Here is a 55,315-nt window from a genome sequence, read left to right as displayed (position 1 = left end):
GTGCCGTCGACGAACGTCTGCCACGCCGACCCCCCGTCGGGTCCGAGACGAGGTGGTGACCCGATCGCCGACTCGAACTCCGCCGAGTACGCCGCCGGAACGAGTTCGTTGTGCTGCTCGTCGAACCGGTAGACGACGCTGTCGAGGTCGAGAACGTCGGTCGCGACGTCGACGATGTACTCACACGCGGCCTGTTTGGATTCGACGGCCAGGAGATGCGTGGTCGCCTCGTGGAGGGCGTTCAGCGCCTCCTGGTACTGGACTCGTTCGGTGACGTCGACGGCAACGCCGATGACCCGATCGATCGTCCCCTCTCGGGTGATCGGTCGGTACCAGCTCTCGAAGACGCGGTCGCGGATCCGCCGCTGGCGGTGGACCGACTCGCCGTTGAGGGCGCGTCTCGCGTCGTCGCAGACGTCCGGGTAGTTGTCGAACACCTCGAAGACCGAGTTGCCGATCACCTCGCCTGGCTCGATACCGATGTTCTCGAGGCCGCGCCCCTCCGAGAGCGTAAACGTGCCGTCGTCGTCGAGCACGTAGAGGATGATCGGGGCGTTCTCGACGAGCACCTGTAACCGTTCGGTCCGCTCGGCCAGTTCACGCTTGCGTTCGACGCGGTCGGTAACGTCGCGGAAGTAGACCGAAATTCCCGATCGAGAGGGGTAGATCCGCGCCTCGATCCACATGTCGTAGGGGTCGTAGTATCGCTCGAGCGTCCGGGGCTCCTGCTCGTCCATCGCCTCGAGCGACTGGCGCTCGAACTCCGTCTCCTGCATGCCGGGGAACACCTCGAGGAACTCCCGGCCGAGCAGGTCTCCGGGCTCGAAGTCGAGCAGTTCCCCCGCTCGATCGTTGACGTACGTAAAGCGGAACTCGGTGTCCAGAGCGAAGAACGCGTCCGTCACCCGTTCGAACGACTCGCCGAGTTCCTGCTGGACCCGGTGGAACTGCGTCACGTCGCGTATCGAGGCGATCACGCCCCCGACGACGGGGTCGTCGAGTCGGTTCGTCAGCACGGCCTCGTAGATGCCCCAGGTGTCGTCGTCGTCCAGGTACCGGTACTCGACGGTCCGCGTCGTGCCGAGATCGTCGTCACAGACCGCGTCGAACGTCTGGACGACGTCAGCCCTGTCGTCGGGGTGGACGGAGTCGATCACGTGGTTGCCGAGCAGTTCGGTCGGTTCGGCGCCGACGACGCGCTCCACCGACGGGCTGACGTACGTCACCTGACCCGACTCCGAGAGGACGGTGAGCAGATCCGACGATCGTTCGATCAGTGCGCGGAACCACTCCTCGCGTCGCTCGACCGCCGCTCGCGTCGAGTGGAACTGGATGGTCTGTCTGAGTCGATGGGCGAGCAATGGCGGGTCGTCGATCGTCGCCTCCGGGATCACGTCGGTGGCATCGTCGTCGAGGAGTCCGCCGACGTCACGATCGGCGTCGGACTCGACGACGAAGAGCACCGGTTTCGATTCGACGGCCGAGAGCACGGCCCGATCGTCCGTGAGGACGCAATCTGCGGACGCGAGTTCGGCGTCGTCGACGTCCGCGACCGGCCCACTGATCGTGATCGTGATCTCGTCGTCCTCGAACGCCGTCGAAACCCGCTGGCCCCAGTCTGACGAGCCGACGACGAGTACTCGCACCGGGATCGGCTCCGGACTCGCGAGACCGCTGTTCATATCTCCGCTGAGAGCGGTGCACGTAAAAACCTCGCGTCGATATTCAGCCTCTCTGACCGGTCGTCTGCCTGTCAGTACCCGATCGGGTTGCCGTCCTTACGCGGTTCGGTCGCGCCGGCGAGAGTGTCACCCCGGCGGCGGACCAGTTGCGCGCCGCCGAACATGACCGGCGGGAGGACGGAGACGTCGTGGCCCCGTCGGGCCAGTTTCGCGGCGTTCGGGAGCCGTTCCTCGACGCCGAGCGTCCCGTCCTCGCGGTACCGCCAGCGTGGCGCGTCGAGTGCCGCCTGCGGGTCCATCCCGTAATCGACGATGTTCGAGAGCACCTGGACGTGCCCTTGCGGTTGCATGTACCCGCCCATGACACCGAAGGCCATCCAGTCGTCCTCGTCGAGTTTCGCGATCGCAGGGACCAGGGTGTGGAACGGCCGTTTGCCCGGTTCGAGGCTGTTGGGGTGGGCAGGGTCGAGCGAGAACGACGCGCCGCGGTTCTGGAGCGCGATCCCCGTCTCGCCGGCGACGAGTCCGCTCCCGAAACCGGCGAAGCGGGAATTGATGTAGGAGACGAGGTTCCCCTCCTCGTCGCCGACAGTGAGCAAGACCGTGTCCGAATCCTCGGCGTTCGCGTTCGGCACGCCGACCGCGGGGTCCTGGATGGGCGTCTCGCCGATCGCCCGTGCCCGCTCGCGCGCGTACGATTTGTCCGCAAGCGGCGGGATCGCCTCGTACTCGGGATCCGTGACGTAGTGGTGGCCGTCGACGAACGCGAGTTTCGTCGCCTCCGCGAAGGCGTGTACCCGATCGGGCGAGTCGTAGTCGTGCTCGCCCGCACCGATCTCCTCGGCGACGTTCAGCGCCTCGAGTGCGATCAGGCCCTGGTTGTTCGGCGGGAGTTCGTACACTTCCGCTCCGCTGTAGGTGGTGCTGACGGGTTCGATGAACTCGGGTTCGAAGTCCGCGAGGTCGTCGTGCGTCATGAACCCGCCCGCGGACTGGATCTCCTCGACGATCGCGTCCGCGATCGACCCCTCGTAGAACGCGTCCGCGCCCTCGTCGGCGATCTGCTGCATGGATTCGCCGAGTCGGGGCAGGGTCACGGTCTGGCCCGGGTCCGGGCTCTCGCCGTCGAAGAGGTACGCCTCGCGGGCATGCCCGTCTCGGAAGAGGTCCTCGGCACCCTGCCAGTAGTACGCGATCACCGGGGAGACGGGATACCCCTCGGTCGCGTAGCGGATCGCCGGCTGGAGCACCTCGCCGAGCGTCTTCCGGCCGAGTTCCTTGACCGTCGCCTCCCAGCCGCGGGCCGTCCCGGGGACCGTCACCGCGTGGGGGCCGAGAAACGGCATCTCGAGGTCGTCGCCGCTCGCGTCTCCGTCGACGGCGTATCCTCGCGACGCCGGATAGTAGCGTTCGAGGTCGTCCGTCCCCTCGAGCGCCTGCGTCACGGTCTCGATCGACGCGTCGGCCGGCGCGGAGCCACACGAGCGCATCGCACCCACCTCGCCGTCGGCGGTCCGGTAGAGCGCGAAGACGTCGCCGCCCAGCCCGGTCGAGGTCGGTTCGACGACGTTGAGCGCCGCCGCCGTCGCCACCGCGGCGTCGAAGGCGTTTCCGCCCTCCCGGAGGATCGATACGCCCGCTTCCGCTGCGAGCGGCTGGCTCGTCGCGACCATCCCGCGGTTGGCGTAGACGGTCGATCGTCGCGAGTCGAAGCGATCGAGATCGACGTTCATGCACACGTTGCTGTGACCCGCGGATCATAACCCTGTGGTTCCCGGCCAGATCGTGTCCGTCGGCCGACCCGTTCGGCGGATCACTCGATCGACAGCGGCTCGTGTTCGGCCCGGTACCCCTCCTCGATCGGATCGACCGCCGTCACCTCGCGGAAGCGGAGCCCCCGTTCCATCTTCGTGACGACGCCGGTGTCGTAGTGCTCGGCCTCGTATGAGAGAGCCTTCCCGTCGGCGCGGCGCTCGGCGACGAACTCCCGATGGCGATCGAGCCGCGCTCGGCCGATCGATCGCGAGAGCGTCGGCACCTCGGCGACCCGGTCGTCGAATACCTCGCGGAACGCCGGTTCGAGTTCGTACCCGACCGAGTGTCGACCGGCACACATCGCGGCCAGTGACGTCGTCCCGGTCCCCCAGAAGGGGTCGAGGACGGTGTCGCCGTAGGCCGAGTACATACAGATCAGGCGGTAGGGGATCTCGAGCGGGTACGCCGCCGATCGCTCGCGGAGGTCGTCGTCGACGGCGTCGCCCTCGAGCGTCTGGAGTTCGCCGCGCACGTCGGTCCAGACGTCCGAGAACCAGCGGTTGCGCTCCTCCCAGAAGAAGGCCGCCTCGTACCGCCGATCGGCCCGCGGTTCGAACTCGCGGCTGTCGCCGCCGTTCCGGAAGACGAGCACGTACTCGTGTTCGAGCGTGACGTAGGCGTTGGGCGGGAGCGTGCCGCTCCCCATGAACTTCGCGGCGCTGTTTGCCGGCTTGCGCCAGAGGACGTCCGGTAACGGGTCGAACCCCCGCGACTCGAACGCCTCGAGGATCCGGGCGTGGTTCGGATACACCCGGAAACTCCCGTCGACCGATCGGGTCGCGTCCCCGACGTTGATACACGCGATCCCACCGTCGACGAGCACGCGCTCGAGTTCGTCCCAGACCCGATCGAGTTGGGCGTGCATCGCCTCGAACGCTCCCCGGCCGTCGCCGGCCGCGAGCGCGTCGCCGATGGCCGGATCGAGGTCGGTAAAGAGGTCGTCCCACATCTCGATCATCGGGTACGGCGGCGAGGTGACGACGAGTTCGACGGCGTCGTCGGCGACCGCCGACAGGTCCCGGGCGTCACCGACGAACACGCGGTGAGTCGTCTCCATTGGGTCACAGTGTCGGCGTGGCCCTCTTAGTAGTCGTGATGTCGACCAGGATCCGATCGTTCTCGCGACGGCAGTCCACAGTTATCGTCGGGGTCGATAGTGCACGAAAGGTATCGATGGGGTCGTAGTACGCGAAAAGTATCGACGGGGACCGTAATACGGTACACGCGCGTGACCACCCGTCGTCCGGCACCCGTCGTCCGGTCCCGCCCTCGCGATCGTCGGTCTTACTCCTCTTCTTCTTCGCCCGTCGCCTCTTCGCCGGTCTCTTCGTCACCGCTCGCTTCGGCTTCTTCGTCCTCGCCGTCCGTCTCCTCTTCGTCCATCCCGGCGCTGGTCGCCGGTTCGAACTCCTCGATCGGCTCCCACTCCTCCTCCTCGCCGCCGCCGAGTCGACGCCGGAGGAGCACGGCACCGGCGATCACCCCCAGCGCGAGGATGATTCGGGGGAGCCGTGAGGACGACTCCCCGGTTTCGGATTCGGCCTCCGTCTCCAGCATCCCCTCTTCTTCGGACTCGCCGGCGACGTCTTCCACGACGTCCTCGATGATTTCCGGTTCCTGTACGTCCTCCAGCGGCATCTCCTCGAGTTCGGTCGACTGTCGTCCCGCCAGGAACCCGACGGCTGCTCCCAGGCCGAGCAGTGCCCCCGCGAGCGGCAGTCTCCGCCCTCCCGACGGCTGGCTGCCGGATTCTTCGACACCCTCGAGAATCGAGTCCCGAAGCGGCGTGTCCATCCCTTTTTCGACCGCTTCCTTCACGACGAGCTCGTACAACGTCCTGTCCTGTCCTTCCGTCTCGGGCATAATTCGGGACGACCACACCACCGTACATAATTCTGTTCACCGTTTCGATCGATCGAGCCGACCGGCCGTGCGTTACGCGCCGACTACCGACTCCCGTTCGGAAACGGACGCGCCACCTCCGTCGGCCGATTCCGCGGTTTCCCTCCTGGTTCGAGACACCCGCTGCCGATCGGACGGCGCTCAAACGCGATCCTGCCGATCTCGTGGGGGTTTTCTGGCCTCTCATCGGGACGATCCTTAGCAGCCGTTTCAGCTCCGCTATCGCCGGTTATCGCCCACCACTCGCGAGTAAACCCGCGATTTCGATCGGAGAAAGCCCCGGCAGGGAGCCGTATCCGTCGTCTCACGAACCGGACGGTCGGAAAGGCTCGCATAACGAAACGGGTCGCTACAGAGCATGCTGGTATGAGCGTTATCCGTCAGCCGGAGGTGCTCGGTCGCACGACCCGACGTCGGGTCGTCGGTGTGACCGCGGCGCTCTCGGCGACGGCGGTCGAGACCCTCGCCGTCGGGCTCTGGTTCGGCCTCGTCGTCGGCCCTCGGACGGCCGCGACGGCGCTCGCCGGCCTCGGAATTCTCTTCTGTGGCTCGTTGCTCAGGGCCGGCGTCTTCGGGGTGACGGTAAGCGAGGACGGCGATCTCCTCCAGCCACGACGGCTGGGAGCGGCACTGTTGCTGACCGCCGGCTGGGTCGTCTGGCTCTGGGTGGCGGAACTGATCGACGGGGTCCCCGGTCTCGTCGTCGCGACGGTCGTCCTCGTCTGGATTCTGGCCGCACAGTTCATCGTCGAACGTCGCGTCTTCCGCTGCCGGATCACTTCCCAGATCGCCGAGATGCCGATCGGACCGGCGCTGTTGCTGGCCGCCGGGGCGGCGACCCTGCTGGTGTCCGTGTGGTTCGTCGAGTGGACGGCGACCTCGCCGGCGCTCTCGCTCGGTGTCACCTCCTTCGTCGTCTGGATCGACGCGCTCCACCTCGGCGTGTTCGTCTTCGTCATGTTCTCGTTTCTGGCCCACCAGCACCGGTTCCAGCGACTGCTGAACCCCTGATCACTTGCCCTCCGCGCCCACGTTCTGGTCGCTCTCGAACGATCCCGGGTCCGGTTCGATGGTCGCGTACTGGACCGCACGCCGGCCGAGCGTCGCGACCCGTTCCTCGAGTTTCGGGTCGACGAACTCGCCGTCCTCGATGGCCGCGCTCGCGTTCGGAATCGCCGCCTCGTGGGGGATCACCCACGCGTTGAGCGCCCGACAGACCGATCGCAGGTGATCCAGGGCCGTCACGGGGAACGCACCACCAGACACTGCCAACAGCCCGACGGTCTTGTCCGCGAACTCGTCGAAGCCACAGTAATCGAGGGCGGTCTTCAGCGGGGAGGAGTAGGAGCCGTGGTACATCGGCGTGCCGAGTACGATGGCGTCCGCCTCCCGCACCCGTCTGGCGAGGTCGTCCGCGTCGCCGGCGTCGTCCCTGTCGACGTCAGCGTCGAACAGCGGCAACTCGAACTCCCGGAGGTCGAGCAGTTCGGTACTGGCACCGGCCCGATCGGCCGCGGCGAGGACCCGTTCGAGGGCCCGTCTGGTGTAACTCGTTTCGCGGAGACTCCCGCTGATAGCGACGACGTGGATGTCGGTCATGGCTGGTGTAACGAACGGGATCGGGAAATATGTACCCGAGATCAACGCGGCGTGATAGGTCTCCTGCGACTCGATTGCCCGATCCGACGACCATTTCCTGTCGGACTTCGAACCGGGCAGTGTGCCGTCGATCGTCTCGGTTCTGCTATCCGAGGCCTTCCCGCGGATCGCAACCATCACGCTCCTGATCGGTGCCGGCGTCGGTCTCGCGAACCTCGCGGTCGCGTACGGACTCGTCGACGTCGTCGCTCGCGCAGGTCGCTACCTCACCGACCCCGCGAACCTCCCCGAGGAGGTCGGGGCGGCGGTCATCACCAACACCGTCTCGGTCACCGCGGGGTACGGCATGCTCGCGGAGTTTCGCGAGTCGGGCCTGCTGGACGACCGGGCGACGCTGATCGCCGTGGTCGTCAACACGTTCTTCGGCTTCCTCCAGCACATCTTCACCTACTACGGCCCCGTCCTCGTTCCCATTCTCGGCCTCCGGGTCGGGCTTCTGTACGTCGGTGTGCGCGCCGGCATCTCGCTTGCGATCACGATCGTCGGTCTGGTCGCCGGGGCCGTCCTCCTGCGCGGCTACGAGTACCACGGCGGTGCGATCGATCCCGACGCCCCCGACGGAGGCGGCGACGACGGTCCCCGATCCCACCGCGAGAGGGTCCGCCACGCCGCCGCCAAGACCGGCGACCGCCTCCGCTCGATCGTGCCGCGGCTGGCGGTGATCTACTCGTTCGTCTTCGTCGGTCTCGAGTACGTCGACCTCGAAGCCATGACCGGGATCGCCGAACCGATCACGGCGCTGGTCGGCCTCCCGGGCGCTGCGGTGCCCGTGGTCCTCGTGTCGACCGTCGATCCGACCAGCGGTGCGATCGCGATCGCACCCATGATCGGCGACGTCTTCACCCCCGAGGAGGCAGTCGTCACGCTGCTGGTCGGGAGTCTGGTCTCGCTGACGATCGGCACGGTCAAGCGATCGATCCCGTTCCAGTACGGCATCTGGGGCGCGGAGTTCGGGACGAAGGTGATCGCCGTCAACGTCGGCCTGAAAGCCGTCTTCATCGCCGTCTCGATCGTCGGCTTCCTGCTCCTGTAGGGGCCGATCGACCGGCGGACGCGATCAGTCGTCGATTCGTTCGTGGGCGATCGCTCTGTGCTCTTGGAACACGACGGCAACGACCGTCGCCCCGCGACCGCGTTCGGTCTCCTCGATGGTGACCGTCGTGCGATCGCCCTCCGTGACCGTCTCGTGGTCGTCCCAGCCAGTCGGTTCGGACCGGGTCGGTTCGACGACCACGCCCAGATTCTCGGCAGCGATTTCGTCGCCGCCAGCGTGTTCGACCACGACCGTTCCGTCGTCCGGCCGGTGGTCGAAGTCGAACTCGGCGTCGGGGAGGACGACGTGGTCGGTCACTTCCCGTGGCTCGTCGGGGACGGTCCACTCGATGGTGAGTTCGGTACCGGCATCGAACTCGCCGAGGACGATCTCGTCGCCCATCGACAGCGTCTCGTGTCGATCCGACGGCTGCACGTCGGCGTCGTCGCCGTCGACGAGGATTTCGAAGTGGTCGGCGTCACGATCGGTCCGCTCGCGATAGATGGCGACGAGGCCGTTCTCCCGCTCGTCGAAGGAGAAGGCCCATCTCGGCTCGGGGGTGAAGTGGAAGATCGACCGATGAGAGACGTGGTTCTCCCCGTCCTGGACAAGCATGACGGTGATCCGGTCCTCGGGAGCGACGTCTTCGACGACGATCCCGTCGCCCTGGGACAGGGTCTCGTATTCGGCTGCGAACAGGGCGTCGCCGTCGCCCGACCGGGCCTCGTGGTCGTGGTCGATCACGAGTCCGTCCGGGTCTGCGGGCTGTTCGCCCGTGTAAACGAGTTCGACCTCGGCCGCGTCGGGATCGTAGCTGGCCTCGATCGACTCCCGACCGGCGATGGCGCGACCGAGACCGTGCTCGACGTCCTCGCCACCGTCCCAGACGAGTTCGATCGACGTGAACGGCTGCACGTCGGACGCGAGTTCGTCGCCCGGTTCGAACGTCTCGTACTCGTCGGCTGGCTGGTCGTCGGCCGGCTGGCCGTCGAACCGGAGTTCGAGGTCGTCGGCTGCGATCGGGTCGCCGTCCACGTGCTCGGCGGTGACCGTCCCTTCGGCGTCGTCGTAGGCGAGTTGGATGTGGGCGGAGGGGCGCACGACGGTCTCCGCGACGACGACGGGATCGTCCGGTTCGAGCCACTCCACGGCGACGCTGGTGCCGTGTGGGAAGTCACCGAGTTCGATCTCGTCGCCCTCCGAGAGGGTGTCTGTGACGTCGGCGAACTGGACGTCGCCCGGGTCGTCTTCGACCAGCACGCGGAACTCCTCGGCGGCGCGGTCCTGGCGATCGTAGTATCGCGCGACGACGCCCTCGCCGCGACTGCGGAGGTGCAGTCGGGGCGGTCGAACGTGGTAGCGAGCGAGCGGCCGCTGTCCGCGGTTCGGGTTGGCCGGTGCCGCCAGCTGGAGGGAGACGCGATCGCCGAGCGTGACGTCTTCGACCGTGATCGTCTCGCCGGCCGTGAGCGATCCCGACACGTCGTCGATCCCCGTCCGTTCGGGGGCGGACGAACCGTCGTTAGTCCGGTGAACCAGCCTGAGACGATCCGGATCGACGTCGCGGTCGCCGACGTAGGTGATCTCGACCGTGTCGTCGCCGTCGTAGCTCACCTCGAACGAGTCGCCGCCGACGAGGGCCGTATCGTAGTAGTAGTAGACGTCCTCGGCCTCGTCGAACCAGCGCAGTCCGACGTCGGCGATCGGCCCCGTCTCGAGTTCGAAGGTATCTCCCTCCACGAAGGCGTCGTACTCGTCGGCGAGTTGCGCGTCCGCGAGTTCGCCGTCGAGCCACACCTCGAGTTCGTCGGTGTCGATCGACTCGCCATCGAGGTGTTCGAACGTCACGATACCCTCGTCGGCCACTGGGTGGGCGCGAACCCGCGCGTCGGGTGCGGCGTCACGGTCCCGCTCAGGCGGCAGGTCGACGACGGCCTCGACGTGGACGAAGCCGTCGGTTCGATCGATCGACGTCTCGACGAACTCGCCCGGTTCGACCCGTTCGAGGCGCTCTACGATCCAGTCGTCGTCGACGTCGGCGTCCGGGGCGAGCCCGAGGACGAACTCGGTTTCTCTCGTCCCCGAGGACGCCGTACGCGTCCGCGGCTGCTCGAAGCCGACCCCGATCGACTCGACGTCGTCGCCGAACTCGAGGTGGTCGAAGTCCTCCAGGTTCGGAAGGAAAATCACGTACTCCGAGGACTCGAGCCGTTCGAACGTCGGTTCGGTGTTTTCGGGGCTCTTCAGGACAGACTCGGTATCGCCGCGGGCGACCTCGGCGGCCGTCTCGGCGATCCCGGTGGGGTCCTCTGCGGTGACGACCACCAGTCGATCGTCCGTGGCCGCGATCGCGTCGCCGTCGTCAAGTTCGGCGATTCGCCAGTCGCCGTCCTCGCCCGTGGCGTCGCCAGCCTCGGGTCGGTCGAACGACCCGGTCATGGCACTGATACTGAGTGTCCCGTTCTCGCCGTGTACCGAACTGACCGTGGATACCGAGTCCGACTCGATCGCATCCAGATCGTCCAGGACGCGCCGGGTCTCGTGGTCGAGTTCGTTTTCGTCCACCTCCTCGACCGAGGCGTAGTGGAGTCGCTGATAACTCGCGTCGAGGGCTGATTCCGCGGGGACCAGTTCGAGGACGGTGTCGAGGTCGGACGGCGCTGCCGTCCCACCTCCGTCCTCGTCGGCAGCGGTATCGTCGGTCGACGCTGCGTTGGCGTAGCCGAGGAGGGACACGGCGGCGACGGTACCGCTTCCGAGGAGCACTTCGCGTCGTTGCATACACGACTCCATTTCTTGTTACGTCATTTAAAACTACTGTAATATAATACGTATACCTCGCTAACTTGTTCGACGGCAGTCGACAGTCGGCAGTCGGACGTGACCAATATCGATCGGCGGGAAGCGAGACTTTGGCGATCGGAAAGGAGCAGGTACGGACGCTGTCGCCTCAGCCCCGTTCCGAGCAACGGCACGACGAGGAGCGCGACCAGTCGGACAAGAACCTCCATGGTCCCCGCCAGTCGACTCCTGAATTTGACGGTTCGGATTCGAGTCGGCGACGAAAACGGCGGGACGGCGAGTACGATTCAATCCTGCGCGTCCGACTTCGAACCGGAGCGCAGGCCCGTTTCGTTCAGATCACCGAGTCGCTCGACGGCGGCGTCGACGTCGCTTCGCTTCTCGCCGATCGTCGCGCCGACGAGAGCGCCGATCGCCGCACCCGTGCTCGCGCCGTTTCGACTGATCAATCCTCCGACGAAGGCCCCGATCGCCGCACCGGTCGCTGCGTAGCGGGCCCGGTTCAGCGCGTGTGTTACGCGTTCGAACATATGTAGGTGTTCGTGACTGACGCGGATAAATGTACGTCATCGAATCAAATCTGCAGAACGAGCGTCCGACCGGACGGAGCTCCATCGGGACCAGATAGGAGGCGTCGTTCGATCAGCCCCCGCGGAACCTGCGAACCCGTTATCGACGTAATCGGGCGATAGGCTCGTCGCCCGATCGGTTCACGTCGACCAGTCCGTCGTCCACGAGGTCCTCGAGCAGGCCGAGAAGCCACTCCCGGCCGTACTCGCCCTCGGGTGCGTAGTCGACGCGGATACGGTGGCCGAGCGTGTCGATCGCGAGTTCGTCGTACTCCCGCAGCGCGGCGATCACGCGCCCGCGGAACTGGCGGCGGCTCCCCTCGAAACTCGGCTGGGTGGGAACGTCGGGCGCGGTGAAGTCGCCGGTCCCGTAGGCGCTGCACCACTCGCGCCACGGACAGCCGACCTCGTCGCAACGCGGCGTCTGCGTACAGGCCACGCCGCCGAGTTCCATGATCGCGTTGTTCCAGACGCGGGACTCGCCGTCGGGCAGGAGTTCGTTCGCAGCCGCCTCGAAGGCCGCATCGTCGTCCGGCACGTCGAAGGCCCGGTACGCGACCCGCTTGACGTTCGTGTCGACGACGGCGTCGCCGTTGTCGAACGCGAAACTCGCCACCGCGTTCGCGGTGTAGGGACCCACACCCATCAGGTCCTGGAGTCCCGCCGGCGTCTCCGGGAACTCCCCGTCGTACTCCGTTTCCACTTGGGTGGCCGCTTCGTGGAGGTACTTCGCCCGGTTGTTGTAGCCGAGACTGTGGCCCGTCCAGAAGCCGACGACGTCGGCCCGATCGGCCGCCGCGAGGTCGGCGGTCGTCGGCCACCGATCGAGGAATTCCTCCCAGGCTTCGACGACCCGATCGAGCTGGGTCTGCTGGCTCATCACCTCGCTGACGAGGATCTCGTAGGGGTCGTCGGTCTCCCGCCACGGGAACGTGCGGTGGTCGGCCTCGTACCACTCGATCAGGGCCTCGCGGACTGCGGCCAGATCGTCGGGGAGGTCCCACTCCGGACCCGCGTCGGTGTCCGCGTCCCCATCTGACTCGGCGTCGCTCATCGATCGTGCTAGCGAGTGGCCGGGCTTACGTGTACTGATCGCGAGGCGACCCGATCGCATCCGGATCGGTACCGATCGGGCCGTCGGTTCCGCCGCGACCACGAAAAGGCTATCCGATCGGCTCGATTCCGCTTCCGTATGAGCCTCGACGATCTCACCGAGGACGTAGAGCAATCGTACGCCGGCATCGATGAGGAGCGACCCGTCGCTCTCGATCGGGAGACGCGCAACGAACTCGCCCTCCTCGAAGCCGCACTCGACCCCGAAGACACCGACGAACTCGTCCGCCGGGCGATCCACCTGCTGTTCCAGACGACCGTCGACAGCGGCAAACTCGACTTCCAGTTGCGATCGGCCTACGACGTCACCTACGACGAGTATCTCTCCGGGATGACCTTCGAGGAGATGACCGGTGCGGACCAGTACCCGGCGATGGACGACGAGCGACGCTACCAGTTCTAGCGGCGGCGATCGTCCCGGTTCGGAAGCCGCGCCGTCGCCGTCCAGAACATCGCGATCCGGCGCAGTACGTCGGCGACCTCCTCACTGTCGGGCGGCACGGGAACGAACGCGTTCGCGTGGCGATCGTAGTACTGGCTCACGCCGGTTCCCGTAGATCCCGCTCCCGCGTTCGAGTCGGACTGGCGCTGCGATGGCTCCCCGAGGACGAGCACGGGAATCTGCGCGAGCGTCGGCTCGTCGACGATCGCCTCGAGAAACTCGGTCCCGTCTACGCCCTCCCTGACGTCGAGGAGCACGAGACTGGCGCGCGGGGCGCCGACGTACGAGTCGCGTCGATCGAGGAACGCGAGGGCGGTGTCAGTATCCGAAACAGCGTGGAGTTCGATGGAGCCGTCGTCCGCGGCGAACTCCCTCGTGAGCCGAATCAGGTCCGACGACGACGAAACGAGGACGACGGTCGCCGGATCGGTACTGTCGCGTCGATCGATCATGGTCAACAGGGACGGAGACGCTGGCGTCGAGGACCGTCGGTCGCGACTCGTTCGTACCGATCCCGACTCGAACTCCCTTCCGGCGGTCGATCCGGATGCGGTGAGCCGACACTGCGCGGCCGATCGGCGGTCGATCGGCGACGGTCAGTCGTCGATCGGGGCAGCACTCGAGAGTTCCTCGTCGATGTCCGCTTCGGCCATTTTCTCCACGAGGGCGTCGATCACTTTCTCGCGTTTGCCCTTGACGAACTTGATCGAACCGACGACGAGGTGGCCACCGCCGGAGACGCCGCCGCCGGGGACCTCCTCCTCGAGTTCCGAGACCATCTGCGGGATGTCGAGCCGAACGCCGTCGCTGCGGAGAACGGCGAAGTCGGGACCGTATCCGACCGTGATCACCGGATCGCCGGTTTCCTCGATCTTGCGATCGTGAATTTCGCCCGTGGTCTTGCCCGGCGCGGGGTAGGTAAAGCGGTGGGCGTAGTTCTCGACGTCGATCCGGTAGAGGTGCGCGCCGTTGTCGAGGTCCTCGTGTTCGAGGTGAGCCATCGCGGCGTCGAGTTGCTCGTCGACCTCCTCGCGGGCCCGGGAGGCGAAAAACGAGACGAGTTCGCGGTGGCGCTCGGCGTCGCCGTTGTCGATCTGGAGCAGGTCCTCGATCAACTGGTCGCCGGAGTTGTACCGCAGCCAGAACGCGGCGTAGTCGAGCGCCTCGCTGACGTCCTTGAGGCGGTCCTCGTCGTACCCCTCGTCGGCGGCGAGTTGGAGGTAGTCGTCCATCGCGTCGGCCTTCGATCGGTCCGCGAGTCCGGCGACGGCGGGGACGTGACGGAGTTCGTTGGTCAGGTCGGGGTAGATCATCCGCGCGAGTTCGACACAGAGCATCCCCGTCGTGATCCGGTAGTCCTCGTCGTGGAGGTACGGGTTGACGTGTGCGTCGAGCAGGTCGCCCACCGCGTCGGGGTCTGGGTGGTGGTGGTCGACGACGGCGATCGGGATGTCGTAGTGGGCCAGCGTCTCGTAGGCCGGGACGTCCTCGGCCGTCGAGCCGTTGTCCAGCATGAGCAAGAGCGGGAGTTGCTGGCCGTGTTTCTCGCGGTCCTCCAGGGCGAAGTTCAGGTCCCGCGTCGCGTCCTCCATCTCGTAGAACGGCGCCTTCGCGGGCAGGCGCTTGATGAGGTGACGCGGCGCGTCGTCGTCCTCGTGGACGTCGGCGATGAACCGCTTGAGGGCGATCTGGACCGGGACGGCCGCGCACATGCCGTCGCCGTCGGCGTGATGGCGCACGCGGATCGGGCGGCCCTCGAGGACCGTCTGGCGGAGCAGTTTCGCGACCTCGCGGAGATCGGGCCGGAGCTTCTCGAACGCCGGCCAGTCGATCAGCGGTTCGACGTCGTGGGGCTCGGCGCGGGATTCGAGGGCCGTCTCGAGCCGTTCGCGGGCTTCCTCGGCGTCCTCGCCGTCGAGTTTCGAGAGGCCGTCGACCTCGATCTGCAGGGAGTTCTCGCGGTGTTCCGGGGTGCCGGTGACGCGAACGACGTCGCCGACCTCGACTCGCGGGTAGGCACGGACGCCCGCCTCCTCGAACGCGGCACACGGAACGACGCCGTACTCGTCGGCGACGTGGAAGACCGTCGGGCCGCCGGTCTGTTTGACCTGCACGACCTCCCCTTCGAGGTGGATCTGGTCGCCGACGTTGGCCTCGAGTCGATCGGTCCCGGTCAGGGCGTAGTCGTGGGAGACGTTCTGGAGGGTGTACTCCTCGACGTCTGCCGGTTCGAACGCCATGTCGCCGTTGTCGCGAACGCTTTCGAGTTCGACGACGAGTTCGTCGCCGACGGCGAAGGTTCCTTCGAGAACGGACTCGTGAACGAGCCCGGAGACGGACTCCGAGAGGTCGACGAAGACGCCGTAATCGACGATACCGTTGATTTCGGCGAGATAAGGCGTGTCCTGTTCGACGTCCTCTGCAGTACACTCTGCAGCGAGATCGTAGACGACGGAATCCCCGTCGTCTGCGCCGGCGTTCCCGGCGGGCGTGGGTGTCATCTTGGCCCGTAATTTGAGACGGTCGCGTATAACCCTTGTCAAGAAGCGACGAGCGTTCGATCGGTCCGGATTTCCGGCAGGGCGGGATGCCGATCGAATTGCGACGGACCGCCCAGATCTTGCGAGTCCGTCGCACGCCAGTTACAAGATCGACCGGCGAAACGCTTCCTGCATGCCCATCTCATCCCCGCCCGCGGAAGGTGACGAGTACACCTACGAGCGGACGTTCGGCCGCGAAGAGGTCCGCGACTTCGGCGACCTCTCGGGCGACCAGCAGGCCATCCACACGGAACCGGACGAGGAGGGCCGGCTGATCGTCCAGGGGCTGCTCACGGCCACGTTACCGACGAAGATCGGCGGCGACATGAGCTACATCGCTCGCAGCATGGAGTTCGAGTTCCGAAGACCGGTCCGGACGGGCGACACGATCGCCTGCCGGATGGTCGTCGACGCCGTCACCGAGACCGATCGCCACTACGAGGTGAAGTGTTCCGCCGTCTGCACCAACGCGGACGACGAGGACGTGCTGTACGGTACTTTCGACGGCATCGTCCGAAAAGACGACGCCGAGAGCTAACCGGGCCGATCGAGGGGCCGCAGGGTGATCGATCGAACCTCCGATCGACGGGGTCCCTTTCGGAACGTTTAGCAACGGCAAGCCCACAGGTAGGGACATGGGGCTGCTCGACGCGCTGTTTCGCTCGAACGAAATCCTCGGCATCGCCGAGGAGACGCTCGAGTTCGCCCTCGAGTCCTCGGAGGCCACTCATCCCGACGAGTACATGGGCTTTCTCCGGGGAACCGAGGCGGACCGACTGGGACTCGATCGGGACGGCCTCGTCATCACGGATATTCTCGTGGTGCCGGGGACCGAGTCGAACAGCGTGAGCGCGACCGTCAAGACGAGCCAGATTCCGAACGACGTGAAGGCGCTCGGGAGCATCCACTCGCACCCGAACGGGGTCATCCGACCGAGCAGCGCGGACCTCGAAACGTTCGGGCGGGGCAGCGTCCACGTTATCATCGGCGCGCCCTACCGATGGACCGACTGGAAAGCCTTCGACTCGCAGGGACAGCCGACGAATCTGCACGTGCTCGACGTCGACCTCCCCGACACCGAGGAGTTCTTCGATTTCACGCAGGCGGACATCGACGAGGAACTGCGAGGATGACACCGAGAATGCACGGCCCACACGACCACGGGACGGCGGGAGGGACGCCAACATGACGCGGACGGTGATCGCTCAGGGTACCTTCGACATTCTCCACCCCGGCCACGTCCACTACCTCGAGGAGGCCGCGGCGATGGGCGACGAACTGATCGTCATCGTCGCCCGGACGACCAACGTCGACCACAAGGAGGCTCCGATCTGTCCGGCGACACAGCGCCGGGACGTCGTCGACGCGCTCGAAGCGGTCGACGAGGCGATCCTCGGCCACGAGGAGGACATCTTCGTCCCGATCGAGGAGATCGATCCCGACGTGATCGCGCTGGGCCACGACCAGCACCACGACGCCGACGCGATCGAGGCCGAACTCGATCGGCGCGGCATCGACTGTACCGTCGATCGCGCGGGCGCACGCGAACCGAGCGAGGAGGACGAACTGCTGTCGACGAGGCTGATCATCGACCGAATTCTCGAGCGGCGCGGATAGGACGACCGATCGGCTCGTCCGGTTCGAGAACGGAACTGACTCACGCGAGCGGCGGTCTCAAACGGTCCGGAACGCCCCGATCGATGCGAGGGCGACGAGGGCCGCGACGGCGGCGACGACGCCGAGGCCGGGGATCGAATCGCCGTCGACGACGTCCCCGTCCGCCGCGACGGAGACGCTGCCGTTGTGGGTGAACGCGGTCTGTGGCCAGTCGGTGGTCAACTCGGTCTCGACGTCCGTGACGTTCACCGGGGAGGTAGCACCGTCGGCGTCCTCGGCGACGGTGAACGTGATCGTCGCCGCGCGATCGTTGCCGGCCGCGCCGCCCGCCGCAGGGTCGCGGTACTGGTCGACGAAGGCGTAGCCGGCCGCCTCGTCGGCCTCGACCTCGGTGACGATCTCCGTCTCGTTGCCCTGTTCCAGCCAGGGACCGCGGGCGATCGCGTCGAGCGTCAGGACGTCGCTATCGTACTCGATCCCGAACGCGACCCGTTCGACGCCGACGCCGCCGTAGCCCCCGTCGTTGTACAGCCGAATCGCGACGTGAATCGTCTCACCCGGCGGGGCCTGGGCCGCTTCCGGTTCGACTTCCAGGATCGTCGCGCTGTCGCTGGCACTCCCGATCCCGGCCAACCCGACGGTCGCGACGGTCGTGACCACGACGAGAACGATCGCGAGGGCGCGTGCCGCGCGTCGCACTGCTAGTCCACCTCCCCGTCGAGTTCGATCACCAGTTCGCCCGTCGTCCGGAAGGCCGTTTCGTACCCCTGGTGGCGGGCGACCTGCGGCGGCGCGTCTATCGAGATGACGAGTTCGTCCCCCGACTGGGGCTCCGCGATCGGCGCCCCGTAATGAAAGGCCAGTTCGTGATCGAGGGTCGCCGTGAGATCCGGATCGACGATCAGTTCCCCGTCGCGCTCGAGACGCATCGACAGGGACTGCAGGGGCAGGACGCAGTCGTTGTACGGCGTGCGGGGCGAGACGGCGAGATAGCGCTCGTCACCGTCGACGAACCGCGAGCCAGGGGGTAGCAGCGTCGTCACGTAGACGCCGTCGTCGTGGATCGGTTCGCCGAGGGATTCACCCGGCAGATCCTCGGCCGGTGGCAGGGACGAGTAGGGCATCTCGTGGCCGTCGTGGCCGGAACCCGTCGGCGGCACCGCCTCCCGATCGCCCCAGCGGTCCTCGTCGAAGTACTCGCTCCGGTCGACGAGTTCCTGACGCCGCTCGTCGTCGATTTCGAACTCGATCGTCGCCGTCGCCCGCTCGTCGAACCGGCCCTCGAACGCGCCGGTCAGGCGGACGTCGAGGATCGGCCCGAGCGAGACGGTCGCCGTGTACGTCCCGTTGCCGTCGATCGCGTAGTTATCGCCGAGATGAAACCCCATTTCCTGCGAGAGCATCGTCCACGGGCTCGGCTGGGAGACGACCTGCCCGTCCTTCTTCACCTCGATCGTCGCACCGGCGTCGACGGGGAGCACCATTCCGGTCTCGGGATCCCGGACGGATACCATCAGGTGAACGCTGTCACCCGACGGCGGGTCGACTTTCTCGGGACCCGGCCAGGTCCAGAAGAAGTGCGGAATCGACAGCATCGGAGAGACGGCGAAGTCGCCGGCCGTCACAGCCTCCAGCGCCAGCCTCCCGTCGCGGTGGGAGGGCAAGTAGACCGCGTTCGGCGGATCGTCGACGCGGGGCATCGCAGCGAACCCGCGATCGTCGTCTCGTTGCTCCTCGCCGTCGGGTGCGTCGTCGTCACCGCCACCGAGACACCCGGCCCAACAGGCCAGGGGACCGACCGCCGCTCCGGTGGACAGAACTCGTCGCCGCTTCATCGTAGTCGTACTCGTACTCACGGGCCACGATCAATTATACCCGGTGATCGGCGCCGAAACCGACCGTATCTTCGGCGTAATAGCCGCCGAAATCGCAGTATCCTCGATCGTGTCCGTCACCCGTTCACCGCAGTACGGGCGAAATCGCAACGCGTCCGGAGCGAGCGCAGCGAGTCAGTACTCGCCGTCCTCTCACACAGTACACGCCGTCTCCCACATTGCGAAGCTGTTTTGATCGGCCGGCGGCCACCGATCGGACGTGACGCAACGACCACCTCGCCGGCGCGTTCTGCAGGCCACTGCCGGGACGATCGCACTCACAGGCTGTCTGGGCAGCGACGGAGACGAGCACAACGAGGACGCCGACGACGAGGACGCCGACGACGGGGGCAGTGACGCCACCGGCATGGGCGTCGGCAGTGTCAGTCCGATCAGTCACGATTACGTCGAGGACGGCCGGTACGCCTACGTGACGCTCGGCCCAGGCTACAGCGACGCCGGCTTCCTGGTGGTCGACGTCGAGTCCTTCGAGATCGAAGCCGCGTTCCCGGACGTCCCCGCAAACTACGGTGCGATCGCTCACCCCGAGAAGAACAAGTTGTACCTCAACGGCGGCGTCGCGGACACCGACGAAACCGAGCCGGCCGGCGAGTGGTGGGTGTACGATACCGAAACGCACGAACAACTCGCGAGCGGGGATAGCACCGGCGCAGACGCCCACGGCGTCGCGTTCACCCCCGCCGCCGAGGAACTGTGGATGGTCAACCGCGGCACCGACGACGCGATCGTGATCGACACCGAAACCGACGAGATCGTCGCGGAGATCGACTCCGTCGGTCCCTCTCCCGACAGCATGGTGATCTCGCCGGACGGCAGGTACGCGTACGTCACGACCCGCGGTCCAAATCCGCAATCGGCGACCCACGCGATCAGTGGTGACGAACCCGGCGTCGCGATCGTCGACGTCCAGGAACGCGAGCGCCGCACGACGGTCCAGCCGGACGAGGGCACCGACGCCAGCGACTTCCACGGGATCGGACTCGTCCCCGGCGACGACGGCGATTACGAACTGTGGGCGATCGATCAGGGCACGGCGACCCTGTACGTCCTCGAACCGACGGGTGACGGCGACCTCGACATCGCGGCCGAACGCGCTCTCGGTGACAGCGAGGTTGACACCCCGCACACGATCGACTTCGACTCCGAGTTCCGCTACGCGGCGATCCCGAGTACGAGCGGCGCCTCGACCCGGATCGTGTCCGTCGCCGACCTCGAGATCGTGGCGCAACTCGACACCGGCGCCGGTTCGCACTTCGCCGGCGTCACCCCCGACGACGAGGCGATCCTCGTCGACGTGATCGGCGAGGAATCGATCGTCGAAATCGACGCCGACTTCGAGGCCGAGTCGTTCGAGATCGGTCGAGAGTTCGACCTCTCCGAACTCGACGGGTTCGCCGGCGGCGAGTGATCTCCCTCGCCTCGATCGCGTCCCCTGAAGAGAGACGAGGCCCAGGCGGAGCGTAGACGGGTCCGATCGCCGTCGCGAACGTCAGTTTTCCTGGATTACCGGCGGCGGAAGCCGCAGCGAGTCGACCGTGTGCCCCGTCTCGACGAAGTGCTCGATCGCTTTCTTCGAGACCTCCCGTTCCGTGTACCCCTCGTCAGAACTGATTTTCCAGTCACACTCGAGACAATATTTGTACATAGATGGTGGTCCCCTAGGACTCCGTGGCCAGCCACGGAAAGTTTCCTGCAAGATAGCGAAAGGTCCCGCTGACGTCGAATTTTTGAGTTACATTACAACTGCGGTCGAGGGCGGCCGACGCTGGTGAAGACCGGCGGTCGGTGACGGTGCGCTCGGTCACATCGGGTATCGGTCTGTTCGTCGCCGAATCGAAGGCCAACGTCGTTCGCCGCCGAGTCGAAGGGGCCGTGAACTCGAATCCCGACTCGACCTGGCCGAAGGTCGTTCGGGACCATCGATTTCCGCTCCCGATCGAACGGCGACGAAGTGAGGCGAGTAGACCGGCCGAATGTGTTCGCAGCCGGCTTGACGGGGCCGGTATCGGTATCCGGGGCCTTTAAGCGCCGAGGTTCCCTGCCTCAGGGTATGAGTCAACGACCCAAAGAGCGTTCGCCCGAGGAGGGCAAACCCGAGGAATTGCCGAGCAACGAGGTCACGGAGGGGGTCGAACGAGCGCCCCACCGGGCCATGTTCCGCGCGATGGGGTACGACGACGAGGACCTCTCCTCGCCGATGATCGGCGTCGCCAACCCCGCCGCCGACATCACGCCCTGTAACGTCCACCTGGACGACGTGGCCCAGTCCGCCTACGACGGCATCGACGAGGCCGGCGGGATGCCGATCGAGTTCGGCACCATCACCATCTCGGACGCCATCTCGATGGGGACCGAGGGGATGAAAGCCTCGCTCATCTCGCGGGAGGTCATCGCCGACTCCGTCGAACTCGTCGCGTTCGGCGAGCGCATGGACGGCCTCGTGACGATCGGCGGCTGTGACAAGAACATGCCGGGGATGATGATGGCCGCCATCCGGACGGACCTCCCAAGCGTCTTCCTCTACGGCGGGTCGATCATGCCCGGCGAGCACGAAGGCCGCGAGATCACCATCCAGAACGTCTTCGAGGGGGTCGGCGCCGTCGCCGAGGGCGAGATGTCCGAGGACGAACTCGACGAGATGGAGCGCAACGCCTGCCCGGGTGCCGGCTCCTGCGGCGGGATGTTCACCGCCAACACGATGGCCTCGATCTCCGAGACGATCGGATTCGCGCCGCTCGGCTCCTCGTCCCCGCCCGCGGAGGACGAGGACCGGTACGAGGTCGCCCGCGAGAGCGGCGACCTCGCCGTCCGGGCCGTCCAGGACCAGCGCAGCCCCTCGGACTTCCTCTCCCGGGAATCCTTCGAGAACGCCATCTCCCTGCAGGTCGCGGTCGGCGGATCGACCAACGCCGTGCTCCACCTGCTGGCGATGGCCGCAGAGGCCGGCATCGACCTCGACGTCCAGGACTTCAACGAGATCAGCGCCCGCACGCCGAAGATCGCCGACCTCCAGCCCGGCGGCGAGCGCGTTATGAACGACCTCCACGAGGTCGGCGGCGTCCCGGTCGTCCTGCGCGAACTCCTCGAGGCCGATCTCCTGCACGGCGACGCGCTGACCGTCACCGGGGAGACGATGGCCGAGGCTATCGAGCGCGTCGACCCGGCGCGGATCGCCGACCTCGACGCGGACTTCCTCGAGACCGTCGACGACCCGATCCACGAGCGCGGTGCCATCCGCATCCTGACGGGCAATCTCGCACCCGAGGGAGCGGTCATCAAGATCACCGGCGAGGACCACCTCCATCACGAGGGGCCCGTCCGGGTCTTCGAAGAGGAGGAAAACGCGATGCGGTACGTCCAGGAGGGCCACGTCGAATCGGGCGACGTCATCTGCATCCGCAACGAGGGGCCCCGGGGCGGCCCGGGGATGCGCGAGATGCTCGGCGTCACCTCCGCCGTCGCGGGGCAGGGCCACGCCGAGGACGTCGCGCTGTTCACCGACGGCCGGTTCTCCGGTGCCACGCGCGGGTTCTCGATCGGCCACGTCGCACCGGAAGCCGCCGTCGGCGGACCGATCGCCGCGCTCCGTGACGGCGACACCGTCACGATCGACATCGACGCACTCGAGCTGTCCGTGGACCTCTCCGACGAGGAGATCGAGCGCCGCATCGAGGATCGTGACGACCCAGAACCCACCTACACGAGCGGCGTGCTGGCGAAGTACGGCCAGACGTTCGACTCTGCTGCCAACGGGGCCGTGACGAACCCCGGCGTCAGGCAGGACCGGTAACGCCCGATCGCCGCGTCCGATCGAGAAACGAACGCTACTCGTCGAATCGCCGTTCGGCCTCCGCGAGCGCCTCCTGGGTGTCGATACTCTCGAACGTGGCCGGGTCGATCGCGTCGAGTTCGGACTCGTCGACGGTGACGACGTCGATTCGATCGAGTGCTGCCACGATGCGCGTGTCCTCCGAGCCGAGTGCCGCCTCGCAAGCGGCCGCCATCGCGTCCGCCCGATAGACCGCCTGCGTCGTCTGGTACCAGCCTGCCTCGAGCTGGACGACCGCCCCGTCGTGACCGTCAGCCCGATCGGCCAGGTACGCGAGCAGATCGGGGTCGACGAACGGCATGTCACAGGCCACGACCGCCGCGTACTCTCGGTCGACGGCCTCGAGACCGACCTGGATGCCGGCGAGCGGCCCCCGATCGGGGACGGGATCCGTCGCGTACCGGATTTCGGTGTCACAGTCCGCCAGCGCGTCCCGGATCGGGTCGATCTGCTCGTCGCGACAGTTGACGACGATATCGTCCGCCACCGCCGCGAGTCGATCGACGACGCGCCGGATCATCGGGGTGCCGGCGAGGTCGGCGACCGCCTTGTCGCTCGCACCGAAACGGGTCGAGTAGCCGCCCGCGAGGACGACGCCCCCGAGTGAACCGGTACTGTTGCTAGTGACCCCCATGTGCATTGGTAGACGGACCCGGCCTATAAGAGCCGGGCTCGCGATCGATTCGGAGTCGAGTTTCTCCCGGGATCACTCGAGGACCGCTACCAGTGGCTCGTCCGCGATCATGCTCGTCAACGCGACCCGCGAGACGCGGCCGTGAGTCTCCTCGCTCCGATCGAGGACGCGCCGACCGACCTCGCGGGCGACGGCCAGGTCCTCGTCGTCGTCGACCATGTTGAGGACCGGCACGTACGTAGCGTCGTCGGGCACGTCCTTCAGACCGCCGTCGGGGCTCGTCAGGATCGTCGCGACGTCCGTCGGTTCGATCGGCTCGCCCGGCGATCGACCGGTGACCCCGGCGACGCGATCGGGCCGGTGGACGACGCGCTCGTCGAGCGGTTCGCCGACGGCGTGGACGCTGGCGAGCGCGAGGACCGTATCGACGCCGGCGGGCAGTTGCGGTTCGTGGTCGCCGGGTGCCTTCAGAAACCGCGTTCTCGCCCCGTCGGCCTTGACCAGGACGTGCTCCGGGGCGTCCGCGGCCGCGATTTCGTCGACGATCGGCGGGTCGTAGCCGACGTATCTGTCTCCCTCCCGATCGGCGACCAGTCCGAGCGGCCACTCCTGCTCCTCGTCCTCCCCCCGACGGGCCGCCAGCGCTCCTACTGGATCGTCCGTCACCAGTACCGACGCGACCTTCCGGTCGAAGATCGGAATGCGGACGGTCGCCGTGAGCACCGCCCGATCGAGTCGATCGGCGAGTTCGTACAGCGTCGACTTCTTGCCCCCCGCGCCGACGACGCAGGTCAGGCCAGCGTCCGCGGCGAGGGCTCGCGTGAGATCCATACGCGTTCCTCTAGCGTGACGATCCGTCAGTGTATGTGGTGGCGTCGCTATCGCGCTCGATCGATCCACCGTACGGGATCGCGGACAGATACCGCACACCCGATGCGAGATTCCCGTCGAGGAACCGCATGCTCGCCCGGCGCACTCTCACGACGGGTGATGAGAATTATTGGCAATCTCCCGGTTGTGGTTCACAAGAAGGTTTACAGTACCGATCGTGGTGCGTCCCAGTGGTGAGATAACTAATGTCAATGAACGCTGTCGTATACAAAGGGCCGCACGACGTGGCAGTCGAAGAAGTAGACGAACCAGAGATCCAGCATCCGAACGACGTCCTCGTCGACATCACGACGACGGCCATCTGCGGTTCGGATCTTCACATGTACGAGGGCCGAACCGCCGCGGACCCGGGCATCGTCTTCGGACACGAGAACATGGGAATCATCAGCGAGGTCGGTGACGCGGTCACCACGCTCGAGGAGGGCGATCGCGTCGTCATGCCGTTCAACGTCGCCTGTGGCTTCTGCCAGAACTGTGAGGACGGCTATACGGGGTTCTGTACCAACGTCAACCCCGGCTTCGCCGGCGGCGCGTACGGCTACGTCGCGATGGGGCCGTACAAGGGCGGCCAGGCCGAGAAACTCCGCGTCCCCTACGCCGACTTCAACGCGCTCAAACTCCCCGAGGGCGACGAACACGAGGACGCGTTCTCGTTGCTCGCGGACATCTTCCCGACGGGGTGGCACGGGACGCGGCTGGCGAACCTGAACCCCGGCGAGTCGATCGCGATCTACGGGGGCGGACCGGTCGGGCTGATGGCCGCCTACAGCGCGAAAATCCAGGGTGCCTCGGAGATCTACGTCGTCGATCGTGTCCCGAGCAGACTCGAACTCGCAGAAGATCACTGTGACGCGCACGCGATCAACTTCGAGGAGGGCGACCCCGTCGAGCAGATCGTCGAGGAACACGGGGACGAGGTCGACAAGGGGGTCGACGCGGTCGGCTACCAGGCGATCGATCCCGAGACGGATCCGGGCGACGACGCGTACGATCCCGCCCGGGAGAACCCGGCCGTCGTGCTCAACCAGTTGATCCAGACGGTCCGTCCGACCGGCGAAATCGGCGTTCCGGGGCTGTACGTCCCCTCCGACCCGGGTGCCCCCGACGAGATGGCAGCCCAGGGCCGACTCGGCATCGACTTCGGGAAACTCTTCGAGAAGGGCCACAAGTTCGGCACCGGCCAGTGTAACGTCAAGCAGTACAACCGCCAACTGCGGGACATGATCATCGAGGGACGTGCCGATCCGAGCTGGGTCGTCTCTCACCGCGTGGACCTGGAGGAAGCGCCCGAGATGTACGAAAAGTTCGACGAACGGGAGGAAGGCGTCACCAAAGTGCTGCTCGAGCCCTGACCGACCGGTTCGCGGTCGGCTGGCGGCGCTATTTTTGCCCGGTCACAGCCGTCGTGCGAGTCGAGACACCGGGTTAGCTCCGGAGCCAGGCCGTGGGATGCTCGTCGCGAAGGTGGTCCTGGTACCGCTTGATCAGCGCCGGATACGAGCCGTCGACCGCGTACCAGTCGCAGTGCTCGCAGCCGCGCTCGACCGTCTCGTCCGGGTCTCGAACGTACCCGCCGGTTCGATCCATACGGTGTCGGCTTCCGATCGAGTCGTTATCTGTCTTCTGTCTCGTCGGTCGATCGGTTGAGAAACGAATATGGCACACCACGGCCTAGGCGCGTGCATGTGCCAGTACTGTAACTACTCCTTTCACGACGGCTGGGGGCAACTCCTCGAGTACGACGAGGTCTACCAGTCGACGCTCCCCCAGTCGACGACCCAATCGAACCACGGCTTTCACGAGTCCTGGGACGATCTCCGCGACGAACTCGAACTGTAGGGTCTATAGCGGAAACGGATCGGCGGCGCTCCCGGGACTCGGAGACGCTGTTCCGTCGCCGTCGTGCAGGCAGGCCTCGAGTTCGGTCCCGATCCGGTCTTCGTCCATTTCCCGTCCGATGAACACCAGTTGCGTCCGTCGCTCGTCATTCGGTCCCCACTCGCCGATCGGGCCCGCCTGCACCGACGGACCGGCCTGGCTGAGGCCGATGACGTCGTCGCGACCGGCGACGTGACAGACGCCCTTGGCGCGAACGATCGATCCGTCCCACGTCTCGAGCCACTCCGCGAACTGGTGCGGGTCGAACGGCCGCGACGAGCGGAACACGAACGACGAGACGCCGTGAATCTCGGCGGCGCTCTTCGCCGCTTGCTGTCGGCTCTCGGCCGTGTCCTGGGCTCCACTCTCGTGGTCGTGTCCCTGATCCGCTGCCTCGCTCCCGTGCCCGTGTCCGTGGTCGTCACCGCGCAGGTGTCGCTTCCACCCCTGAGACTGCTGGACCGCCTCGAAGTCGAACCGGCCGGTATCGAGGACCAGTCCGGGGTCGACCTCGGCGTACGTGGTTCGAACGCGCTCTGCCCGCGGCTGGAGCTGCGCGACGACGGTTTCGATCTCCTCGAGGACGTCCTCGGGGACCATGTCGGTCTTGTTCAGGAGGAGGACGTCACAGAACTCGATCCCCTCGACGAGTACCTCGCTGAGCGGTCGCTCGTCGTCGGGTTGGGCGTGATCCGGGAGGGTTTCGCCGGCGTCGAACTCCTTCCAGAACCCGTACGTGTCCAGTACGGTCGCCATGGTATCGAGCCGAAACAGTTCGGTCGGATCGATCTCGCTCGCGTCGGTTCCCTCGGTGAACACCTGGGCCACGGGGATCGGTTCGCTGATCCCGGAGGATTCGACGAGCAGATACTCGAACTCCCGTTCCTGCGCGAGCCGTCGGGCTTCCTCGAGTAGATCTCCCTGTAGCCGACAGCAGATACAGCCGTTCGAGAGATCGACGATGCCGTCGTCCTCGTTTTCGCGGGCGATCAGGTCCGCGTCGACGTTCACTTCGCCCATGTCGTTGACGATGACGGCGACCTCGCGTCCACCCGGATTCGACAGGACGTGATTGACGAGCGTCGTCTTGCCGGCTCCGAGATACCCGCTGACCACGGTAACCGGAATTCGATCGGTGTTTCGTGCCATTTGGTACCAGCCCTGACCACCGCAGTGATAGTAAACGATTGGGTCGGCCATTCACCCGCCGAGTCGCTCGCCGCGAGCGGTATAATCGCGCCGATCGGTGGGTTCGCCACGCCAGCCAGTCGCTGCCACCGCGGTCGGAAGCCCCACTCCCGCCAGTGATTGCCAGCGTCGAAACCCCCTTCCGGGGGGCTCACCTACCCGTCGACAGAATATGGGGACGGTCACGGTGAGCGCGGGAGCGCGCCTCCACGTCGGGTTCCAGAACCTTTCGCTCGCTCGCGAGCGTCTCTACGGCGGGATCGGTGTCGGTCTCGCGGAGCCGCGGGTGACCGTCACCGCCGAACCCGCGTCCGGCGTCCGGACCGACGACCCTCTCGTTCGAGAGTACGCCCGGCGAGCCGTGGACGTTCTGGACGTCCCCGGCGTCGCGATCGGGATCGAGGAGCGCCTGCCCCGCCACGTGGGTCTGGGAAGCGGTACTCAGCTCGCCCTGTCGGTCCTCGCGGCGACGGGACGGGCCCACGGTCGCGAGCCCCGGATCCGCGAGCGCGCACCGGCGATGGGCCGCGGCGGCCGCAGCGGCGTCGGCGTCGCGACGTTCGAGGGCGGCGGCTTCGTCGTCGACGCCGGCCACCCGACGAACCGATTCACGACGGAACCGCCCGCAGAGGGGGACTGGACGGTTCCACCGGTCGTTTCCCGCCACGAACTCCCCCTCGAGTGGCGGTTCCTCGTCGTCGTCCCCGACGCCGATCCGGGCCGCAGCGGCGAGTCGGAAGACGCGAGCATGCGAGCCGTCGTCGAGCGCGCCGATCCCGCGATCGCCGACGAGATCGCTGGCGTCGTCACCCGGACACTGCTCCCGGCCGCCGCCGAGGGCCGCCTCGAGGCGTTCGGCGAGGCGATCGCCGAGATCGGTCGCAAGAACGGCGCGTGGTACGCCGACGCCCAGGGCGGCGTCTTCCGGCCGCCCGCGGGCGAACTCGTCGAGGCCCTCGATGCCTGTCCCGTCCTGACCGGCGTCGGCCAGTCCTCGTGGGGGCCGGTCGTCTACGGCGTCACCGACGCGGCACACGCCGACGAAGCCGCCGGCGCGGCGAGAGATGCCCTCGCCGATCGGGGACTCGACGGGGACGTGTTCCTCGCACGCGCAGCGATCGACGGTGCGCAGATCGGCGAGAGTGATCCGGCACCAGAATAGCGACGGTGGTCGCGATCCTGGCAGTAGTCGGGAACACGATTTCGCTATTCAGAACAGTGACTGAAACTGCGCCGCTCGATCCGGGAAGTCCGACTGCGAACTGAGCGCCGAAGTTTGTATCGGGTTCAGATGATTTTCAGTACGCCGTGCTGAACATCTAGCGCGTCTGTAACAAGTATCAATGACCGTCAACGCTTTGCGAAGAAGTAGCAAGATTGTTCAATATCGAACTCGTTTTTCCATCACGATTTCGTCGTACTCTCGATACTCGAGTGGATATGGTGCAGTCTTCTCGTACCCACGGTTTCGATAGAGATCAGGTAGATACGGATGCTCTTCCGGCGTCGTTAGCCAGACTGTTGAGTGACCCCACTCCCGGACTTCCGTTTCTGCATGGTCTAACAGTTCACTGCCGATTCCTTCACCCTTCCACTCCTCGTGTACCGCGAGTCGACTGAGTTTTACTCTATCATCGTTGGTGACCTCCAAGCGAACTCCTCCGACGATCTCGTCGTGCAATTGGGCAACGAATAGCCTGCTGTCCTCAACCCATTCTTCTACCGTTTCCGACGTTGCGGATGCAGCTTTCGTCGGGAAGCCTAATCGCTGGTTTTCTGAATACGCACTCCGGTACACCGCCGCGAGTGCTTCGGCATCAGCCACGGTCGCTCCCCGGATGACCGCATCTGTCATCAGTTGATAGGGATGTACAATTCAGACATTATTAGCCCGTTGTATACGCTCGGCGTCTATCATGATATGGCGCAAGCTACCTTGAAATCCTCGGTCGGTGATAGGTTTTAGGCGTCGTGATGAATACACAGCGCGAATGCAGCACGAGATATGGCTCGATTTGCGACGGTGGTGATCGCTCAGTACAGAGTGTCCATTTAATGGAAGGGGACAAGACATTTACCGAGAATCATAGTTGAATCACATATGGAGCGTCATGTAAAACGGTTCCTGTCAACGGGTGACCATCGCGCCCTTCCCGTGGTCGTTATGGGGATTCTGGTTGCTATCGCCCCATTTCTCCTTATTCCCTCGCCCGGGGACGGCGGGCCTATCACTTTCGCGGTTCGCCTCATGCAAGTCATTGCGGCAGTGCTCGGTCTGGCGGTGGCCGTCACGGGTATCTACTCCTACCGGACGGGAAATCTTCGACCGGCGATGGTCACAGCCACTACAATCTTTGGTCTGACGATTGTTGGTGTAGTCGGCGGACTTGTAGAGATGACAGGTGGTCCGCTCATCCCAATATGGGCTTGGCTGTTGGCGGCGGCACTTGTTCTCCCCGCCTCCCTTGCGGTGACGTACCGGTTCATTAGTGGTGAACAAGGCTAACCGAGGACTCTGCTACTCTGTAGTAGGTTCGCATATCCACTGCACAGCTGATTCATTGACTTCGGGATGAAACAAACGAAGCTGTCGTGCTAAACTCATCCTCTGTATCTTGCACGCATTTTCTGACGGGAACAGGATAAGTTGAACGAAGCGTGAGAGATACAGAGCGCGAATGTGGCGTGAGGTGAGGGTCGATCTACGAGAGACGGTGATCGGTCAGTACAGGCAATCTTGAGGCTATTGAATAATAGTGACTGGAATTGACGCCTTTCGAGAAAGTTTGTCCGTCATATTTTCCGAGAAAAACCAACGTGTCCCTGAACGTTCACTCACTCCTACAACAATATGATCCACATCATGCTCTGCTGCGTAGTTTAGAATTTCGCCGATCACCTCACCAGTGGTGCGATCTCCTGATAAGTGAGTTCCCTGCTCAATTGCTCTGTTTCTGACGCGTTGTAGACGGAGGTCTTTCTCATGTTGATCAGAACTTTCGAATATATTGTCTACCTGATCACTTTTGAGTAGATCTATCGGATCAGAGACTTCGAGCGCTGTTATCTGGGCATCAGGGTATTCTGAGACTGCGTACTCAAGTGCATTGTATGAGGACTCAGAGTCCTCAACTGGAACGAGTACGTGTCGAACCATAGGCCCCATTGTGGAACGGATTCGAAAGCGATGCGCATTGCAGTAGCAGGTAGCTTGTCCCGTATTGATCAACAAAAAAGTCGTTCAACAATCGCTGACAGTGGACCAAGTGAGGTGCAGAGAATCAAATTTGAAAAGAACTCACGGAAATTAATTGAAAGAGAGATTGCAATTGCGGATCAAAAGATTCCAATCTATAAAACTCATACAAATATGGTTCTTCAAGATGAGGAAAATGCAGATTTCTATAATTCGTTCCAGTAAGCACGTGTCGTGAGCAGATAGTTCACTGATTTCGGTATGAAACAAACGGAGTCGTCGTGCTGCATTGATGCTCTGTATTCAGCGCGTGATTCTTGACAGCTACTGGCGAGATCGGTAACTGCTCGGCCCGTACTGACCGCGAGTTCCGCCACAGTCTGAATGAAAAAGTCGTGTTACTACCTACTGCGAGGTTGGTTCGTCCGAACGTGGATATAACGAGCGTCGGCCAGTTGTTCCGGTGAATCCATCCGGTCCCGATCGTCGACGGGGAAGAACGACGCCGGCTCGTCCAGGCGCTATCGTAACAACTGAAACTGTTTCCGCGCCGATCGCACAGCCGCCGTGCGATCGGGTATGCTCCGACGTTCAGTGGCTACGATAGTAGTACTCGGCGGCCGTATACCGACGTATGGCAAAACGCATCCAGATCACCGACTGGGAAACGGTCAGCGACGAACTGCGCCGGTTCGGCGAGACCGGGGACGTGACCGCCGGAGACGATCGGATTCTGATCGACTTCGGATCCGCACGCGTCGAGGTGACGCGGAACGGACGCGTCAGCACGGGGATGCCGCTCCACGACTTCGAGCAGGACGGGGCGGTCGACCTCGTGGTGGACCACGACACGGGAGCGCTCACGATCGACGTCGACGACGTGACCTACACGTTCAGACGACCCGGCGGGTAACGGCGCCGCTGCAGCCGTGTCAGCCCAAACATATAAGAATACTTATAGGAATTTTGAATAGACAGGAAGTGGTCCGCACACGTTAGCGTATGTCATTCACACACGAGGAATCGCTGACGCGGCTGCGCGAAACCGTATCGAGCGGGGAGCCGATCGTCGGCGCCGGCGCGGGAACGGGGATGTCGGCGAAGTTCGCAGAGCGCGGCGACGTCGACCTGCTGATCATCTACAACTCCGGACGCTACCGGATGAACGGCCGTGGCTCGCTGGCCGGCCTGCTTCCGTACGGCGACGCCAACGAGATCGTTCTCGACATGGGCCGGCAGGTGTTGCCGGTCGTGGAGGACACGCCCGTCCTCGCGGGCGTCAACGGAACCGATCCGTTCAGGCAGATGGACGTCTTCATCGAGGATCTCAGGCGGCGCGGATTCTCGGGGGTCCAGAACTTCCCGACGGTCGGACTCATCGACGAGGACAGTCAGTTCCGGCAGAACATCGAGGAGACGGGCATGGGGTACGACAAGGAGGTCGACATGATCCGGGAGGCGTCCGAACAGGGCATGCTGACGTGCCCGTACGTCTTCAGCGAGGACCAGGCCCGCGAGATGGCCGAAGCCGGTGCCGACGTGATCGTTTCGCACATGGGTCTGACGACTTCGGGCGACATCGGTGCCGAAACGGCGCTCGACCTGGAGACGGCCGCCGAGCGAGTGCAGGCCCACCACGACGCGGCCACGGACGTCGACGAGGACGTGCTGGTGATCTGTCACGGTGGCCCGATCGCGTGGCCCGACGACGCCGAATACGTCCTGAACAATACGGAGGGCGTCGTCGGGTTCTTCGGCGCGTCCAGCCTCGAACGCCTTCCGACCGAGGACGCGATCGAGAACCAGGCCCGCGAATTCAAAGCGATCGAGTTCTGACCATGTCGGAGACACAGTACTTCGTCGAACCCGACGACGTCGAGAGCCAGGTGTTCGACTGGGGCGTGCTCAAGTGGTTGAGTACCCCCGCGGTCACCGGCGGCGACCGCTTCAGCGCGGGCGTCGTGAAACTCGAACCGGGAAAGGGTCACGAACGACACACCCACCCCGAGAGCGACGAGATCCTCTACGTCCTTCGCGGAGAGGGCGAACAGGAAGTCGCGGACGAGACGCGCGAGATCACGGCCGGCGAGATGGTGTTCGTTCCGGAGGGGGTCGAACACGGGACCGTCAACACCGGCTGGGAGCCGTTGCTCCTCCTGGCCGTGTACGCACCGCCCGGGCCGGAAGACGTGTTGCGGGACCTCCCGGAGTGTGAGGTCGTCCCCGCCGGCGAACTGCCGACCGAAGAATCCGTCGTCGAAAGGGGTACCGACCAATGAGCGTCGTCATCGTCGGCACGCTGGACACGAAAGGCGAGGAGATCGGCTTCGCCAGGGACGTCATCGAAGCCCAGGGCGTGGACGTCCACGTCGTCGACACCGGCGTCGTGGGCGAGCCACCGTTCGAACCCGAGACGTCCGCGAGCGCGGTCGCCGAGGCAGCCGGAACGACGCTCGAGGGGTTGCGAAACGAGGCCGATCGCGGCGAGGCGATGGCGGCGATGGGCGACGGTGCGGCCGAAATCGCCCAGCAGTTACACGACGAGGGGATCCTCGACGGCGTCCTCGGACTCGGCGGGTCGGGTAATACTTCGATCGCGACGACGGCGATGCGGGCGTTGCCGGTCGGCGTTCCCAAACTCATGGTTTCGACGATGGCGTCCGGCGATACGGAGCCCTACGTCGGGTCCCGGGACGTCATGATGCTCTACTCGGTCGCGGACATCGAGGGGTTGAACCAGCTCTCGCGGCAGGTCATCGCCAACGCCGCCCTGGCGATGGTCGGGATGGTCACGAACGATCCCGACGTCGACGTCGAAGACCGACCGACGATCGGCATCACGATGTTCGGTGTCACGACGCCCTGCGTGCAGACGGCCCGCGAGAACCTCGAGGAGAAGGGGTACGAGACGATCGTCTTCCACGCGACCGGCACGGGCGGTCGCGCGATGGAGTCGCTCGTCGAGGAGGGTGTCATCGACGGCGTGCTCGACGTCACGACGACCGAGTGGGCCGACGAACTGGTCGGGGGCGTCCTCAACGCCGGCCCGGATCGGCTCGAGGCGGCCGGCGACGAGGGCATCCCGCAGGTCGTCTCGACGGGCGCGCTCGACATGGTCAACTTCGGTCCGCGCGAGTCGGTCCCCGAGGAGTTCGAGGGGCGGCAGTTCCACGTCCACAATCCGCAGGTGACGCTCATGCGGACGACGCCCGAGGAGAACGCCGAACTGGGAGCGATCATCGCCGAGAAACTCAACGCCGCGACCGGGCCGACCGCGCTCGCCCTTCCCCTCGGAGGCGTCTCGGCGATCGACGTCGAGGGCGAAGACTTCCACGATCCCGACGCTGACGCAGCACTGTTCGATGCGCTGCGATCGACGCTCGACGACGACGTCGAACGGATCGAACTGGAGACCGACATCAACGACGAACCCTTCGCAGAGACGCTCGCGGAAACGCTCGACGAGTACATGCGAGACGCCGGGCGGGGCCCCGCGAGCGACGGTCGGTAGCCGTCGCTATCGAACCGGGTCATCGCCGATCGCATAGCAGACGTGCGATCGGGCGGACACCGACTGTCGGTGACCGCGCCAGTGGAGTCTTTTTGCGGGACGAGTACGTACCCACGGTTATGCAATTCTGCGACGACTGCGGTTCGATGATGAAAGCGGAGGGCGACGACATGGTCTGTACGAACTGCGGCGCAGCGACGGAGCGCGATCGCGATCGCGAGGACGAGTTCGTCACGACCGAGTCACAGACCGACGACGACGTGATCGAGTCCTCGGAGGATGCAAACTTCGAGGGGAAGCCGAAGGCGACGGACGTGGTCTGTGACGAGTGCGGCACTCAGGAGGCGTGGTACACCCTCAAACAGACGGCTTCGGCCGACGAGCCACCGACGCGCTTTTTCAAGTGTACCGAGTGTGGCCACCGCTGGCGCGGCTACAACTGACGCCCGCCCGGTCGTTCCCGAGCGGCCCCTCGATCGCAGGGGCGCAACGTTCACAACGATTCGGTCGAACCGATCGAATACCGAATGGCCGATGAGCCGCGACTTCCGGGCGTCGAGGAAGACGACGACGAGGAGCGGATCGTCTGTCACGTCGACGCGGACTGTTTCTACGCGGCCTGCGAACGGCTTCGCGAACCCGAACTGCGGGGCGAACCGGTCGTCGTCGGCATGGGGTACGAACCCGGCGAGATCGTCGGGGCCGTCGCGACCGCGAGCTACGAGGCCCGCGAGTTCGGCGTCGAGAGCGCGCAGGCGATCTCGACCGCCCTCGAGCGGTTGCCGAGACGCGCCGCCCTCGACCCCGACGCCGAGGACCACGATCCGGAACTCGATCGCGAAGAAACCGGTCACTACCGGCCCGTCGACATGGACTACTACGAGTCGATCGCGGCCGAGGTCCAGGACATCCTCCACGACTGTGCCGACGTGGTCCGGGAAGTCAGCATCGACGAGGCGTACCTCGACGTCACGGAGCGGACGGCGTGGGAGGTCGCGGACGGGTTCGCCCGCCACGTCAAGGACCGGATCCGCCGGGAGGTCGGCGTCGTCGTCAGCGTCGGCGTCGCGCCGACGATGAGCGCGGCCAAGATCGCCAGCGACTTCGACAAGCCCGACGGCCTCACCGTCGTCGAACCCGGGGACCTCCGGGCGTTCCTCGCGCCGCTCGAGGTCGACCTGCTACACGGCGTCGGCCCCGTCACGGCCCGCGAACTCCGGGAGATGGGCCTCGAGACGGCGGGCGACGTCGCGGCCGCCGATCCCGACCCGCTCGTCGATCGATTCGGGGAGCGAGGCCGCGAACTCTACGACCGGGCCCGCGGCGAGGACGATCGGCGGGTCGAACCGAAGGGGGACCCGAAGAGTTTCTCGCGGGAGTCGGCCTTCGCCGAACCCGTCACCGACCCCGGGCCGAAGTACGACCTGATCGAGACGCTGGCGGCGGCCGTCGCCGATCGAGCCCAACGGGAAGGCGCGCTCTACCGGACGATCGGCGTCAAGGCGGTCACGCCGCCGTACGACGTCAACACGCGCGAGCGATCGCTTCCCGGCCCGGTCGACGAACCGGCCCTCGTCGATCGGATCGCCCGGGACCTCTTCGCCGAGTTCGAGGACGAGCCGGTCCGCAAACTGGGAGTCCGGGTAGCGAACCTCGAATTCTCGGGGGCCGATCAGGCCAGTCTCGACGGGTGGGACGGGACCACCGCCGACGGCCCCGCCGAAGGGGATGCGGACGGGTCGAAGGCAAGCGGATCGGCGGCGGACGATCGCGATCGATCTCCGGACCGATCCGCAGGCCAATCGTCGCTGACGGACTTTTCGTAGGACCGGCAGACGAGCGCTCGCTGCGCGTTCGGCCGAAATACCCAATTACCTCCATACCCCAGTTCAACTGAACCGAAATCCAGCGGACATATAACCCCGCGTGAAGAACATACAATGCGACACTGGCCCCCGACTCTCACATGACTGAGGATTTCTACGACCTTCTCGAGGTTCCATCCGACGCCCCCCAGGACGAAATCAAGGAGGCCTACCGCGAGAAAGTCCGCGTCTATCACCCGGACCGGAACGACGACATCCGGGCACAGGCACAGTTCACCGCAATCAAGACGGCCTACGACATCCTCGGCGACCCGGTCGAGCGCCAGGCCTACGATCGGCTCGGTCACGAAAACTACGTCGCGAAGCGAACGAGCGGGTTGCCGTCGCCCGACGTCTGGCGGAGCGGCGACTCGACGTCGGAAGCGTCGACCGACACCGGATCGACGGGGCCGACAGCAACGACGGGATCGGCGACCGGATCGGCGGGAGCGTCGAAACGGACCCGATCGCGGGACGGCACCGGTTCGAGTACCAGTACCGGCTCGGGGTCGTCGACGAGCGGTGCCGAAACGTCGACGACCGGGACCGCTGGCACGACTGCAACGAACGACGGGACTGCGACGGGGAGTCGCGGCGCGGGATCGACCGACGGTGGGACGGCCCGCGGAACCGCCGGCAGAACCGGATCGGCGACCGAGACGGCACTCGGCTGGGTCGCCGACAACCCGCTCGTCAACTGGTGGCAGCGCCAGAACTTCGCGTGGCCCCTGATCTGGCTGTCCGTGCTCACCTACGTCGTCGGACTCGGTCACTACGGTCGTGCGAACGTCGACGCACTGGGCCTGCTGTGGGCCGACCTGACCGCGATCGGGCCCGATCCGGCCGCACTCCGGGAGGCCGTCACGTCCCAGCGGTACGGGATCCAGCCGCCGATCGAGTTCGTCACCGGGGTCGAATTCGTGGGATCACCGCTCCCGGCGATCCAGTGGCAGGGCGTGCTCGTCGGCGTCGCCGCCGCCCTCGCAGTCGTCGGTCTGGTCAGGGTGGTCTGGCGACGGGACACGTGGGGGCCGGTCACGATCGACGAGACGATCGTCGTCGCGCTCGCGATCGGCGTGACGACGACGCTGCTCGGCGGGCCCTTGCTCGCCGGAGCGGCTCTCATGCCGGTGCTCTTCGGCGTGATCGTCTACCGGACTCGACAGCTACCCGGCTGGTCGCCGTCGTACTTCTACGTGCTGTCGGTCCTGGGACCGGCTATCGGGTTCGCCCTCGGCGCGGCGGAGGTCTCTTCGCTGCCGGCGGAGTTCGCCGCGTTCGTGTTCGTCCCGCTGATCGGTGCGCTCGGACTGCCGCTCCGGGCGTCGATCAGGAAACGGTTCGGCCGCTGAACGGTCCCTAGCCGACCGTCGTCGCGACGCCTTTCGTCTGCCTGTAATCCCGCCCGAGGATCGCTTCGAGTCGCGAGACGAGTCGATCGCGGTCGCTATCCACCCAGTCCGTCGGCTCCCTGATCGGAACGACCATGAACCCGCGGCCGCGGATTTCGGTGGCGTGCAGCGAGGCCATGTCCAGCTCCAGTCTGTCACGCTGGGTCGTGTACGCTCGGAGCACGTGATCGGTCGCCCGTTCGCCGACGGGCAGGAGTACGTGGGCGTTGATCGCTCGCAGTTCGGCGTCGAAGTACCGTTCGCAATCGGCGTACTCCGCCTCGGTCGGCGGGCGCCCTCCCGGGAGACAGCACATGTGAACGTAGCTCCAGAAGCAGTTCTCCAGGTCGGGACGTACCGCCGGACCGCTCGCGAAACCGACCTCGCGACAGACGTCCTGGACGGCTCGTCCCGAGTCGCTCCCCGTGAACGGCACGCCCGTCGACGCACCGCCGTGGACTCCCGGATGATCGCCGATCACGTGGAAGTCAGCGTTGGCGTCACCGTAGCCGAAGACGGCGGTTCGATCGCCGGGATCGCTTCGATCGAACGGTGGCCGCATGCCGAACGGATTGCTCGTCCTGTCGGTGACGTTTTGCACAGTGGTGGGAAAGCCGTCGCGACCTAAAACCGCCGCGGTCGCGGTCGGGGATGTGGAGCACGACCTCACGCTCGTCGGCCGCGAAACGTCTCAGCGTCACTCCTCGCCGGGATCCGGGTCGGTTCCGATGCCGGTGACGCCGTGGGTGGACGACTCCGGATCGACCGTCAGCGTAGATTCGACGAGTGCGGCGAGACCGCGACGCAGTCGTTGCGAGACGGCCGAGTCGGAGATACCGAACCGATCGGCGAGGTCGACGAGCGTGGTCTTTCGCGGTACCTCGAAGTAGCCCGCCTCGTACGCGCCGACGACGAGTTCTCGCTGTGCGGCAGTGAGTCCGAACCGGTGGTCGCTGTTCGGGCTAACAGCCTCGTGTAACTGGATCAGTTCGATCGAGATTCCCCAGTCGATACACCGCGAGTAGAACGCCGAAAGTCCCTCGTAGGACGGAAACCGGAGGCGGAAGGTCCACCGATCGGCGGTGCCGACGGCACTGGTCACGAGCGCGTTGCTCTCCCGGATCGACTGGAGCACGCCGTTGACCTGATCCGTCCACGTCACCTTCACGAGAACGTGACTGTCGGTTTCATCGACAAGAGCCGCGTCGGCGACGTTCGAGTCGCTCTCGAACACCTCGACGACCGAATTCGTGACGCCGACCGGAACCCAAAAGTACGGAACGGCACCTTCTCTCGCGGGCACCGTCGTCTCCACCGTCACGGTCGCGTCGGTCGCCACGTCGAACAGGGCACCGAGTGGAAACTCGTCCGTCGAAACCGCGATCGTCGCGATAACGCTCATTGCCGCTTCTCCCTCCCGATTCCGAGCCCCTGCGAGCGAGCAGCCGTCGCGATCGATCCGACACCTGATAGCGGTAGTAGCGGTAGTACTGGTCCACGTCGCACACGACGAAGCATTGGATGCTACCTGATTATTCCGTCCTACTTACAAGAATCAGCCGGTTGGATATCGAAGTCGTTTATATACTGTGAGAGTTCCGACGGACCGGGGTTCGAGGGAGCTCAGACGTCGATCGACGGGGTGTCGTCGCGGAGTAGCGTGACCGAGACGCGGCCAACGGCGTCGAAATCCTTCAGTCGGTAGACGAGCGCCCGGATCTCGGCCGCGGAGCCGTGACAGAAGATCGCTTCGAGACACCAATCGCCGTGGTGGACGTGAGCCGTCGTGTCGATTTCGGACTGGAACGCGTGCTGGATCTCGTGGAGATCCTCGATAATCTCGTCGTGAACGTAGTCGAAGACGACGGTCGCGGCGACCGTCCCGCGTGCTTGCTCGAGTCGGTGGTGGGACTCGACGTACTCCTGGATCGCCTCCCTGAGTGCTCGCGAGCGCGAGTCCAGCCCTTCCGACTGCCAGGTCCGATCGAACTCGGCCAGCATCGCTTCGGGAACGTTGAGGCTCGTTCGCATACCCGTCCGTTCGATCGCTGGTGGAAAATGTGTAGCGATCGAGACCGGTGCAGGGAGTTCTCAGACCACGGGTGCCGATCCCAGCAGATACGGTGCGGTGGATTTATGTTCCGGTGTGATGTTTCCTGTCGCACATGTATCAGGTCGGCCACTACGGCGCTGCCCTGTTCGCCTACGCCCCCCTCGGTGCCGCCGTCGCCGTCGCCGGCTACGAGGCGGCCGCAGTCGTCGGCGCACTGGTCTGTGTCTCCCTGTCGACGGTCCCCGATCTGGATCACCGGGCCCCGCTGATCGAGCACCGTGGTCCCACACACACGGTGCTGTTCGCGTTTCTCGTTGGCGCCGGCCTGGCTGCAGCGACGTCGGTGCTGGTGGCGTCGTCGTCACCGATCGTCGACGTCGGCTTCGTCGCCTTCGCGTTCCTCGTGGGAACGCTCTCGATCGCCTCACACCTCCTCGCGGACGCGCTGACGCCGATGGGGATTCGGCCGTTCTGGCCGCTCTCGCGTCGACGCTACTCCTTCGACGTGGCGCGGGCCGCGAACCCGATCGCCAACTACGCGCTGTTCGCCATCGGCATCGGCGCCGCCCTCGTGGCGGCGACGATCGTGGCGATGGTCGGCTGAACACGGTGCGTTCGAGAACAGCGCGGACGGTCGATCGTCGGCGATGGGACTACGTCGAGAGGGCGTCCCGCGATCGCTCTCCGGCGGCCCGACTGCGCCAGATTCCGACGACGAAGACGACGGAGAGAGCGAGCGCGACGACGAGATAGAGCCCATCGAGCGCGGGACTGAACGTCATCAGGGACCGGCGACCGAGGTAGGAGACGGTGTACGCCAGCACGATCGAGCCACCCAGGAGTCCGATCAGTCGGCCGTCGTCGAGTCGCCACCGCCCGACCATCGTGGCGACGATGACCGACGCGAGCAACGCGAGCGTCACGCCGTACTGTACCAGCTGGATCGTCGGCGAATAGTCCGTCACGACGCCGAGATCGGTCGGGCTGAGCGCGACGTGCAGCGGCAGCGCGACGAGGCCGATCCCGAGCGCAACGGTCACGTGCGTGGCGGTGAGCTTCGACTTCCAGACGAGGACGGTTGCGGTGACGTACGTCGAGAAGATCAGTACGGCCGTCCAGAAGTGCAGCGACAGGATCTCCATCTGGTACTGGAAAACGGTTTCGCGGCCGAGGTACACCTGGATCGGCGTCAACACCATTCCGAGGACGACCAGCGACGCGACGCGCCTGTCGACGGCTGCCGATCGCCACGCGGCGACGGCCGAGCCGACGATCGCGAACCCCGCGAACATGGCGACGAAGCGGTGGATCCACTCGTAGAAACTCGGGAGCGTGGCCGGGAACAGGTTGAACGGGCCGCCGTCACACCGGGGCCAGTTCGCCTCACAGGCCAGTCCCGATCCGGTCGCTTTGGCCGCGATGCCGAGCAGAATCGTCGCCGCGACCAGGGCGAGCGTCGTCGCGAGCAGGTGGGGAAAGCCGAACCGGGCGATCAGCGATCGAACTTCGGGACGAGAGGTGCGATTGTCGGTCGACACGGGCGTTCTGGCGGGGGATTAGGTCCAGCCGTACTTAGGTTCCCCGAGTCGTTCTTACGGCGCAGGAATCGCCACACCGTCCGTCCAGCGACCGGGAGAACCCGTAGACGGGGTGCGGCGATCGGTTCGCCACCGCCGACGCGACCGCGACGACCAACCGGTCACCGCCGGCGACGACTCGGCGTTCGTCGGATTCAAGAGTCGGCCACGCCAGCATCCCGCATGAGCAAACGCGAGCGACTCGCGGCGTATCTCGACAGCCAGGATCTCGATTCGGTCTGGTTCGCGCGACCGAACTCGTTTGCGTGGCTGACGGGCGGGACCAACGTCGTCGATCGGGAGACCGACGCCGGCGTCGCGGCCGTCGGCTACGACGGCGAGGACGTCCGCATCGTGACGAACAACATCGAGGCCGATCGGATCGCCGCCGAAGAACTCCCGGATCTCGAGGATCCGACCGTCGAACAGTTCTCGTGGCACGCTTCGTCGCTCGGCGAGGCGATCGCCGCACGCGTCGGATCCGACGAACGTGCAGCGGCGGACGTCGACGTCCCCGGATTCGATCGGGTCGATCCGACGTCGCTGCGCCAGCCGCTGACCGAGCGCGATCGGGAGCGCTACCGCGATCTCTGTCGGGAGACGGCCGCAGCCGTCGAGTCGGTCTGCCGGGAACTGCGCGCCGAGGACACCGAACACGAGATCGCGTCGGCCCTGCGGGTCGCGCTCTCGGCCCGGGACGTCGAGGCCCCCGTCGTGCTCGTCGGCGGCGAGGACCGCGTACAGCGGTACCGCCACTACACCCCGACGAACGCCGAACTCGGCGGCTACTGTCTCGTCTCCGTCACTGCGGAACGCGCCGGACTCCACGCCAGTTGTACCCGGAGCGTCGCGTTCGATCCGCCGACGTGGCTGGAGGATCGACACACGACCGCCGCCCGAGTCGAGACGACGGCCCTCGCGGCGACGCAGGCGGCCGCCGTGGCCGGCGGCACCGCCGGCGACGTCTTCGAGGCGATCCAGGACGCGTACGACGCGCTCGGCTACGACGGCGAGTGGGAGAATCACCATCAGGGCGGGGCCGCCGGCTTCGCCGGCCGGGAGTGGATCGCGACCCCTGGCCACGACGCGGCAGTCGAGACGCCGATGGCATACGCGTGGAACCCGACGGTCGAGGGAGCGAAAAGCGAGGACACCGCGCTCGTGACCGACGACGAGGTAGACGTACTGACGACGACGGGCAACTGGCCCACCACGACGGCCCGTGCCGTCGATCGGGAGTTCGAACTCGAACGGCCTGCGGTGCTCGGACTGGACGACTAACCGGTCAGTTATCGCCGTCGGCGTCGGGTTCGTCGGCGGCCGACTCCTCCGGGTCGATCGGTTCGACCCTCTCGGATTCCTCGTCGGCGTCGTATTCGACCGCTGTATCCGACTCTCGTTCGCTATCCGCCCCGTCTTCTTCGTCGACGCCACCGCCGATCGTCGGTGCCGTGTCGTCGACCGTAATCGTCACCGGTTCGACCGACTCCTCGAGCGCCGGTTCGCCGTCCTCGTCGCGATCGATGACCCGATCGAGCGTGAAGATTGTGTTCAGTTCCTGCTGGACCTGGTCGACGACGCCGCCGACCAGGTCGCTGGGCTGGATCGCCGTGTACTCGTAGGGGTTGTTCCCCGCGCCCTCGCTCGCGCGTTTCTCGCGGCTGACCCGCTCTTCGTCGTGGAGTTCCGCGAGCGCTTCGCGGACGGTACTCGGGTAGAGCCCCGTTCCCTTGGCCACCTCTTCGGACGTACTGCCGGGGTTGGCCAGCAGGTAGACGTAGATCTTGGCCCGGGTCTCCGTGTCCAGGATCCACGAGAGCAGGTCGACGATCCGCTGATCCACCTCTTCGATCGCCTGTATCCGAACACCCTCAGTCTCGTCGCCGGCCTCGTCGGCGTCGATCTCCGTGGCCGACCGATCGTCGAGATCGTCTCGATCCCCCTCGTCCAGTCGGTCCGCGTCGGTGTCGTCTGGAGCCATGTGACCTCTCGTGAGGGACAAAGTTTCCTGCGGAGTTAAACCTTTGCGGGCACGGCGGTTACGAGGGCTGCAGAAACAGCGACTCACACAGCGCGTCCGGGCCATCTTCCTCGAGCAGGCGGCGCTGTCGACTCGCTCCGCTCTCGCGCTCGTAGACGCGTTTGATCCCGTCGATCCCCAGTCGCTCGCACTCGCGATCGACGAGTTCGCCCAGGTCGACGGTTCCCTCGAGGTCCCGATCGATGAACGTCGCGTCGTGGCCGTGCCGGATCGCGCGCCACTTGTTCTCGTCCAAGAGTTCCCGGCGGTGGCGGCGGCCGCTCGTGCCGTCCTCGTAGGCCGCCGCGAGCGCCTCCACGAGCGCGTGGGCGTACTCGACGAACGCCAGCACGACGTCCGGGTCGGCCTGTCCGTCCGGCGTCCGCAACTCGACCGTTCCGTGGGCCGTGTGCGGGCGGACGTCGTACCAGAGTTCGCCCCGGTCCTCGATCGCGCCGGTCTCTAACATCCGGCGCTCGAACCGATCGAACGCGTCGAAGTCCTCGAAGTGAGTCGGCATCCCCGTGTTCGGGAGGCCCTCGAAGATCTTCGCGCGGGCGGACTGGAGGCCGGTGTCGAACCCGTTCCAGAACGGCGAGTTGGCCGACAGGGCGAGCATGATCGGGACGTACCAGCGCAGTTCGTTGGCGATCCAGACCGCCTTGTCCGCGTCGTCGACGCCGACGTGGACGTGGACCCCGGCCGTCGTGTTACGGTGTTGCGGGTACTGGATCCGATCGAGTTGCGATCGGTAGCGGGGCTTCTCCGCGTGTTCGAGTTCGCGCCACTTCGCGAGCGGGTGCAGGCCGGCCGCGGCGATCCGAAAGTCGTGAGCCGCGGCGTGATCGACCAGTGCCTCGCGGACCGACCGCAACGACTCGCGGGCGTCGTCGGGATCCTCGATCAGGGGCGTCTGCGTCTCGATGACGAACTTGAAGAGTTCGTGGTCGAGTCGATCCGCGAGGATCTCGGGCGGGTCGTGCTCGTAGACGAGTTCGTCCGTCCCACTCGTGGGTCGACCGCGCTCGTCGACGACGAAACACTCCTCTTCGATCCCGAGCGTACCCATCCGCGTGAACGAGTCCCGCGAGCCGCGTTCCATCGTTGGGTGCTTTCGGCCCCGACAGTAAATACGGTTTGGAGTCGGTCCGATGCACCGGAATCGGTGGCGAGGGCGGTCACGGTACCGCTGCTGGGACGTCGACGTCCGCTATCGTCGCCACCGACCGCCGCTGCACGCCCGATCGCCCGACGAGTCGTCGATCGCGTCGTCACGTTCCGCATTCGTACGCGACGACCGTCGTGGTACCACGACCCTCGCAAGGGTTATCCGCGTTCTGACCCTACGTTTGTTCGTAATGGCAAACGGTAACGTTGATTTCTTCAACGACACAGGCGGCTACGGTTTCATTTCGACGGACGACGCGGACGAGGACGTATTCTTCCACATGGAAGACGTCGGCGGCCCGGACCTCGAAGAAGGCACGGAGATCGAATTCGACATCGAACAGGCCCCCAAGGGTCCACGCGCGACGAACGTCGTCCGCAACTAATATCTACTGCTGACCGTCGCCTGGCGGCGACGCTGAACGCTAGATTTCATTTTTGAGACGGGTACTCACTGAGCCAGTGCGCTCCGACGCCGAGTCTTTCGAGCGGCTCCGCGCCGAAGATCGAGTCACACCAGCCCCGAGTATCGATCAGGACGTGATGGACTCGGCCTCGGGTTCGACGTCCGCCTCGTCCTCCCTGAGTTTGAACTTCTGGATCTTGCCGCTGGGGTTCTTCGGCAGTTCGTCGACGAAGTAGTATCGCCTCGGACGCTTGAAATCGGCGAGCTGATCGCTCTCGACCGCGAACTCGTCCAGTTCGTCCGCGGAGACGCCCTCGTCGGCGACGACGTACGCGACGACCAGTTCGCCCCACTCCTCGTCGGGTTCGCCGAGAACGGCCGCCTCTTCGACGCCGTCGTGGGAGAACAGGACGTCCTCGACTTCCGCCGGATAGACGTTCTCGCCCCCGGAGACGATCATGTCGTCTTTCCGATCGACGACGTAGAGGTAGCCGTCGTCGTCGCGGTAGCCGAGGTCGCCGGTGTAGTACCAGGTCGTGCCGTCCGCCTCGCGCAGGGACCGCGCGGTCGCCTCCGGCCGGTTCCAGTACTCGCGCATCGTACACGGACCGGCGATCAGGATCTCCCCGATCTCTCCGCGTTCGACCTCCCGATCCGGCTCCGCGTCCGGTTCGACGACGCGCAGTTCGTGGTTGAGCGCTGGCAGGCCCGCACAGCCCTGTTTCGAGAGTTGATCCTCCGGGCGCTGGAACACGCCGGCGGGACCGATTTCGGTCATCCCGTAGGCCTGGAGGTAGTCCTCGCAGAGGTGCTCGCGACAGTTCTCGAGCACCTGCGCCGGCATCGGGGCCGCGCCGTACAGTCCCAGTCGGAGTGCGGAGACGTCGACGTCACCCTCGGCGGCGGTCAGCGACAGCCCGTTCCAGGCCGTCGGCGCGGCGAACAGGAGCGTCACGTCGCGTTCCTCGATCGCCTCGAGTGCCGCCTGCGGATCGAACTCGTGGTGGACGACGTTCGTCGCGCCGCGGTGGACCCGCGGCAACAGACAGCAGTGCAGTTCGGCGCAGTGGTACAGCGGCATGATCGACAGGCCGACGTCGTCCCGCGTGACGTTCATCTCGGCGATACACAGCAGGTTGTGATCCACCATGTCCCGGTGTTCGTGAACCACGCCCTTCGGGCGGCCAGTCGTCCCCGACGTGTAAATGAAGGCGTAGACGTCGTCTTCGTCGACGATCACCGACGGGGACTCGCCGTCCCCGGACTCGAGGAGGTCGTAGAAATCCAGCGCGTACTCCGGGGCGTCGTCGATCGCGACGTAGTGCTCGACGGTTTCGAGCGCGGGGCGAGCACCCTCGACGGCCTCGCGCGTCTCCGGTTCGAAGATCAGCATCTCGGCCGCGGCGTCGTCGACGATGTACTCGATCTCGCCGGCCGGCAGACGGAAGTTCAGCGGCGTGAACACCGCACCGATCTTCGCACACGCGTATACGGTGAGTGCGATCTCCGAGCCGTTGTGCAGGACGGTCGCGACCCGATCGCCCTTCTCGATGCCGGCGTCCAGCATCGCGTTCGCCAGCCGATTCACCCGCTCGTCGAACTCCGCGTAGGTGAAGCGCTGGTCCTTTCGCGGATAGACGATCGCGTCGCGGTCGGGGTACCGATCGACCGTCTGTTCTAGCGTGTCACCGATCGTGACATGAGTTGACATATGTCTCCACGATTCGAGGGAGGCGTATATATCGTTACTCGATATTTACGAGCCGATCGGATCTGAAGCGGATTCCCCGTGGAGAGGATGGTCCGGGTAGCGTCCCGGTCGAGTGCGGGAGGGGACTCGGCGAGTACCAGGCTGCGTACCAGATCACGATCGAGGTACCGTCGACGGTTATCACGATCGAGCGCGTAGCGACGGCCGTGAACCGCGATCGGAGCAATCCGGCCCGGCAAACGGAGCCCGCGTACAGTACCACGCGCCGGACCTGGTACGGGTACGGCAGCCTCGCGACCGTCGAGAAGAGCGGGTTCGGACGGTTCCTTCACGACTGCAGTACCGTGTTCGGCGACGTTTCGATTCCGTCGCTGCCCGTGTTGTTCGCGCTCGTTGCAGCACCCGGAACCGGTCCCTACGACGCGACCGCTGCCGGCCTCGTCGCGTGGACGTCGATGGTCGTCGTCGGGACGGCGATCCGCGGCGGCTGGATCGCCCCTCTCGCGACCGACACGCTCGGCTGGGTGTCGATCACGCCGTCGTTGCTCGTCCTGCGAGTCGTCTACTACAACTTCGTGCTGGCCGTCGCCGTCTTCGGCGGCGTGGCCGTCGCGAACGCGGCCGGTATCGCCCCCCTCTCGCTCGTCGTCGCCGCGGTCGTCGCGATCGGGTCGGCGCTGACGTTTCCGCGGCTCGCGGAGTCGTTCTACGACGCCGTCCGCGGCCGGTAGCGGGCAGTCGATCGGCCGCGTACGAGGTCACCGGGGACGGGCGACGATCCCGAGGTGATCGGTGTGGTACTGGTCTAACCGTCGGTCCTCGAGGAGTTCGTAGCCGTCCGCGAGTTCCGCACGGACGTCGGCGAAGACGTCGTCGGGATCGCGGGTCACGTCTTCGCTGCGCGCCTTGACCGCGAGGAGCAATCGGCCGTCGTCGGTCAGGAATCGCGCATTCTCGAGCGCCACGCGGGCCTGACCCCGCGTCGCGACGTCCTGGACGATCACGTCCACGTCCGACTCGACGACGTGAGCGTAGGTCTCGGGTTTCCGGGCGTCTTTCAGCAGCGGGAACAGTCGCGGTCGACTCTCGGCGGCCTCGAGCAGATCCCGCGCCGGTCGCGCGGCGAATTCGACGGCGTAGGCCGGACCGGCGAAGTCGGCGACGTGGCTCACCGTCGTTCCGCTGGCTGCCCCGAGATACAGCACCGTCTCGCCGCCCGCGAGTCCGGTATCCATGCCGAGTTCGAGCATCGCCCCGAGTTTCGATCGGTGCGGGTCCCACGCTCGCCACTCGCCCTCCGTCGGTTCGCCGTAGACCGACTCGCCGCGGGTCGCGAGCCGGGTCGTCCCGTCGAACTCGCGGCGTTCGACGCCGGCCGGAAGCGTCGGCTCAGTCATCGTCCTCCTCCCCCGTCGTCCGTGCCTGAATCGTCTCGATCCGATCGGCCAGTTCGGCCTCGAGTTCGGAGTTTCGCTCCCCCGAGTAGTGGTCGATCCGGGCCGCGATCGCGAGTTTGCCCGCGACCGCTCGTGCGGCCGAGCCCCTGTTCTCGGGGTGCGTTCCCCTGACCGCGTCGTGGGTGTAGATGATCCCGTGCTTGGGCGAGGGGGCGTGGCCCCGGAGGTGTGCGAACAGCGCGTCCTCGGCCCCCAGGACCTGGACCGTGCCGCTGGGTTTCTTCGCCAGTTCCTCGAGGCCGCCGGCCAGCGAGATCAGCCGCGCCGCAAGCACCGGCCCCGCGAGCGCGGCGAGGTTCGGCGCGACGGTCGGCGTCTGGCGCTCGACGAACTTCCGCAGGTCGTCGCCCTCGTCGGCGAGGTCGGCGACGCGCTCGGCCAGCGATCGAACCCGGCCCGGGTCCCCCTCCAGGTCGGTCTCACGACCGGCCAGTTCGCGGGCGTACTCGATCCCGGTGCCCGCGTCGGGATCGATCGTGCCGGCCCACTCGGCGAGTCGCTCGGCGAGTTCGTTCGCCGTTCGGGTGCAGTCGTCCATCGCCCGGACCGCGTGGACGAGTTGCCGGTCGTCCGCCCGTTCGTCGGCCTCGACGGCCGATCGGGTCGCGGCCACCGTCGCCTCGTGGAGGCGATCGTAGTACTCCGTCTCCGAATCGGCGTAGCCGGCGTCGACGGCGAATCCCGGCCAGTCCCGGGGCTGTTCCGCCGTACCGCCGGCGATCGCCTCGCCCGCGCCCTCGAGATCACCCGGCTCCACGTCCACGAACCAGCCCGCCTCCGCGGGATCGGTTCCGTCGGTCATACCCGGCGGTAGTCGTCCCGGTTGTATATGCGTTCCCGAACCGGGGAGCGAACCCGTCCCACCGTCGGCGCTCGGAGCCCCGCTGCAGGACGGGGCTGGAACGGCGTTCTCCGCGGCCGGCGCTACCCGACGGGATAACTGGTGATCAGGTGAACCGATAACACTTTGTGAGATTCCGAAGAGGGTGACGTGTGTCCGCGCTATCCGTGCCAGGCGTACCGACGTGTCGACTCGTGAGGGGCGACTGTCGATCGAGTCGATCGTGATCCGGCCTGTTGTCTCCTCGGATCTACCGCACCGTCGGCCAGCGACCACGACGCCTCAGCACGCCTTCATCACACAACTGATAACTCACCGATGATCGGACCGGAACTCTCGACGGGGGCACTGGTCGTCTTTGGGATCATCGCCGTCGCGCTCGTCTTGTTCGTCTCGGAACTCATCCCGAACGACGTGACCGCGATCGGAATTATCGTCTCGCTGGCGGCGCTGGAACCGGTGACGGGCGTCAGTCACCGGATGGCCATCTCGGGGTTCGCCAACACGGCGACGATAACGATCGTCGCCATGTACATGCTCAGTGCCGGAATCCAGCGGACCGGGCTCGTTCAGCGGCTCGGACTCTCGCTCGCGACGTTCGCGAAGGGGAGCGAACGGCGTGCGCTGGCGGCGACGATCGGCACGACGGCTCCGATCGCGGGGTTCATCAACAACACCCCGGTCGTCGCGATTTTCATCCCGATGATCACGGACCTCGCCGAGAAGACCGGGATCTCGCCGTCGAAGCTGCTCATGCCGCTCTCCTACGCCGCGATTCTCGGCGGCACGCTGACGCTCGTCGGCACGTCGACGAACCTGCTCGCCAGCGAGTTCGCCGCGAGTCTCCTCGACCGCGGCCCGATCGGCATGTTCGAGTTCGCGATGCTCGGGGCCGTCGTCCTGATCGTCGGGCTCGCGTACCTCATGACCGTCGGCCGTCGGCTGACGCCCGCACGGATCCCGGTCGATGCGGACCTCGTCACGGAGTTCGACATGGCCGACCACCTCACACAGGTTCGGGTCGGTGCGAACTCGGCGCCGGTCGGGCTCACCGTGGGCGAACTCGAGGACCGGACCGAGGCGAACGTGCGCATCCTCCAGCTCCGGCGGAACGGCGGCCGCGACCCCCAGACCACGGAACGGGAGCGCGTGCTCCACTACGGCGGCGACGGCGACCTCGAAACCCATTCCGAAACGGACGAGAACGTCGAACCGATCGCCGGTGGGGACGAACGTGGCGACGACCGGGCCGAACGGGTCGCCGGTAGCGACGAGACGATCGGCAGCGCGACCGAGAACGGTAGCAGTGGTACCGTGCAGGGCGGGACCGGCGCCGCCCAGGGTGGCAGTGGTGTCGAGGGGATCGATCGTGACCGAGACCAGGTCGACCGCGGCGGCGAGACCTTCGTCGCGGTCGATACCGACCAGCGGATCCGCGAGGGTGACGTCCTCACGGTTCACGGCAACCTGCAGGCGGTCAACCGTTTCGTCGAGAATCAGGACCTGCGACAGCTCCTCCGGAAATCGGTAACCGAGGAGACGTTCGACGAGAACTCCAGTCCGGACCGGCTCGCGAAAGCGGTCGTCCCCGACGATTCGCCGTTCGTCGGCGAGCGACTCTCCGAGACCAACCTCCGGGAGGTCTACCGGACGACCGTGCTGGCGATCCGCCGCGACGGCGAGTTACTCCGGACCGATCTCAACGACGTCCGTCTCGCCGCCGGCGACGCGCTCCTGATCCAGACGGTCACGTCCACGATCGATCACTTCACCGGGTCGAACGACCTCGTCGTCATCGACGAGGACGCGATCGACCGCCTGGTCGCCGCGGACATCGACGAGGTCGCACCCCTGTCCCCGAAGACGCCGCTCGCGGTCGCGATCATGGCCGGCGTCGTCGGTGCGGCCGCGTTCGACGTCGTCTCGATCGTCATCGCCGCATTCGCCGGTGTCTTCCTCATGATCGTCACCGGCTGTCTGTCGACGGCCGACGCGTACGACGCCGTTTCGTGGAATATCGTCTTCCTGCTCGCGGGCGTGATCCCGCTCGGCGTCGCCCTCGAAGCAACTGCGGGGTCACAGTTCATCGCCGACGTACTCGTCGCGACTAACGACGTCCTGCCGCTCGCTGGGGTCCTGCTGCTGTTTTACATCGTCACGGGACTGCTCGCGAACGTCATCACGCCGGTCGCGACGGTAGTGTTGATGACCCCCGTCGCCGTCGACGCCGCGGCAACCCTTGGAGCGGCGCAGTTCTCCTTCCTGCTCGCGGTAATGTTCGCGTCCGCGACCTCCTTCATGACGCCGGTCGGCTACCAGACGAACCTGATGGTGTACGGTCCCGGCGGTTACGAGTTCACCGACTTCCTGCGGGTCGGCGGACCGCTGCAATTCCTGCTGGCGGTGGTCACGACGATCGGCATCGTCCTCGTCTGGGGTCTGTAGCGCTTCCAGACGCGATCGCGATCGAACGGGAGTCGGTAACGATCGCCACCGCAGAGGTCGAACGGGGAATCCGGAACGAAACGTTGAGGACGGAACGCGAACGGAAATTGCGGAGTTACACGCCGAACGTGGCCCGGAGCATGTCGCGGGTCCCCGGGCCGAGTCCGACCGCGACCACGATGATCATGAACAGGTAGGCGTAGCGGGGACTCTCCTCGAAGAACTCCTCGTTGAACAGCCAGACGACGAGGACCGCGGCGGCGAGTTTGACGAGCAGGAACGGCCACGCGGCGCCCGCGGCGTCGACGATCGCCGCGTTGATCGGGTGTTTCGGCACCAGGTTCGCCGGGAGGCCGAAGTAGGTCGCGTAGTCGAGTCCGATGACGTTCGCGACGCCGTCGACCGCGTGGGCCCAGATGACGACGATTCCCATATAGCGCGTCCCCCGATTCAGTTCGGGGGCGAACTGCTGGATCGCGACCCAGGTGAGTGCCGTCGCGACCGTCGCCCCGCCGAGGGTGGCGAGCGGGAGCAACGGATAGAACGACGCATACTCCGCTGTAGCCGCCGTATAGCCGAGATACGCGAGCGTGACCGTCAGGAGCCCACCCCCGATCGCGAACAGCGGGTACTCGTAGCCCGAGACGACGTCGTTCCGATCGAGTTTGACGGAGAGGATCACCGCGAGCACCGTGATGGCGAAGACGGTGAAGTAGATGAGCGGACTGATCAGGAACCCGTTCCACGGGAGATCGATCGGGAGTTCACCGGTCGCGCGGTAGGCGGCGACGTTGGTGTCCTCGACGACCCGCAGCGCGCCGCCGAACAGGAAGAACGGGAACAGACCGTAAAAGCCCGCCCGGTAGCGCTCGATCTCGAGGCGCTGGATCAGGAAGATGACCCCGATCGACATGAGGATCAGCGTCGGGATGTAGCCGGCGTAGGAGACGAACGTGTAGCCGGGTGACGCGGTCGGTCCGGTCGTCGCCGGCCCACACTCGACCGGCGTGCCGCCGTTCCACGCGACACAGCCCCAGCCGTGGGCGTCGGCGACGACCGGCCCCCAGTAATACTGCCAGATGAAATCGACGTAAACGCGCTGGGGGAACACTGTCGCGGCGAACGCCACCCCGGCGGCGAGGAGTACGACGGTCGCGGCCCAGACTCGCTCGGCCCCGTACCGCTCGATATACTCGTCCATGATCGATATCCTGAACGGGGGCCGCTTACCGTTTCCGATTTCTGACGCGCGGGACGGCGGACGGATGATCGCGGCGGCGCCGTTCCGGAGCGCAGTGGGTCGGCCGACCGGACCACGCTTCACCCGTCGGATTACTCGACGGCCGCGGCCTCGCGGGCGACCGCCAGCAACTCGTCGTGGATCTCGCCGTTCGAGGCCACCAGCCCCGTGCTGTCGTGTCGCCAGCGATCGCCCGCGAGGTCGGTGACGGTGCCGCCCGCCTCCCGGATCATGTGGACGCCGGCGACGCTGTCCCACGGGTTCATCACGAGGTTCGTGACGGCCCCGTCGAGCGCACCGGCGGCGACCATCGCGAGTTCGAGTTGCGCACAGCCGAAGCGGCGCATGTCGGCGAACCGGGTGACGATCGCCCGCGTGGCGGCGGCGTACTGGTCGCGCTCGTCGTAGTCCCACCAGAACGTCGGACAGACGGTCGCGGTCTCCGGATCGGTGCGATCGCTGACCGAGAGCGGGTCGTCGTTGCGGAACGCGCCGTCTGGCCCGACGCGATACGCGTCGTCGAGCGCGGGGAAGACGGACGCCCCGGCGGCCGGTTCGCCGTCGACGACCGCCGCGACCGCCGTCCCGAACACCCGGACGCCGTCGACGTAGTTGTTCGTCCCGTCGATCGGATCGACGATCCACGCCGGTCCCGTATCGGGCACCTGTTTCAGCGCGTCCGCTTCTTCGCCGACGATCGGATCCTCCGGGAACCGTTCTCGGAGGACCTCGACGACGGTCGTCTGGGCGTCCCGATCGGCCTGCGTGACGACGTCGGTCTTCCCGTCTTTCGTCTCGACGGCGATCCCCGATCGGAAGGCGTCCGCAGCGATCTCGGAACCGGCACTGGCTGCGCGGACGGCGACCTCTGTCCGCCGGCGCGCGTCGTCGGCGTCACTCATTGTGCACCGTGGGTGGACCAGTGAAAAGGATGTGACGGTTCGATCCCTTTCGGTGTGCGATCCGGCTCACGGTCGAGCGAGACGGCGGGATCGAAACTGGACGCGTCGAATCGTCGCAGAACAGACCGGTGACTCGTCGTCTCGATCCGGTCGCGTCAGAAGTTGCGAGGGAAGATCGCTTCGTGCTGATCTTCCGCATCTCGTTCGGTGCTTTCGCACCGCGTACGATGCGAGGGGAGGGAATCGAACCCACGAACGTCTACACGAGCGGATCTTGAGTCCGCCGCCGTTGACCGCTTGGCTACCCTCGCACGCAATCGACAGTTGGGTAGAACCGTATGAATACTCTGCGATTTCTGTGGCGTGACGATCGGTCGGTGCCGATCGATCCGGAATCACCACGGGAAGCCGTGCTCGGCGATCGATCATCAGGCCGTCGGTTCGTCGAGTTCGTCGTCCGAATACCGCTGGTGACAGTTGTGACACTGGTAGCCGCCGTCGACGTGTGCGTAGAGCCGCTCCCCGCAGTTCGGGCAGCGCCCGTACGGGTACTTCATCTAGTCGAAGCGTGGCACCGAATCAGAATAAGGCTACGGGGCACACAGTTCGCCCGCGACGGGACCAACGGAGTTACCCGTCGACTGGCCCAAGAGTGCCCATGGACGACCACACCCGTGACCCGACCGTCGCCGCACCGGCCGGGAACCCGACCGGCTGGCTCGCGTCCGAAGGCCGCTGGGAACACGCGACCCTCCGGCGGGCTGTGGTCCACGGCGTCCGTCTGTACAATTCCGGCGCGTTCCACGACTCACACGACTGTTTCGAGTCGGAGTGGTACAACTACGGGAGCGGAACCACCGAAAGCGCGTTCGCTCACGGAATGGTGCAAGTCGCGGCGGGCGCGTACAAGCACGTCGATTTCGAGAACGACGACGGCATGCGATCGCTCTTTCGAACCGCCCGCCAGTACTTCCGGGGCATCCCGCGCGACTACTACGGCGTCGACGTGCTCGACGTCCGCACGACGCTGACGAACGCCCTCGAAGAGCCGTCGCGGATCGACGGCTGGCTGATCACCCTCGACGGCGAGCAGCCGACTGCCCGTTCGGAGGACCGCGCGTACGCCGACTCGCTCGAGGAGTGATCCGAATCGAGGGGACGTGTCTCGCGTCCCGACAGTGGCGAGTGTCACCGCACGTCACGGGAAGACGGGAGGCCGCCCTCGTACCAACCGAATCGCATTTGAAGCCGGGGACCAACTATCAGATAATGAGAGTTGCACAGCTCGGGTCGGGAACGCCGGAGGTCGCAGTCGTCGCCGGGGTCCACGGCGACGAACCCTGCGGCGTCAGGGCGATCGAGCGACTGCTCGACGAGCGCCCGACCGTCGAACGGCCCGTCAAACTCGTCGTCGTCAACGAGGCGGCCCTCGAGCGACGGGTTCGCTTCGTCGACGAAGATCTGAATCGTGCGTTCCCGGGCCAGCAGGACGCGAAGACCCACGAAGGACGACTCGCCCACCGACTCGTCGAGGAACTGGAGGGCTGTCTCGCATTCTCGATGCACTCGACGCAGAGCCACGCCGACCCCTTCGCGATCGTCAACGGGATCAGCGAGACCGCGACGGAGATCTGTCCACAGCTGCCGGTCACCGCGATGGTCGAGACGAGTAACTTCTCGGAGGGCCGGCTCTTCTCCGAGATCGACACCGTCGAGGTCGAGTGTGGCCTGCAGGGATCCGAGACGGCCGCGGAGAACGCCGATCGGCTGACGCGTGCGTTCCTGACGGCCGTCGACGCGTTGCCGGGGGACACCGTTCACCGCGACCTCCCCGTGTTCCGGCTCACCGACGTCATCCGCAAGGAGCAGGCGGACACCTACGAGGTATTCGTCGAGAACTTCACGGAGGTCGAGCCGGGGAATCCGTTCGCGGCCGCCGACGGCGAGACGCAGATCGCCGAGGAGCCGTTCTACCCGGTTCTCATGTCGCCCAACGGCTACCGCGACGTCTTCGGGTACGCCGCCGAGAAGGTCGACGTCGTGC

General features: G+C 65.9%; 57 protein-coding genes and 1 tRNA gene (2 of these 58 only partly in view). 26 read left to right on the top strand and 32 right to left on the bottom strand.

Going from position 1 to position 55,315, the window contains the following annotated elements:
• The 4 genes from MUG98_RS09405 to MUG98_RS09390 form a co-directional block, all read right to left on the bottom strand.
• On the bottom strand, nt 1–1,682 hold the 5' portion of the coding sequence (locus MUG98_RS09405; RefSeq protein WP_265111876.1) for a PAS domain-containing protein. 1,468 nt of this gene lie to the left of the window's left edge; only the first 1,682 of its 3,150 coding nucleotides appear in the window; it begins with the start codon at nt 1,680–1,682; its stop codon lies off the left edge, out of view.
• Between the two features lie 71 nt (nt 1,683–1,753).
• A complete protein-coding gene (locus tag MUG98_RS09400) occupies nt 1,754–3,415 on the bottom strand; it encodes a gamma-glutamyltransferase family protein (RefSeq protein WP_265111875.1) in 1,662 nt (553 codons plus the stop codon).
• Nucleotides 3,416–3,495: 80 nt separating this feature from the next.
• Complete coding sequence (locus MUG98_RS09395) at nt 3,496–4,554, bottom strand: DNA-methyltransferase (protein WP_265111874.1); 1,059 nt, start codon at nt 4,552–4,554, stop codon at nt 3,496–3,498.
• Nucleotides 4,555–4,781: 227 nt separating this feature from the next.
• The gene (locus MUG98_RS09390; RefSeq protein WP_265111873.1) at nt 4,782–5,360 is read right to left on the bottom strand and encodes a hypothetical protein; all 579 of its coding nucleotides are present in this window, start codon (nt 5,358–5,360) and stop codon (nt 4,782–4,784) included.
• A gap of 405 nt (nt 5,361–5,765) precedes the next feature.
• On the opposite strand from MUG98_RS09390, the gene MUG98_RS09385 reads away from it, so the two are divergent.
• On the top strand, nt 5,766–6,410 hold the full coding sequence (locus MUG98_RS09385) for a hypothetical protein (RefSeq protein WP_265111872.1): 645 nt from the start codon (nt 5,766–5,768) through the stop codon (nt 6,408–6,410).
• Here MUG98_RS09385 and MUG98_RS09380 read toward each other — a convergent pair whose 3' ends face one another.
• On the bottom strand, nt 6,411–6,998 hold the full coding sequence (locus MUG98_RS09380; RefSeq protein ID WP_265111871.1) for an NADPH-dependent FMN reductase: 588 nt from the start codon (nt 6,996–6,998) through the stop codon (nt 6,411–6,413).
• A gap of 121 nt (nt 6,999–7,119) precedes the next feature.
• Between MUG98_RS09380 and MUG98_RS09375 the strand changes: the two genes are divergently transcribed.
• A complete protein-coding gene (locus tag MUG98_RS09375; protein WP_265111870.1) occupies nt 7,120–8,091 on the top strand; it encodes a nucleoside recognition protein in 972 nt (323 codons plus the stop codon).
• 24 nt (nt 8,092–8,115) lie between these two features.
• Here the strand turns inward: MUG98_RS09375 and MUG98_RS09370 are convergent, their stop codons facing one another.
• The 3 genes from MUG98_RS09370 to MUG98_RS09360 form a co-directional block, all read right to left on the bottom strand.
• Nucleotides 8,116–10,872: a hypothetical protein gene (locus MUG98_RS09370; RefSeq protein WP_265111869.1), complete on the bottom strand. Its 2,757-nt coding sequence runs from the start codon at nt 10,870–10,872 to the stop codon at nt 8,116–8,118.
• 308 nt (nt 10,873–11,180) lie between these two features.
• Entirely contained in the window at nt 11,181–11,423 is a 243-nt protein-coding gene (locus tag MUG98_RS09365) for a glycine zipper 2TM domain-containing protein (RefSeq protein WP_265111868.1), read from the bottom strand.
• A gap of 139 nt (nt 11,424–11,562) precedes the next feature.
• On the bottom strand, nt 11,563–12,516 hold the full coding sequence (locus MUG98_RS09360) for an HhH-GPD family protein (RefSeq protein ID WP_265111867.1): 954 nt from the start codon (nt 12,514–12,516) through the stop codon (nt 11,563–11,565).
• 138 nt (nt 12,517–12,654) lie between these two features.
• On the opposite strand from MUG98_RS09360, the gene MUG98_RS09355 reads away from it, so the two are divergent.
• The gene (locus tag MUG98_RS09355; protein ID WP_265111866.1) at nt 12,655–12,978 is read left to right on the top strand and encodes a ribbon-helix-helix protein; all 324 of its coding nucleotides are present in this window, start codon (nt 12,655–12,657) and stop codon (nt 12,976–12,978) included.
• On the opposite strand, the gene MUG98_RS09350 is transcribed toward MUG98_RS09355, so the two are convergent.
• The gene (locus MUG98_RS09350; RefSeq protein ID WP_265111865.1) at nt 12,975–13,469 is read right to left on the bottom strand and encodes a response regulator; all 495 of its coding nucleotides are present in this window, start codon (nt 13,467–13,469) and stop codon (nt 12,975–12,977) included. The genes MUG98_RS09355 and MUG98_RS09350 overlap by 4 nt on opposite strands.
• A gap of 144 nt (nt 13,470–13,613) precedes the next feature.
• Nucleotides 13,614–15,518 (bottom strand): Hef-associated nuclease, encoded by a 1,905-nt coding sequence (han, locus tag MUG98_RS09345; protein ID WP_265111864.1) that lies wholly within the window; start codon nt 15,516–15,518, stop codon nt 13,614–13,616.
• A 172-nt stretch (nt 15,519–15,690) separates the two neighbouring features.
• Here han and MUG98_RS09340 point away from each other — a divergent pair, with 172 nt between their 5' ends.
• The 3 genes from MUG98_RS09340 to MUG98_RS09330 all read left to right on the top strand — a co-directional run bounded on the left by MUG98_RS09340 (nt 15,691) and on the right by MUG98_RS09330 (nt 17,174).
• Entirely contained in the window at nt 15,691–16,095 is a 405-nt protein-coding gene (locus MUG98_RS09340; protein WP_265111863.1) for a MaoC/PaaZ C-terminal domain-containing protein, read from the top strand.
• A gap of 97 nt (nt 16,096–16,192) precedes the next feature.
• Complete coding sequence (locus MUG98_RS09335) at nt 16,193–16,690, top strand: Mov34/MPN/PAD-1 family protein (protein WP_265111862.1); 498 nt, start codon at nt 16,193–16,195, stop codon at nt 16,688–16,690.
• A gap of 52 nt (nt 16,691–16,742) precedes the next feature.
• Nucleotides 16,743–17,174 (top strand): FAD synthase family protein, encoded by a 432-nt coding sequence (locus MUG98_RS09330; protein ID WP_265111861.1) that lies wholly within the window; start codon nt 16,743–16,745, stop codon nt 17,172–17,174.
• A 57-nt stretch (nt 17,175–17,231) separates the two neighbouring features.
• Here the strand turns inward: MUG98_RS09330 and MUG98_RS09325 are convergent, their stop codons facing one another.
• Nucleotides 17,232–17,873 (bottom strand): cohesin domain-containing protein, encoded by a 642-nt coding sequence (locus MUG98_RS09325; RefSeq protein ID WP_265111860.1) that lies wholly within the window; start codon nt 17,871–17,873, stop codon nt 17,232–17,234.
• 2 nt (nt 17,874–17,875) lie between these two features.
• Nucleotides 17,876–19,009 (bottom strand): DUF7350 domain-containing protein, encoded by a 1,134-nt coding sequence (locus MUG98_RS09320; RefSeq protein WP_265111859.1) that lies wholly within the window; start codon nt 19,007–19,009, stop codon nt 17,876–17,878.
• 259 nt (nt 19,010–19,268) lie between these two features.
• On the opposite strand from MUG98_RS09320, the gene MUG98_RS09315 reads away from it, so the two are divergent.
• A complete protein-coding gene (locus MUG98_RS09315) occupies nt 19,269–20,477 on the top strand; it encodes a YncE family protein (protein ID WP_265111858.1) in 1,209 nt (402 codons plus the stop codon).
• An 81-nt stretch (nt 20,478–20,558) separates the two neighbouring features.
• Here MUG98_RS09315 and MUG98_RS09310 read toward each other — a convergent pair whose 3' ends face one another.
• A complete protein-coding gene (locus MUG98_RS09310) occupies nt 20,559–20,714 on the bottom strand; it encodes a hypothetical protein (RefSeq protein WP_265111857.1) in 156 nt (51 codons plus the stop codon).
• Between the two features lie 405 nt (nt 20,715–21,119).
• Here MUG98_RS09310 and ilvD point away from each other — a divergent pair, with 405 nt between their 5' ends.
• Complete coding sequence (ilvD, locus tag MUG98_RS09305) at nt 21,120–22,859, top strand: dihydroxy-acid dehydratase (protein WP_265111856.1); 1,740 nt, start codon at nt 21,120–21,122, stop codon at nt 22,857–22,859.
• Between the two features lie 34 nt (nt 22,860–22,893).
• Here the strand turns inward: ilvD and mobA are convergent, their stop codons facing one another.
• Entirely contained in the window at nt 22,894–23,532 is a 639-nt protein-coding gene (mobA, locus tag MUG98_RS09300) for a molybdenum cofactor guanylyltransferase (RefSeq protein ID WP_265111855.1), read from the bottom strand.
• Nucleotides 23,533–23,604: 72 nt separating this feature from the next.
• Nucleotides 23,605–24,363: a selenium cofactor biosynthesis protein YqeC gene (yqeC, locus tag MUG98_RS09295; RefSeq protein ID WP_265111854.1), complete on the bottom strand. Its 759-nt coding sequence runs from the start codon at nt 24,361–24,363 to the stop codon at nt 23,605–23,607.
• 251 nt (nt 24,364–24,614) lie between these two features.
• On the opposite strand from yqeC, the gene MUG98_RS09290 reads away from it, so the two are divergent.
• Nucleotides 24,615–25,775 carry a glutathione-independent formaldehyde dehydrogenase gene (locus MUG98_RS09290; RefSeq protein ID WP_265111853.1) on the top strand — a complete coding sequence of 387 codons (1,161 nt, stop codon included), beginning with the start codon at nt 24,615–24,617 and terminating at the stop codon, nt 25,773–25,775.
• A 73-nt stretch (nt 25,776–25,848) separates the two neighbouring features.
• On the opposite strand, the gene MUG98_RS09285 is transcribed toward MUG98_RS09290, so the two are convergent.
• The gene (locus MUG98_RS09285) at nt 25,849–26,010 is read right to left on the bottom strand and encodes a hypothetical protein (RefSeq protein WP_265111852.1); all 162 of its coding nucleotides are present in this window, start codon (nt 26,008–26,010) and stop codon (nt 25,849–25,851) included.
• Between the two features lie 96 nt (nt 26,011–26,106).
• On the opposite strand from MUG98_RS09285, the gene MUG98_RS09280 reads away from it, so the two are divergent.
• Nucleotides 26,107–26,262, top strand: coding sequence for a hypothetical protein (locus tag MUG98_RS09280; RefSeq protein WP_265111851.1), 156 nt, complete (start codon nt 26,107–26,109; stop codon nt 26,260–26,262).
• Between the two features lie 3 nt (nt 26,263–26,265).
• Here MUG98_RS09280 and MUG98_RS09275 read toward each other — a convergent pair whose 3' ends face one another.
• Complete coding sequence (locus MUG98_RS09275; protein WP_265111850.1) at nt 26,266–27,450, bottom strand: CobW family GTP-binding protein; 1,185 nt, start codon at nt 27,448–27,450, stop codon at nt 26,266–26,268.
• Between the two features lie 211 nt (nt 27,451–27,661).
• Between MUG98_RS09275 and MUG98_RS09270 the strand changes: the two genes are divergently transcribed.
• On the top strand, nt 27,662–28,651 hold the full coding sequence (locus MUG98_RS09270) for a beta-ribofuranosylaminobenzene 5'-phosphate synthase family protein (RefSeq protein WP_265111849.1): 990 nt from the start codon (nt 27,662–27,664) through the stop codon (nt 28,649–28,651).
• A 219-nt stretch (nt 28,652–28,870) separates the two neighbouring features.
• Here the strand turns inward: MUG98_RS09270 and MUG98_RS09265 are convergent, their stop codons facing one another.
• On the bottom strand, nt 28,871–29,344 hold the full coding sequence (locus MUG98_RS09265; protein WP_265111848.1) for a GNAT family N-acetyltransferase: 474 nt from the start codon (nt 29,342–29,344) through the stop codon (nt 28,871–28,873).
• Between the two features lie 246 nt (nt 29,345–29,590).
• On the opposite strand from MUG98_RS09265, the gene MUG98_RS09260 reads away from it, so the two are divergent.
• Nucleotides 29,591–29,995: a hypothetical protein gene (locus MUG98_RS09260; RefSeq protein WP_265111847.1), complete on the top strand. Its 405-nt coding sequence runs from the start codon at nt 29,591–29,593 to the stop codon at nt 29,993–29,995.
• 237 nt (nt 29,996–30,232) lie between these two features.
• On the opposite strand, the gene MUG98_RS25525 is transcribed toward MUG98_RS09260, so the two are convergent.
• Nucleotides 30,233–30,646: a universal stress protein gene (locus tag MUG98_RS25525; RefSeq protein ID WP_425601084.1), complete on the bottom strand. Its 414-nt coding sequence runs from the start codon at nt 30,644–30,646 to the stop codon at nt 30,233–30,235.
• A gap of 673 nt (nt 30,647–31,319) precedes the next feature.
• Between MUG98_RS25525 and MUG98_RS09255 the strand changes: the two genes are divergently transcribed.
• The 7 genes from MUG98_RS09255 (at nt 31,320) to MUG98_RS09225 (ending at nt 37,413) form a co-directional block, all read left to right on the top strand.
• Nucleotides 31,320–31,598: a hypothetical protein gene (locus MUG98_RS09255; RefSeq protein ID WP_265111846.1), complete on the top strand. Its 279-nt coding sequence runs from the start codon at nt 31,320–31,322 to the stop codon at nt 31,596–31,598.
• An 89-nt stretch (nt 31,599–31,687) separates the two neighbouring features.
• Nucleotides 31,688–32,521 carry a phosphoenolpyruvate hydrolase family protein gene (locus MUG98_RS09250; protein WP_265111845.1) on the top strand — a complete coding sequence of 278 codons (834 nt, stop codon included), beginning with the start codon at nt 31,688–31,690 and terminating at the stop codon, nt 32,519–32,521.
• Nucleotides 32,522–32,523: 2 nt separating this feature from the next.
• The gene (locus MUG98_RS09245; protein WP_265111844.1) at nt 32,524–32,964 is read left to right on the top strand and encodes a cupin domain-containing protein; all 441 of its coding nucleotides are present in this window, start codon (nt 32,524–32,526) and stop codon (nt 32,962–32,964) included.
• A complete protein-coding gene (locus MUG98_RS09240; protein ID WP_265111843.1) occupies nt 32,961–34,196 on the top strand; it encodes a Tm-1-like ATP-binding domain-containing protein in 1,236 nt (411 codons plus the stop codon). Before MUG98_RS09245 ends, MUG98_RS09240 begins: the two co-directional genes overlap by 4 nt.
• Before the next feature lie 119 nt (nt 34,197–34,315).
• Entirely contained in the window at nt 34,316–34,639 is a 324-nt protein-coding gene (locus tag MUG98_RS09235; RefSeq protein ID WP_265111842.1) for a transcription factor S, read from the top strand.
• 84 nt (nt 34,640–34,723) lie between these two features.
• A complete protein-coding gene (locus tag MUG98_RS09230; RefSeq protein WP_265111841.1) occupies nt 34,724–36,022 on the top strand; it encodes a DNA polymerase Y family protein in 1,299 nt (432 codons plus the stop codon).
• A 140-nt stretch (nt 36,023–36,162) separates the two neighbouring features.
• A complete protein-coding gene (locus MUG98_RS09225) occupies nt 36,163–37,413 on the top strand; it encodes a J domain-containing protein (RefSeq protein WP_265111840.1) in 1,251 nt (416 codons plus the stop codon).
• A 7-nt stretch (nt 37,414–37,420) separates the two neighbouring features.
• Here the strand turns inward: MUG98_RS09225 and MUG98_RS09220 are convergent, their stop codons facing one another.
• The 3 genes from MUG98_RS09220 to MUG98_RS09210 all read right to left on the bottom strand — a co-directional run bounded on the left by MUG98_RS09220 (nt 37,421) and on the right by MUG98_RS09210 (nt 39,483).
• Complete coding sequence (locus MUG98_RS09220; protein ID WP_265111839.1) at nt 37,421–38,053, bottom strand: uracil-DNA glycosylase family protein; 633 nt, start codon at nt 38,051–38,053, stop codon at nt 37,421–37,423.
• Nucleotides 38,054–38,149: 96 nt separating this feature from the next.
• On the bottom strand, nt 38,150–38,854 hold the full coding sequence (locus tag MUG98_RS09215; protein WP_265111838.1) for a helix-turn-helix domain-containing protein: 705 nt from the start codon (nt 38,852–38,854) through the stop codon (nt 38,150–38,152).
• A 221-nt stretch (nt 38,855–39,075) separates the two neighbouring features.
• Nucleotides 39,076–39,483, bottom strand: a complete 408-nt coding sequence (locus MUG98_RS09210; RefSeq protein ID WP_265111837.1) for a CopG family ribbon-helix-helix protein — start codon at nt 39,481–39,483, stop codon at nt 39,076–39,078.
• 134 nt (nt 39,484–39,617) lie between these two features.
• On the opposite strand from MUG98_RS09210, the gene MUG98_RS09205 reads away from it, so the two are divergent.
• Nucleotides 39,618–40,109, top strand: coding sequence for a metal-dependent hydrolase (locus MUG98_RS09205; RefSeq protein ID WP_265111836.1), 492 nt, complete (start codon nt 39,618–39,620; stop codon nt 40,107–40,109).
• Between the two features lie 49 nt (nt 40,110–40,158).
• Here the strand turns inward: MUG98_RS09205 and MUG98_RS09200 are convergent, their stop codons facing one another.
• Nucleotides 40,159–41,043 (bottom strand): COX15/CtaA family protein, encoded by an 885-nt coding sequence (locus tag MUG98_RS09200; protein ID WP_265111835.1) that lies wholly within the window; start codon nt 41,041–41,043, stop codon nt 40,159–40,161.
• 222 nt (nt 41,044–41,265) lie between these two features.
• On the opposite strand from MUG98_RS09200, the gene MUG98_RS09195 reads away from it, so the two are divergent.
• Complete coding sequence (locus MUG98_RS09195) at nt 41,266–42,363, top strand: M24 family metallopeptidase (RefSeq protein WP_265111834.1); 1,098 nt, start codon at nt 41,266–41,268, stop codon at nt 42,361–42,363.
• 4 nt (nt 42,364–42,367) lie between these two features.
• Here the strand turns inward: MUG98_RS09195 and MUG98_RS09190 are convergent, their stop codons facing one another.
• Nucleotides 42,368–43,063 (bottom strand): helix-turn-helix domain-containing protein, encoded by a 696-nt coding sequence (locus tag MUG98_RS09190; protein ID WP_265111833.1) that lies wholly within the window; start codon nt 43,061–43,063, stop codon nt 42,368–42,370.
• Between the two features lie 58 nt (nt 43,064–43,121).
• Nucleotides 43,122–44,204, bottom strand: coding sequence for a glutamate--cysteine ligase (locus MUG98_RS09185; RefSeq protein WP_265111832.1), 1,083 nt, complete (start codon nt 44,202–44,204; stop codon nt 43,122–43,124).
• Nucleotides 44,205–44,460: 256 nt separating this feature from the next.
• Between MUG98_RS09185 and MUG98_RS09180 the strand changes: the two genes are divergently transcribed.
• Entirely contained in the window at nt 44,461–44,655 is a 195-nt protein-coding gene (locus MUG98_RS09180) for a cold-shock protein (RefSeq protein ID WP_265111831.1), read from the top strand.
• 147 nt (nt 44,656–44,802) lie between these two features.
• Here the strand turns inward: MUG98_RS09180 and MUG98_RS09175 are convergent, their stop codons facing one another.
• Nucleotides 44,803–46,386: a fatty acid--CoA ligase gene (locus MUG98_RS09175; RefSeq protein WP_265111830.1), complete on the bottom strand. Its 1,584-nt coding sequence runs from the start codon at nt 46,384–46,386 to the stop codon at nt 44,803–44,805.
• A 206-nt stretch (nt 46,387–46,592) separates the two neighbouring features.
• Between MUG98_RS09175 and MUG98_RS09170 the strand changes: the two genes are divergently transcribed.
• Entirely contained in the window at nt 46,593–47,117 is a 525-nt protein-coding gene (locus tag MUG98_RS09170; RefSeq protein ID WP_265111829.1) for a DUF8215 family protein, read from the top strand.
• 27 nt (nt 47,118–47,144) lie between these two features.
• On the opposite strand, the gene MUG98_RS09165 is transcribed toward MUG98_RS09170, so the two are convergent.
• On the bottom strand, nt 47,145–47,783 hold the full coding sequence (locus tag MUG98_RS09165; protein ID WP_265111828.1) for a fibrillarin-like rRNA/tRNA 2'-O-methyltransferase: 639 nt from the start codon (nt 47,781–47,783) through the stop codon (nt 47,145–47,147).
• Nucleotides 47,776–48,645 (bottom strand): NOP5/NOP56 family protein, encoded by an 870-nt coding sequence (locus tag MUG98_RS09160; protein ID WP_265111827.1) that lies wholly within the window; start codon nt 48,643–48,645, stop codon nt 47,776–47,778. The genes MUG98_RS09165 and MUG98_RS09160 overlap by 8 nt, the downstream gene beginning before the upstream one ends.
• 357 nt (nt 48,646–49,002) lie before the next feature.
• Between MUG98_RS09160 and MUG98_RS09155 the strand changes: the two genes are divergently transcribed.
• On the top strand, nt 49,003–51,129 hold the full coding sequence (locus tag MUG98_RS09155; protein WP_265111826.1) for an SLC13 family permease: 2,127 nt from the start codon (nt 49,003–49,005) through the stop codon (nt 51,127–51,129).
• A 115-nt stretch (nt 51,130–51,244) separates the two neighbouring features.
• Here the strand turns inward: MUG98_RS09155 and MUG98_RS09150 are convergent, their stop codons facing one another.
• The 4 genes from MUG98_RS09150 to MUG98_RS09135 form a co-directional block, all read right to left on the bottom strand.
• Nucleotides 51,245–52,330: a DUF63 family protein gene (locus tag MUG98_RS09150; protein ID WP_265111825.1), complete on the bottom strand. Its 1,086-nt coding sequence runs from the start codon at nt 52,328–52,330 to the stop codon at nt 51,245–51,247.
• Nucleotides 52,331–52,461: 131 nt separating this feature from the next.
• A complete protein-coding gene (locus tag MUG98_RS09145) occupies nt 52,462–53,271 on the bottom strand; it encodes an inositol monophosphatase family protein (RefSeq protein ID WP_265111824.1) in 810 nt (269 codons plus the stop codon).
• Between the two features lie 228 nt (nt 53,272–53,499).
• Nucleotides 53,500–53,582, bottom strand: a tRNA-Leu gene (locus MUG98_RS09140).
• A 117-nt stretch (nt 53,583–53,699) separates the two neighbouring features.
• The gene (locus MUG98_RS09135) at nt 53,700–53,828 is read right to left on the bottom strand and encodes a hypothetical protein (RefSeq protein ID WP_265111823.1); all 129 of its coding nucleotides are present in this window, start codon (nt 53,826–53,828) and stop codon (nt 53,700–53,702) included.
• 101 nt (nt 53,829–53,929) lie between these two features.
• Here MUG98_RS09135 and MUG98_RS09130 point away from each other — a divergent pair, with 101 nt between their 5' ends.
• Together MUG98_RS09130 and MUG98_RS09125 are read left to right on the top strand one after the other, a co-directional pair.
• Entirely contained in the window at nt 53,930–54,415 is a 486-nt protein-coding gene (locus MUG98_RS09130) for a DUF309 domain-containing protein (RefSeq protein ID WP_265111822.1), read from the top strand.
• 125 nt (nt 54,416–54,540) lie between these two features.
• Nucleotides 54,541–55,315, top strand: partial view of a M14 family metallopeptidase gene (locus MUG98_RS09125; protein WP_265111821.1) — the 5' portion only. The gene runs 23 nt beyond the window's last position; the window shows 775 of its 798 coding nt (coding positions 1–775); the start codon lies at nt 54,541–54,543; the stop codon falls past the right edge of the window.

The sequence above is a fragment of the Halosolutus halophilus genome (assembly GCF_022869805.1).
Lineage (GTDB): Archaea > Halobacteriota > Halobacteria > Halobacteriales > Natrialbaceae > Halosolutus > Halosolutus halophilus.
This window is presented reverse-complemented; position numbering and strand designations above follow the sequence as displayed.

Coding starts and splice junctions, on each gene's coding strand:
- MUG98_RS09400 (WP_265111875.1), bottom strand. CDS start 3,415: ATGAACGTCGATCTCGATCGCTTCGACTCGCGACGATCGACCGTCTAC.
- MUG98_RS09395 (WP_265111874.1), bottom strand. CDS start 4,554: ATGGAGACGACTCACCGCGTGTTCGTCGGTGACGCCCGGGACCTGTCG.
- MUG98_RS09390 (WP_265111873.1), bottom strand. CDS start 5,360: ATGCCCGAGACGGAAGGACAGGACAGGACGTTGTACGAGCTCGTCGTG.
- MUG98_RS09385 (WP_265111872.1), top strand. CDS start 5,766: ATGAGCGTTATCCGTCAGCCGGAGGTGCTCGGTCGCACGACCCGACGT.
- MUG98_RS09380 (WP_265111871.1), bottom strand. CDS start 6,998: ATGACCGACATCCACGTCGTCGCTATCAGCGGGAGTCTCCGCGAAACG.
- MUG98_RS09370 (WP_265111869.1), bottom strand. CDS start 10,872: ATGCAACGACGCGAAGTGCTCCTCGGAAGCGGTACCGTCGCCGCCGTG.
- MUG98_RS09365 (WP_265111868.1), bottom strand. CDS start 11,423: ATGTTCGAACGCGTAACACACGCGCTGAACCGGGCCCGCTACGCAGCG.
- MUG98_RS09360 (WP_265111867.1), bottom strand. CDS start 12,516: ATGAGCGACGCCGAGTCAGATGGGGACGCGGACACCGACGCGGGTCCG.
- MUG98_RS09355 (WP_265111866.1), top strand. CDS start 12,655: ATGAGCCTCGACGATCTCACCGAGGACGTAGAGCAATCGTACGCCGGC.
- MUG98_RS09350 (WP_265111865.1), bottom strand. CDS start 13,469: ATGATCGATCGACGCGACAGTACCGATCCGGCGACCGTCGTCCTCGTT.
- han (WP_265111864.1), bottom strand. CDS start 15,518: ATGACACCCACGCCCGCCGGGAACGCCGGCGCAGACGACGGGGATTCC.
- MUG98_RS09340 (WP_265111863.1), top strand. CDS start 15,691: ATGCCCATCTCATCCCCGCCCGCGGAAGGTGACGAGTACACCTACGAG.
- MUG98_RS09335 (WP_265111862.1), top strand. CDS start 16,193: ATGGGGCTGCTCGACGCGCTGTTTCGCTCGAACGAAATCCTCGGCATC.
- MUG98_RS09330 (WP_265111861.1), top strand. CDS start 16,743: ATGACGCGGACGGTGATCGCTCAGGGTACCTTCGACATTCTCCACCCC.
- MUG98_RS09320 (WP_265111859.1), bottom strand. CDS start 19,009: ATGAAGCGGCGACGAGTTCTGTCCACCGGAGCGGCGGTCGGTCCCCTG.
- MUG98_RS09310 (WP_265111857.1), bottom strand. CDS start 20,714: ATGTACAAATATTGTCTCGAGTGTGACTGGAAAATCAGTTCTGACGAG.
- ilvD (WP_265111856.1), top strand. CDS start 21,120: ATGAGTCAACGACCCAAAGAGCGTTCGCCCGAGGAGGGCAAACCCGAG.
- mobA (WP_265111855.1), bottom strand. CDS start 23,532: ATGGGGGTCACTAGCAACAGTACCGGTTCACTCGGGGGCGTCGTCCTC.
- yqeC (WP_265111854.1), bottom strand. CDS start 24,363: ATGGATCTCACGCGAGCCCTCGCCGCGGACGCTGGCCTGACCTGCGTC.
- MUG98_RS09290 (WP_265111853.1), top strand. CDS start 24,615: ATGAACGCTGTCGTATACAAAGGGCCGCACGACGTGGCAGTCGAAGAA.
- MUG98_RS09285 (WP_265111852.1), bottom strand. CDS start 26,010: ATGGATCGAACCGGCGGGTACGTTCGAGACCCGGACGAGACGGTCGAG.
- MUG98_RS09280 (WP_265111851.1), top strand. CDS start 26,107: ATGTGCCAGTACTGTAACTACTCCTTTCACGACGGCTGGGGGCAACTC.
- MUG98_RS09275 (WP_265111850.1), bottom strand. CDS start 27,450: ATGGCACGAAACACCGATCGAATTCCGGTTACCGTGGTCAGCGGGTAT.
- MUG98_RS09270 (WP_265111849.1), top strand. CDS start 27,662: ATGGGGACGGTCACGGTGAGCGCGGGAGCGCGCCTCCACGTCGGGTTC.
- MUG98_RS09265 (WP_265111848.1), bottom strand. CDS start 29,344: ATGACAGATGCGGTCATCCGGGGAGCGACCGTGGCTGATGCCGAAGCA.
- MUG98_RS09260 (WP_265111847.1), top strand. CDS start 29,591: ATGGAGCGTCATGTAAAACGGTTCCTGTCAACGGGTGACCATCGCGCC.
- MUG98_RS25525 (WP_425601084.1), bottom strand. CDS start 30,646: ATGGTTCGACACGTACTCGTTCCAGTTGAGGACTCTGAGTCCTCATAC.
- MUG98_RS09255 (WP_265111846.1), top strand. CDS start 31,320: ATGGCAAAACGCATCCAGATCACCGACTGGGAAACGGTCAGCGACGAA.
- MUG98_RS09250 (WP_265111845.1), top strand. CDS start 31,688: ATGTCATTCACACACGAGGAATCGCTGACGCGGCTGCGCGAAACCGTA.
- MUG98_RS09245 (WP_265111844.1), top strand. CDS start 32,524: ATGTCGGAGACACAGTACTTCGTCGAACCCGACGACGTCGAGAGCCAG.
- MUG98_RS09240 (WP_265111843.1), top strand. CDS start 32,961: ATGAGCGTCGTCATCGTCGGCACGCTGGACACGAAAGGCGAGGAGATC.
- MUG98_RS09235 (WP_265111842.1), top strand. CDS start 34,316: ATGCAATTCTGCGACGACTGCGGTTCGATGATGAAAGCGGAGGGCGAC.
- MUG98_RS09230 (WP_265111841.1), top strand. CDS start 34,724: ATGGCCGATGAGCCGCGACTTCCGGGCGTCGAGGAAGACGACGACGAG.
- MUG98_RS09225 (WP_265111840.1), top strand. CDS start 36,163: ATGACTGAGGATTTCTACGACCTTCTCGAGGTTCCATCCGACGCCCCC.
- MUG98_RS09215 (WP_265111838.1), bottom strand. CDS start 38,854: ATGAGCGTTATCGCGACGATCGCGGTTTCGACGGACGAGTTTCCACTC.
- MUG98_RS09210 (WP_265111837.1), bottom strand. CDS start 39,483: ATGCGAACGAGCCTCAACGTTCCCGAAGCGATGCTGGCCGAGTTCGAT.
- MUG98_RS09205 (WP_265111836.1), top strand. CDS start 39,618: ATGTATCAGGTCGGCCACTACGGCGCTGCCCTGTTCGCCTACGCCCCC.
- MUG98_RS09195 (WP_265111834.1), top strand. CDS start 41,266: ATGAGCAAACGCGAGCGACTCGCGGCGTATCTCGACAGCCAGGATCTC.
- MUG98_RS09190 (WP_265111833.1), bottom strand. CDS start 43,063: ATGGCTCCAGACGACACCGACGCGGACCGACTGGACGAGGGGGATCGA.
- MUG98_RS09185 (WP_265111832.1), bottom strand. CDS start 44,204: ATGGAACGCGGCTCGCGGGACTCGTTCACGCGGATGGGTACGCTCGGG.
- MUG98_RS09180 (WP_265111831.1), top strand. CDS start 44,461: ATGGCAAACGGTAACGTTGATTTCTTCAACGACACAGGCGGCTACGGT.
- MUG98_RS09175 (WP_265111830.1), bottom strand. CDS start 46,386: ATGTCAACTCATGTCACGATCGGTGACACGCTAGAACAGACGGTCGAT.
- MUG98_RS09165 (WP_265111828.1), bottom strand. CDS start 47,783: ATGACTGAGCCGACGCTTCCGGCCGGCGTCGAACGCCGCGAGTTCGAC.
- MUG98_RS09160 (WP_265111827.1), bottom strand. CDS start 48,645: ATGACCGACGGAACCGATCCCGCGGAGGCGGGCTGGTTCGTGGACGTG.
- MUG98_RS09155 (WP_265111826.1), top strand. CDS start 49,003: ATGATCGGACCGGAACTCTCGACGGGGGCACTGGTCGTCTTTGGGATC.
- MUG98_RS09150 (WP_265111825.1), bottom strand. CDS start 52,330: ATGGACGAGTATATCGAGCGGTACGGGGCCGAGCGAGTCTGGGCCGCG.
- MUG98_RS09145 (WP_265111824.1), bottom strand. CDS start 53,271: ATGAGTGACGCCGACGACGCGCGCCGGCGGACAGAGGTCGCCGTCCGC.
- MUG98_RS09135 (WP_265111823.1), bottom strand. CDS start 53,828: ATGAAGTACCCGTACGGGCGCTGCCCGAACTGCGGGGAGCGGCTCTAC.
- MUG98_RS09130 (WP_265111822.1), top strand. CDS start 53,930: ATGGACGACCACACCCGTGACCCGACCGTCGCCGCACCGGCCGGGAAC.